General features: G+C 70.9%; 50 protein-coding genes (1 of these 50 cut by a window edge). 25 read left to right on the top strand and 25 right to left on the bottom strand.

What is annotated here, in order from left to right; genetic code table 11:
• On the top strand, positions 1-942 hold the 3' portion of the coding sequence (locus BLQ91_RS11625; RefSeq protein WP_090096825.1) for an NDP-hexose 2,3-dehydratase family protein. 450 nt of this gene lie to the left of the window's left edge; 942 of the gene's 1,392 nt are visible here — the last part of the coding sequence; its start codon lies off the left edge, out of view; the stop codon is at positions 940-942.
• On the opposite strand, the gene BLQ91_RS11620 is transcribed toward BLQ91_RS11625, so the two are convergent.
• The 3 genes from BLQ91_RS11620 to BLQ91_RS11610 are packed head-to-tail and all read right to left on the bottom strand — an operon-like array spanning position 932 to position 4,653.
• Positions 932-3,100 (bottom strand): helix-turn-helix transcriptional regulator, encoded by a 2,169-nt coding sequence (locus BLQ91_RS11620; RefSeq protein WP_143022605.1) that lies wholly within the window; start codon positions 3,098-3,100, stop codon positions 932-934. The genes BLQ91_RS11625 and BLQ91_RS11620 overlap by 11 nt on opposite strands.
• On the bottom strand, positions 3,058-3,459 hold the full coding sequence (locus BLQ91_RS11615; RefSeq protein ID WP_090096823.1) for an SgcJ/EcaC family oxidoreductase: 402 nt from the start codon (positions 3,457-3,459) through the stop codon (positions 3,058-3,060). Before BLQ91_RS11615 ends, BLQ91_RS11620 begins: the two co-directional genes overlap by 43 nt.
• 21 nt (positions 3,460-3,480) lie before the next feature.
• A complete protein-coding gene (locus BLQ91_RS11610) occupies positions 3,481-4,653 on the bottom strand; it encodes an acyl-CoA dehydrogenase family protein (protein ID WP_245733348.1) in 1,173 nt (390 codons plus the stop codon).
• A 181-nt stretch (positions 4,654-4,834) separates the two neighbouring features.
• Between BLQ91_RS11610 and BLQ91_RS11605 the strand changes: the two genes are divergently transcribed.
• From BLQ91_RS11605 to BLQ91_RS11585, 5 genes are all read left to right on the top strand, one after another.
• Positions 4,835-5,389, top strand: a complete 555-nt coding sequence (locus BLQ91_RS11605; RefSeq protein ID WP_090096821.1) for a hypothetical protein — start codon at positions 4,835-4,837, stop codon at positions 5,387-5,389.
• Position 5,390: 1 nt separating this feature from the next.
• On the top strand, positions 5,391-5,912 hold the full coding sequence (locus BLQ91_RS11600; protein WP_090096820.1) for a DUF6239 family natural product biosynthesis protein: 522 nt from the start codon (positions 5,391-5,393) through the stop codon (positions 5,910-5,912).
• A gap of 128 nt (positions 5,913-6,040) precedes the next feature.
• Positions 6,041-7,105: a cobalamin-independent methionine synthase II family protein gene (locus BLQ91_RS11595; RefSeq protein WP_090096819.1), complete on the top strand. Its 1,065-nt coding sequence runs from the start codon at positions 6,041-6,043 to the stop codon at positions 7,103-7,105.
• 153 nt (positions 7,106-7,258) lie between these two features.
• Complete coding sequence (locus BLQ91_RS11590; RefSeq protein ID WP_245733347.1) at positions 7,259-9,085, top strand: FAD/NAD(P)-binding protein; 1,827 nt, start codon at positions 7,259-7,261, stop codon at positions 9,083-9,085.
• Between the two features lie 131 nt (positions 9,086-9,216).
• Positions 9,217-10,431: a putative PEP-binding protein gene (locus BLQ91_RS11585; protein WP_245733346.1), complete on the top strand. Its 1,215-nt coding sequence runs from the start codon at positions 9,217-9,219 to the stop codon at positions 10,429-10,431.
• 54 nt (positions 10,432-10,485) lie between these two features.
• Here the strand turns inward: BLQ91_RS11585 and BLQ91_RS11580 are convergent, their stop codons facing one another.
• Positions 10,486-12,687 (bottom strand): DEAD/DEAH box helicase family protein, encoded by a 2,202-nt coding sequence (locus BLQ91_RS11580; RefSeq protein WP_245733345.1) that lies wholly within the window; start codon positions 12,685-12,687, stop codon positions 10,486-10,488.
• Between the two features lie 280 nt (positions 12,688-12,967).
• Positions 12,968-13,888 carry a LysR family transcriptional regulator gene (locus BLQ91_RS11575; protein ID WP_090096817.1) on the bottom strand — a complete coding sequence of 307 codons (921 nt, stop codon included), beginning with the start codon at positions 13,886-13,888 and terminating at the stop codon, positions 12,968-12,970.
• Positions 13,889-13,967: 79 nt separating this feature from the next.
• Here BLQ91_RS11575 and BLQ91_RS11570 point away from each other — a divergent pair, with 79 nt between their 5' ends.
• On the top strand, positions 13,968-14,885 hold the full coding sequence (locus BLQ91_RS11570; protein ID WP_090096816.1) for an NAD-dependent epimerase/dehydratase family protein: 918 nt from the start codon (positions 13,968-13,970) through the stop codon (positions 14,883-14,885).
• Positions 14,886-14,961: 76 nt separating this feature from the next.
• On the opposite strand, the gene BLQ91_RS11565 is transcribed toward BLQ91_RS11570, so the two are convergent.
• The 9 genes from BLQ91_RS11565 to BLQ91_RS11525 all read right to left on the bottom strand — a co-directional run bounded on the left by BLQ91_RS11565 (position 14,962) and on the right by BLQ91_RS11525 (position 22,113).
• Complete coding sequence (locus BLQ91_RS11565; RefSeq protein WP_143022604.1) at positions 14,962-15,762, bottom strand: PIG-L deacetylase family protein; 801 nt, start codon at positions 15,760-15,762, stop codon at positions 14,962-14,964.
• 20 nt (positions 15,763-15,782) lie between these two features.
• Positions 15,783-16,697, bottom strand: coding sequence for a M56 family metallopeptidase (locus BLQ91_RS11560; protein WP_090096814.1), 915 nt, complete (start codon positions 16,695-16,697; stop codon positions 15,783-15,785).
• Positions 16,694-17,056 carry a BlaI/MecI/CopY family transcriptional regulator gene (locus BLQ91_RS11555; protein WP_090096813.1) on the bottom strand — a complete coding sequence of 121 codons (363 nt, stop codon included), beginning with the start codon at positions 17,054-17,056 and terminating at the stop codon, positions 16,694-16,696. The genes BLQ91_RS11560 and BLQ91_RS11555 overlap by 4 nt, the downstream gene beginning before the upstream one ends.
• The gene (locus tag BLQ91_RS41220) at positions 17,056-17,256 is read right to left on the bottom strand and encodes a hypothetical protein (RefSeq protein WP_176959694.1); all 201 of its coding nucleotides are present in this window, start codon (positions 17,254-17,256) and stop codon (positions 17,056-17,058) included. The genes BLQ91_RS11555 and BLQ91_RS41220 overlap by 1 nt, the downstream gene beginning before the upstream one ends.
• A 249-nt stretch (positions 17,257-17,505) precedes the next feature.
• Positions 17,506-19,764 (bottom strand): heavy metal translocating P-type ATPase, encoded by a 2,259-nt coding sequence (locus tag BLQ91_RS11545; protein ID WP_090096812.1) that lies wholly within the window; start codon positions 19,762-19,764, stop codon positions 17,506-17,508.
• Complete coding sequence (locus BLQ91_RS11540; protein WP_090096811.1) at positions 19,748-20,686, bottom strand: hypothetical protein; 939 nt, start codon at positions 20,684-20,686, stop codon at positions 19,748-19,750. The genes BLQ91_RS11545 and BLQ91_RS11540 overlap by 17 nt, the downstream gene beginning before the upstream one ends.
• Positions 20,687-20,697: 11 nt before the next feature.
• Positions 20,698-20,907 carry a heavy-metal-associated domain-containing protein gene (locus BLQ91_RS11535; protein WP_090096810.1) on the bottom strand — a complete coding sequence of 70 codons (210 nt, stop codon included), beginning with the start codon at positions 20,905-20,907 and terminating at the stop codon, positions 20,698-20,700.
• 33 nt (positions 20,908-20,940) lie between these two features.
• Positions 20,941-21,222 (bottom strand): metal-sensitive transcriptional regulator, encoded by a 282-nt coding sequence (locus BLQ91_RS11530; protein ID WP_090096809.1) that lies wholly within the window; start codon positions 21,220-21,222, stop codon positions 20,941-20,943.
• 270 nt (positions 21,223-21,492) lie between these two features.
• A complete protein-coding gene (locus tag BLQ91_RS11525) occupies positions 21,493-22,113 on the bottom strand; it encodes a DUF305 domain-containing protein (RefSeq protein ID WP_090096808.1) in 621 nt (206 codons plus the stop codon).
• Positions 22,114-22,805: 692 nt separating this feature from the next.
• Here BLQ91_RS11525 and BLQ91_RS11515 point away from each other — a divergent pair.
• Together BLQ91_RS11515 and BLQ91_RS11510 are read left to right on the top strand one after the other, a co-directional pair.
• Complete coding sequence (locus BLQ91_RS11515; RefSeq protein ID WP_090096807.1) at positions 22,806-23,288, top strand: DUF4396 domain-containing protein; 483 nt, start codon at positions 22,806-22,808, stop codon at positions 23,286-23,288.
• 133 nt (positions 23,289-23,421) lie between these two features.
• Entirely contained in the window at positions 23,422-24,855 is a 1,434-nt protein-coding gene (locus BLQ91_RS11510) for an MFS transporter (protein WP_090096806.1), read from the top strand.
• A gap of 99 nt (positions 24,856-24,954) precedes the next feature.
• Here BLQ91_RS11510 and BLQ91_RS11505 read toward each other — a convergent pair whose 3' ends face one another.
• The gene (locus BLQ91_RS11505) at positions 24,955-27,378 is read right to left on the bottom strand and encodes a hypothetical protein (RefSeq protein WP_090096805.1); all 2,424 of its coding nucleotides are present in this window, start codon (positions 27,376-27,378) and stop codon (positions 24,955-24,957) included.
• 278 nt (positions 27,379-27,656) lie between these two features.
• Here BLQ91_RS11505 and BLQ91_RS11500 point away from each other — a divergent pair, with 278 nt between their 5' ends.
• The 4 genes from BLQ91_RS11500 to BLQ91_RS41215 all read left to right on the top strand — a co-directional run bounded on the left by BLQ91_RS11500 (position 27,657) and on the right by BLQ91_RS41215 (position 32,481).
• Complete coding sequence (locus BLQ91_RS11500; protein ID WP_176959693.1) at positions 27,657-30,419, top strand: helix-turn-helix transcriptional regulator; 2,763 nt, start codon at positions 27,657-27,659, stop codon at positions 30,417-30,419.
• Between the two features lie 115 nt (positions 30,420-30,534).
• Complete coding sequence (locus tag BLQ91_RS11495; protein WP_090096803.1) at positions 30,535-30,855, top strand: hypothetical protein; 321 nt, start codon at positions 30,535-30,537, stop codon at positions 30,853-30,855.
• Positions 30,852-32,249 (top strand): aminotransferase-like domain-containing protein, encoded by a 1,398-nt coding sequence (locus tag BLQ91_RS11490; protein ID WP_176959692.1) that lies wholly within the window; start codon positions 30,852-30,854, stop codon positions 32,247-32,249. Before BLQ91_RS11495 ends, BLQ91_RS11490 begins: the two co-directional genes overlap by 4 nt.
• A gap of 67 nt (positions 32,250-32,316) precedes the next feature.
• A complete protein-coding gene (locus tag BLQ91_RS41215; RefSeq protein ID WP_176959691.1) occupies positions 32,317-32,481 on the top strand; it encodes a hypothetical protein in 165 nt (54 codons plus the stop codon).
• Between the two features lie 60 nt (positions 32,482-32,541).
• On the opposite strand, the gene BLQ91_RS11485 is transcribed toward BLQ91_RS41215, so the two are convergent.
• Genes BLQ91_RS11485 through BLQ91_RS11475 form a run of 3 tightly spaced genes read right to left on the bottom strand, consistent with a single transcriptional unit; the run spans position 32,542 to position 39,992 of the window.
• Entirely contained in the window at positions 32,542-32,697 is a 156-nt protein-coding gene (locus tag BLQ91_RS11485; protein ID WP_090096801.1) for a Sec-independent protein translocase subunit TatA/TatB, read from the bottom strand.
• Positions 32,698-32,709: 12 nt separating this feature from the next.
• Positions 32,710-36,768 carry a hypothetical protein gene (locus BLQ91_RS11480; RefSeq protein ID WP_090096800.1) on the bottom strand — a complete coding sequence of 1,353 codons (4,059 nt, stop codon included), beginning with the start codon at positions 36,766-36,768 and terminating at the stop codon, positions 32,710-32,712.
• A 2-nt stretch (positions 36,769-36,770) separates the two neighbouring features.
• On the bottom strand, positions 36,771-39,992 hold the full coding sequence (locus BLQ91_RS11475; protein ID WP_090096799.1) for a hypothetical protein: 3,222 nt from the start codon (positions 39,990-39,992) through the stop codon (positions 36,771-36,773).
• A 231-nt stretch (positions 39,993-40,223) separates the two neighbouring features.
• Here BLQ91_RS11475 and BLQ91_RS11470 point away from each other — a divergent pair, with 231 nt between their 5' ends.
• The 4 genes from BLQ91_RS11470 to BLQ91_RS11455 all read left to right on the top strand — a co-directional run bounded on the left by BLQ91_RS11470 (position 40,224) and on the right by BLQ91_RS11455 (position 45,120).
• Positions 40,224-40,589 carry a hypothetical protein gene (locus BLQ91_RS11470; protein ID WP_090096798.1) on the top strand — a complete coding sequence of 122 codons (366 nt, stop codon included), beginning with the start codon at positions 40,224-40,226 and terminating at the stop codon, positions 40,587-40,589.
• A gap of 394 nt (positions 40,590-40,983) precedes the next feature.
• Positions 40,984-42,225, top strand: a complete 1,242-nt coding sequence (locus BLQ91_RS11465) for an aminotransferase class I/II-fold pyridoxal phosphate-dependent enzyme (RefSeq protein WP_090096797.1) — start codon at positions 40,984-40,986, stop codon at positions 42,223-42,225.
• A gap of 114 nt (positions 42,226-42,339) precedes the next feature.
• Complete coding sequence (locus tag BLQ91_RS11460) at positions 42,340-43,764, top strand: cytochrome P450 (protein WP_090096796.1); 1,425 nt, start codon at positions 42,340-42,342, stop codon at positions 43,762-43,764.
• 78 nt (positions 43,765-43,842) lie between these two features.
• Entirely contained in the window at positions 43,843-45,120 is a 1,278-nt protein-coding gene (locus BLQ91_RS11455; protein WP_090096795.1) for a glycosyltransferase, read from the top strand.
• Between the two features lie 118 nt (positions 45,121-45,238).
• Here BLQ91_RS11455 and pdxY read toward each other — a convergent pair whose 3' ends face one another.
• Positions 45,239-46,090, bottom strand: coding sequence for a pyridoxal kinase PdxY (pdxY, locus tag BLQ91_RS11450; protein WP_090096794.1), 852 nt, complete (start codon positions 46,088-46,090; stop codon positions 45,239-45,241).
• A gap of 187 nt (positions 46,091-46,277) precedes the next feature.
• Between pdxY and BLQ91_RS11445 the strand changes: the two genes are divergently transcribed.
• Positions 46,278-47,534 carry an MFS transporter gene (locus tag BLQ91_RS11445; protein WP_245733344.1) on the top strand — a complete coding sequence of 419 codons (1,257 nt, stop codon included), beginning with the start codon at positions 46,278-46,280 and terminating at the stop codon, positions 47,532-47,534.
• A 28-nt stretch (positions 47,535-47,562) separates the two neighbouring features.
• On the opposite strand, the gene BLQ91_RS41210 is transcribed toward BLQ91_RS11445, so the two are convergent.
• A complete protein-coding gene (locus BLQ91_RS41210; protein WP_176959690.1) occupies positions 47,563-47,739 on the bottom strand; it encodes a hypothetical protein in 177 nt (58 codons plus the stop codon).
• Positions 47,740-47,903: 164 nt separating this feature from the next.
• Here BLQ91_RS41210 and BLQ91_RS11440 point away from each other — a divergent pair, with 164 nt between their 5' ends.
• The 4 genes from BLQ91_RS11440 (at position 47,904) to BLQ91_RS11430 (ending at position 50,256) form a co-directional block, all read left to right on the top strand.
• Complete coding sequence (locus BLQ91_RS11440; RefSeq protein WP_090096792.1) at positions 47,904-48,521, top strand: flavodoxin family protein; 618 nt, start codon at positions 47,904-47,906, stop codon at positions 48,519-48,521.
• Positions 48,518-48,664, top strand: a complete 147-nt coding sequence (locus BLQ91_RS41205) for a hypothetical protein (RefSeq protein WP_176959689.1) — start codon at positions 48,518-48,520, stop codon at positions 48,662-48,664. Before BLQ91_RS11440 ends, BLQ91_RS41205 begins: the two co-directional genes overlap by 4 nt.
• Before the next feature lie 122 nt (positions 48,665-48,786).
• The gene (locus BLQ91_RS11435; protein WP_090097193.1) at positions 48,787-49,017 is read left to right on the top strand and encodes a hypothetical protein; all 231 of its coding nucleotides are present in this window, start codon (positions 48,787-48,789) and stop codon (positions 49,015-49,017) included.
• Between the two features lie 180 nt (positions 49,018-49,197).
• Positions 49,198-50,256, top strand: a complete 1,059-nt coding sequence (locus BLQ91_RS11430; protein ID WP_218130242.1) for an ABC transporter substrate-binding protein — start codon at positions 49,198-49,200, stop codon at positions 50,254-50,256.
• Here the strand turns inward: BLQ91_RS11430 and BLQ91_RS11425 are convergent.
• Complete coding sequence (locus BLQ91_RS11425) at positions 50,240-50,713, bottom strand: allene oxide cyclase barrel-like domain-containing protein (RefSeq protein ID WP_090096790.1); 474 nt, start codon at positions 50,711-50,713, stop codon at positions 50,240-50,242. The two genes, BLQ91_RS11430 and BLQ91_RS11425, sit on opposite strands and share 17 nt — an antisense overlap.
• Positions 50,714-51,036: 323 nt before the next feature.
• On the opposite strand from BLQ91_RS11425, the gene BLQ91_RS11420 reads away from it, so the two are divergent.
• Genes BLQ91_RS11420 through BLQ91_RS11410 form a run of 3 tightly spaced genes read left to right on the top strand, consistent with a single transcriptional unit; the run spans position 51,037 to position 54,213 of the window.
• Positions 51,037-52,383, top strand: coding sequence for an alpha/beta fold hydrolase (locus tag BLQ91_RS11420; protein WP_090096789.1), 1,347 nt, complete (start codon positions 51,037-51,039; stop codon positions 52,381-52,383).
• A 22-nt stretch (positions 52,384-52,405) separates the two neighbouring features.
• Positions 52,406-53,566, top strand: coding sequence for a sensor histidine kinase (locus BLQ91_RS11415; RefSeq protein ID WP_090096788.1), 1,161 nt, complete (start codon positions 52,406-52,408; stop codon positions 53,564-53,566).
• Positions 53,563-54,213, top strand: a complete 651-nt coding sequence (locus tag BLQ91_RS11410) for a response regulator (protein WP_090096787.1) — start codon at positions 53,563-53,565, stop codon at positions 54,211-54,213. The genes BLQ91_RS11415 and BLQ91_RS11410 overlap by 4 nt, the downstream gene beginning before the upstream one ends.
• On the opposite strand, the gene BLQ91_RS11405 is transcribed toward BLQ91_RS11410, so the two are convergent.
• The 4 genes from BLQ91_RS11405 to BLQ91_RS11390 form a co-directional block, all read right to left on the bottom strand.
• Positions 54,183-55,004, bottom strand: a complete 822-nt coding sequence (locus BLQ91_RS11405) for a cytochrome c oxidase assembly protein (protein ID WP_218130241.1) — start codon at positions 55,002-55,004, stop codon at positions 54,183-54,185. The genes BLQ91_RS11410 and BLQ91_RS11405 overlap by 31 nt on opposite strands.
• The gene (locus BLQ91_RS11400) at positions 55,001-55,405 is read right to left on the bottom strand and encodes a DUF2243 domain-containing protein (protein ID WP_218130240.1); all 405 of its coding nucleotides are present in this window, start codon (positions 55,403-55,405) and stop codon (positions 55,001-55,003) included. Before BLQ91_RS11400 ends, BLQ91_RS11405 begins: the two co-directional genes overlap by 4 nt.
• Positions 55,406-56,194: 789 nt before the next feature.
• The gene (locus BLQ91_RS41200) at positions 56,195-56,371 is read right to left on the bottom strand and encodes a hypothetical protein (RefSeq protein WP_176959688.1); all 177 of its coding nucleotides are present in this window, start codon (positions 56,369-56,371) and stop codon (positions 56,195-56,197) included.
• 352 nt (positions 56,372-56,723) lie between these two features.
• On the bottom strand, positions 56,724-57,145 hold a 422-nt coding region (locus BLQ91_RS11390; RefSeq protein ID WP_245733343.1), incomplete at its 5' end, for an HPF/RaiA family ribosome-associated protein.

The raw sequence follows: 57,145 nt of genomic DNA, 5'->3' as shown, positions 1-57,145 counted from the left end.
GACTACTTCCGCGACACCTCCGGGCACACCGTCGTCGCCGACGTGCGGCAGTCGGAGCAGGGCGCGTGGTTCTACCGCAAGCGCAACCGGAACATGATCGTGTCGGTGAGCGAGGACGTCGAGCTGCTGGACGGTTTCTGCTGGCTCACGCTCGGCCAGGTCCACCGGTTGCTGCTCGTCGACGACCTGATCAACATGGACGCGCGGACCGTGCTGTCGTGCCTGCCGTTCGCCGGCGCCGGCGAGCTCTCCGGCACGGGCGACGGGTTCCGCGACGTGGTCGCGCGGTCCTGCGGGCCCGCGGTGCGCGGCGTGCACAGCGAGGACGAGATCCTGCGGTGGATCACGGACGTGCGGGTGCGCACCGAGTTGAGCACCAGGTTGATCCCGCTGCACGAGGTGCGCGACTGGCACCGCACCGAGTACGCGATCACCCACGAGACCGGCAGGTTCTTCGACGTGATGGCGGTCGAGGTGCGGGCGAGCGGACGTGAGGTGCGCACGTGGACCCAGCCGATGATCGAACCGCACGGCACGGGCCTGGCCGCGTTGGTGGTGCGCAGGATCGGCGGCGTGCTCCACGCGTTCGTGCGCGCGAGCGCCGAACCGGGCTTCCTGGACGTGGCCGAGCTTTCGCCGACGGTGCAGTGCACGCCGGCGAACTTCGACGTCCTGCCCGCGGCGGCCCGTCCGCCGTTCCTCGACCTGGCGCTGAACGCCCCGGCGTCGTCCATCCGCTTCGACGCGGTGCTCTCGGAGGAGGGCGGCCGGTTCTTCCACCCGCGCACCCGGTACGTGATCATCGAGGTGGACGAGGACCTGGAGCACCCCGACTTCCGCTGGGTGGTGCCGCACCAGCTCGTGGGCCTGCTGCGGCACAGCCACTACGTCAACGTCCAGGCCCGGACGCTGGTGGCGTGCCTGCACAGCCTCACCTCGTGAGCAGCTCGCGCGGGAGGTCTTCCCGTCCCGCGATCCCGAGCTTGCGGTAGACGCGGGTGAGGTGCTGCTCGACGGTGCTGACGGTCACGTACAACCTGCGGGCGATCTCGCGGTTGCTGTGCCCCGCGGACGCCAGTGCGGCGACCTTGCGCTCCGCGGCGCTGAGGACCGCCGGCGCCGCAACGGGTTCGCCGGGCAGCCCCGACTCCCGCCGGGCCCTCCTGCCGAGCAGGCGGGCTTCGCGCAGCGCACCCCGCTGGTGCCGGTCGTGGCCGAGGTCGGCGAGCGCGCGGGACAGTTCCCGGTGATCACCCGCGTGCTCCAGCCTGCGGATCGCGTCGCGCAACAGCCTCGTGCGGTCCGCGCCGGCCGAGACCCCGGCGAGCAGCCGCAACGCGATCCCGGTCGTGCGGAGGTCCGTTGTGGCCGTGATCTCCTCCTCCAGGAGCTTCCTCGCCCTCCCCGGCTGCCCGAGCGCGATCCTCGCCTCCGCCGCACCCAGCGGGTCCGCGCACGCCGTGAAGTCGTCGAGTGCCGCGTGCGGCCGGCCCAGAGCGAGGTGGTGGTGGCCTCGAGCCCGCAGGTACGGCAGCCAGAAGACGCTGCGGGACACAGCGTCCGGCACGGCGCGTGGACCGGACTCCCTGCCGAGCGCGGCGTCGGCGAGCAGCGCGAACTGCAGCGGGAAGCCGAGGGCGGCGCCCCAGCCGTCCGTGCCCAGACGGCCCAGCGCGGACTCGGCGGCTTCGGCCGCGGCCACGACGTCCCCTCGGTGCCAGCGCTCCTCCGCCCGGACGGCGTCGAGCAACGCGAGCAGGGTGACGGAGGTTTCCTGCGCGGGAGCTGTCCGCCAGTGGCGGGGTCCGGCCATCCGCAGTGCCTGGGCGAGAGCCTCCGGCGCGGTGTCCGGTCCACGTCGCCGCAGCACGGCCTCGGGGTCGACCGGCAGCAGGGGCCGTCCGGTCAGGAACTCGTGGCACAACGACAGCTCCGCGGTCGGGTGGGCGGGCGGCTCGGGGGAGAAGTCGCCCTGCCACCACCGCGCTCGCAGCACCACGGGATCGTCGGTGGTGCAGGGGAGCAGGGTGCGTGCCGCCGCCGCCGGATCGGTGTGCCACTGAGCCCGGCCGAGCTCGACGCGCACGGCTTCGTCGTCGCGGGTCTTCAGCGCGAGCCGCAGGCACTCGGCGGCGAACGCGGGCGTGGCGGTCCGTGCCGCCCGCCGCAGCAGCGGTATCCCGCCCGTGGAGGCGTCAACCGATTGCGCGGCAACGCAGTGTTCGGCGACTTCGGCGTCGGGCGCGCCCACGTCGTGCAACAGGCCCGCGGCGCGGCGGTGCAGCGCGCCGGCCTCCGCGGGGGTGAGCGCGCCGAGCAGGATCTCCTCCGCTCCGGGGAGGCGGAACCGGGTGCCGTCGTGCAGCCCGCTGTCGGTCAGCACCGCGGTGAGCGCGGTGGCGGCCTGCGGATGCCGATCGGTCAACCTGCCGAGGAGGGCGCTGCGACGACCGAGCACCGCGAGTCCGCACGCGACCTCGAACAGCTCGGGGTCGTTGCCGCGCACCAGGTCCAGGAACGTCCTGCGGGTCACGGGACCGACCTGGCCGCCGTCCTCGCGCAACGCTGCCAGCAGCGCCGGGTTGCCGCCGCTGGGCCCGTGCGACTCCGCGGCGAGCGGACGCAGCCAGACCTGGGGCCACGTCGACAGCTCGGCGCGACGAGGGGAGTCCGTCGCCGCGTGCGTCACGACTACGCGCATGTTCGGGAACCTGCGCAGCCACACCAGGAAGTCGACGGACTCGGGGTCCGCGTGCTGCACGTCGTCGACCGCGACCAGGGTGGGCCGCGATCGTGAGAGGTGCGGTGCCAGCTGGTGCGCGACCCCGTGCGCGACGGTGCGCTCCGACCGGACGGCGGTGGCGGCCACCACCTGTGCCGTCGTACGTTCGAGCGCCGCACGCAGCAGGGCGGTGCGTCCGCACCCGAGGCCGCCGCTGACGACGACCTGAGGTGGACCGGACAGCACCGCCCGCAGCGCCGAGTCGCGTTCGAGCAGGGGGTGGGAATCCGTGCCCCACCGGGAACCGCCGTTCGACCGGCGGGGCACGGATCTGGTCAGGCGTTGATCGGGGTGTTCTGGTACGCGGCGATCAGCCATCGGCCGTCCTGCCTGGCCAGCACCCAGGTCGCCCTGATAGCGCGTTCCGGCGCGACCGCCGTGTCGCCGGGCGCGAGCACGCCGCCCTGGGTGACGATCACGCCGGCGTCCTCGCCGAGGTAGCGCGCGTCGAGCGGCTCGCCGAACACGCGGGTGCCCCGGTAGGGACCGCCGAACGCCTGCGTCATGAACCCGCGGATGCCGTCACGGCCGCGCAGGAAGATGTCGTTCGGCAGGATCAGGGTGGCGTCCTCGGTGAACAGCTCGCTGAACGCCGCGCCGTCGTTGGTGGCCCAGGTCTCGATCATCTTGGCGGGCAGCTCGTGCATCTGCTCCGCACCGAGTTCGGTGATCGACATGGTGTGTCCTTTCCGGCTGGGTCAGAGGTAGTCCGTGTTCGGTTCGAGGCCGCAGAGCACTCGCCCGTACAGCTCGTAGTTGGTGTTGGGGTGCATGAGCGCGTGCATGTTGAGGGCCTGGACGTCGCGGAGGATCCGCTGGATGGGCACGGTGTTGTAGAGCGATGAGCCGCCGCTCGCGGTGGCCAGCACCTCCACCGCCTGCTTCGACAGGTCGAACACGCGGCCGAGAGCGACCCGTGCGCGTGCACGCTCGTGCACGGACCACGGCTCGTCTGCCTGCCGTGCATCGATGTGCTCGGCGAGGCGGGTGGCCTGGAACGTCGCCTCGTCGATCTTCATGGCGGCCTCGGCGACCTGCAGGTGGGTGATGGGAGCCTCGCGCTGGCTCTCGTACTTCGTGTAGGTGATCTTGCGGTTGGGCAGGCGGTCGAAGAAGTTCTCCCTGGCCGCGTTGGCGAGGCCGATCGCGGTGCCGGTGAACGTCGCCGAGCCCGTGACCATCAGCGGCGCGCGGAACATCGGCGCCCCGGCGTTGGCCTGCGAGGCGTACTGGCCCTGCAACACCAGGACCAGCGGCAGGACGCGTTCCGCGGGGACGAACACGTCCTCCGCGACGGTGGTGACGCTGCCGGTGCCACGCAGCCCGTAGGGGTGCCAGTCGTCCACGATCCCGAGGTCGGACATGGGCACGACGGCCATCAACGGCCAGAGACTGCTGCCGTCGGGGGTCGGCCCCATGGCGAGGACGACCTGCCACTTGCTGTGCAGCGCGTTGCTGACGAACTGCCAGCCGCCCTTGATCACCACGCCGCCGTCGCGCGGGGTCGCCATCGCCGTCGGGCTCAGCACCGAGCACACCCGCGAGTCGGGGTCGGCGAACACCTCGTCCTGCACGGAGTCCGGGAAGAGGCCGGCGAGCCAGCAGCTGACCGCGTTCACCGCGACGTTCCAGGCCGCCGACCCGTCGCCGAGGGCGAGCTGGCTGATCGTCTCGAACGTCGTGCCGGCGTCGGTCTCGAGGCCGCCGTACCGCGTGGGCACGCGCATCCGGTAGAGACCGGCCTCGGTCATGGCGTCGACGACGTCGTCGTGGAGGCGGCGGTTCTCCTCGTGCCACAACGCGTGCGACTGCAACAGCGGAACGAGTTTCGAGGCGTTCTGCACGAATTCCGTGCGCGACTGGGAGTTCAACCTGTCCTCCGGAGAGTGTGTGTGGATGTCCCGCTCGCCGATCCTGGCAGCGCGCCGTGTCCGAGCGCTTCTCTCGAATTGCAGAATCGCCACCGCGATCTGCGCAATCTGGAAGAAGGAATCTCGCGGACCGCCCAGTAACGTCCGGCTCGCTCGGCGACTTCGAAGATGGAGCTGACCCATGACGACTCACGCCGGGGCGCGGTCAGCGCCCGGCTCACTCAACGACCGATGGCACCGTCTCGCGCTCAACCTCTTCGCATTCGTGGTGATCGCGCACTGGGCCGAGCACATCGTGCAGGCGATCCAGGTGTTCGTGCTGGGCTGGCCACGTCCGCAGGCGGGCGGTGTGCTCGGCCTGTGGATTCCCTGGCTCGTGACGTCCGAATGGATGCACTACGGCTACGCGGTCATCATGCTGATCGGGTTCTTCGCGCTGGCTCCGGGATTCACCGGCCGTGCGAAGAAATGGTGGAAGACCGCTCTGTGGATCCAGTTCTGGCACCACTTCGAGCATTTGCTGCTGCTGGTGCAGGCGCTGACGGGCCGGAACCTGCTCGGCGGCCCGGTGCCGGTCAGCGTCCTGCAGCTGGTGCTGCCGCGGGTGGAGCTGCACCTCTTCTACAACCTGGTCGTGTTCGTGCCGATGGTGGTCGCCCTGTACTTCCACATGCGGCCCTCCCCGCAGGACAGGGCGGAGATGCGCTGCACCTGCGCGGTCGGCGCGGCGGCCTGACGTGCACGACCACGGCTCGACGGTGCCGGTGCTGTTCGGGCCCGTGCTGCTCTACCTGATCGGCTACCTCTCGGTTCCGGCGGTGGCGGGGTTCGCGCTCATGCGGATCGTGACGCCACCTCCGCGCCGGGTCGACGCGCTGCTGGTGACGGGCGCGTCGACCACCACGTTCCTGGTGGCGATGCTGCTCTTCCCCTCGCTCGCGCTGCCACCGCAGGCGATCGTGGTCCTGCTCGCTGCGGGCATCGTCCCGTTCGTCATCTGGTGGCGCGCCCCGCACCTGATCGCACGGGTCGTGGTCGTGGCACCGTGGCTGGTGGCCGCCGCGTTCGTGACGGCGGTCCTCCGCGCTCCGGCCGACCAGCCCGGTGCCTTCATGGCGGCGCTGACCGCGGTGTCGTGGCTGACGTTCTGCGTGCCGAGATCACGCGCCGGCCGTGTCGTGTTGCGAGTGGCCGCGGGGGCTCTCGCGCTGTCGGTGGTGGCGTTCACGGGATCGGTGGCGGCAGGTGGCTCGTTGTAGCGGACAACCGGCAGTTTGATCCACCACACGGGTGGCGAACATTGTGCGCCGATGTTCTTCCGTGATCGCACTGCTAGCTTTCGGGCGAAATTCCCGGTCCGTCCCGCGCCTTGCCCCGAGGGGGAGTCTTGCTCATTCCGACCGAGCCGATCGGCAGCATTCCTCGTTCGCCCGAACTCGTCCAGGGACTGTCCGCGTTCGCCTCCGGCCGGCTGGGTCAGGCCGAACTCGACGCTTTGACGCGGCAGGCGATCGCCGACACCGTCCGCCGTTTCGAGGCCACCGGTTCGCCCGTGGTCACCGACGGCGAACAGGCGAAGTCGAGCTTCGCGACCTACCCGCTCGACGGCGCCACGTCCTTGGCCGGTGACGGGGCGGTCATCCCGTTCGCGGACGGGCACACCCGCCGGCTACCGCGCCTGACCGGAGGTCCTTTCCGCTACGCGTCATTCGCGGAGAAGTACTTCCGCGCGGTCTCGCACCACACCGACCTGCCGGTCAAACAAGCCGTGATCGCGCCTTCCGCACTGAGCCTGCTCTACCCCTCCGACGGCCTCGCCGGCTATCCCCGCGAGGAGTTCCTCGCCGACCTCGTCGACCAGAGCGAGGCCGACATCCGCCGCTGCCTGGACGCCGGTGCCGCCTCGGTCCAGCTGGACTTCACCGAGGGCAGGTTGTCGCTCAAGCTCGATCCGAGCCGCGGCCTGCTGCGCAGCTTCGTGGAACTGAACAACCAGGTGCTCGACCGCTTCTCCGACGAGGAACGCGCACGCATCGGCGTCCACACCTGCCCCGGTGGCGACCAGGACTCGACCCACAGCCTCGACGTCGACTACGCGGAGCTCCTGCCCGACCTCTTCGCCCTGAACGCGGGCCGGTTCTACCTCCAGCTGGCCAGCGAGCCCGACCGCGAACGGGTCCTGCGGATCATCAGCGACCACGCCCCGGCCGGTGCTGTCGTGTTCCTCGGCGTGATCGACCCCATCGACCCGCGCGTCGAGACGCCCGAGGTCGTGCGCGACCGCGTTCTCCAGGCTGCCCGCTTCCTTCCCGCCGACCGCCTGGGGACCTGCGACGACTGCGGCTTCTCGCCGTTCGCCGACGACACCTCGACCTCCCGTGACACCGCTTTCGCCAAGATCGCCGCTCGAGTGGAGGGCACCGCCCTGGCGGCGGAAGCACTCGGCATCTGACGCGACGCCCGCCGGGCACGCGGTGATCGTGCAAGACGTCCAGAACCGGTGAGCTCTCCGGGCCACCACGAGTCGAAGTCATGGCCAGGCGCCGGCCGAGTCGTGCGAACAGGAGTGACGACCAGGGTGCGATTCTCCGACAGATCCCGGCGGGTGGTCATCGTCGGAGCGGGACTCGGTGGCACCGCCACCGCCGTCCGGCTCCTGCGCTTCGCCCGAGAACCACTGCAGGTCGTGCTGGTCGAGCGCAACCCGGAGCACCGCAACGCCGGCGTGGCCTACCACCCGGCGGGCAACCCCTGGCACCACGTCTTCAACATCCAGGCCGGCCGCATGTCGATGTTCCGCGAGGACGTCGACGACTTCGTCACGTGGGCCAACACCAGCGCGGACCGGACCGGCTGGGCGCCGCAGTGGCGTGACGTCACGTTCACCGAGTCCGGGCCCGCGCCGCGCCGGATCTACGCCGACTACCTCGCCGACCGCCTCGCCGAAGCCGCGCACGAGGCGTCGGCGGGTGTGACGCTGACCGAGGTCGACGGCGAGGTCGTCGACGTGACCGTCGACGCCGGTGACGTGCACGTCGTCGTGGAGAACTTCGCCCTGCCACGCGAACCCCCGCCGCTGGACGACACCGGGGCGTCGCGGGTGCGCCTGCGAGCCGACCACCTCGTCCTCGCGACAGGGCTGGAGCAGCGGACGCACCCGTTCGCGGCCGAGGTGCTGGACCACCCGTCGTTCGTCCGGCACCCCTACTCCGCCGCGGGGGTCGAACGCGTGCAGGGCGTGCGGCCGGACGCCGTCGTCGCGATCATCGGCACGCTGCTCACCGGCTACGACTCCGCGGCGCTGCTCCTGCGCCGCGGGCACACCGGGAAGATCCACATGATCTCGCGGTCCGGTCTGACGATCCGCACCTATCCGCCGGACCACCGCCACCAGGTGCTCGACCTGCCCCCGCCGCGGTTGCGCGGCGACTACGAAGGCCCCGGTGACCTGGTCCGGCGCGTGAAGGACGAATGGGAACGGGCCTGCGCCGTCGTGGCCGAGAAGCACCCCGACGTGGCACCGGCGGTGGTGACCGAACGGGTCGCCAAGTCCTGGGAGCCCCACCTTCCCGAACTCCTGCGATGCGTGCCGACAGCCGATCTGCGGGCGCTCCTCGACGGCTACGGCAGCGTGCTCGCCACCCTCCGGGTGAGCGCCGTCGCGTACACGACCGAGGTGGTCGACGCGGCGATGACCCGTGACGGGCAGATCACCGTCACGACCGGGAAGGTGACCCGGGTCGCCGACACCGGCAACGGCACGCTGGCGCTGACGGTGTCCACACAGGACTCCGACCGCATGGTCGAGGCGGACCTCGTCATCTCGAACTTCGGCCGGGAGCCGGACTACGAGCGAGTCGACTCTCCTCTGTGGACGAATCTGCTCGCACGCGGCCTCGCCGTGCGGCACCGGCGCACCGGCCGCGGGGTGGAGGTGGACGAGACCGGTGTCCTGCTCGACTCGGCCGGTGTCCCGTCCGGCCCTGTCTCGGTGGTCGGCGGTCCCCGCGAGGGCGACGAAATCGTGCGGTACGGGCGCATGGGCGCGTTCGCGTTCAACCTCGCCGCGATCAAGAACCACTCGGTCGGTGTCGCCGCGGACGTGCTGCGCCGGCTCGAGTCCTGCTACGACGACCAGGCCGGTGACGGGGCAGCGGATCCGAGCGCACCGGCGTTCGCACGCGCGGTCTCGCTCGAAGCGCGCAGGATGGCCGCACGACGACGGCGTGACCGCGAGGAACTGGCACTGCGCCTCGACGAGAGCCTGACGGCCGCGCGAGAGGCGTTGGCCGGCGATGGCGGGCTCACGACGACCACGCTCCGGTTCGCGGTGAACACGGTGGCCGCGACGAAGCTCAACGACCTGTCGGTGACACCGAGGGACCTCCGCTCCCTGCTGGGACTCGACGAGCCGGCCACGCCCACCGCCTGACGCGCGGGCACCGGGCATTCCGGAAGATGCACGGCCGGTTCGGCGGCTGCGATCCTCGAAACGATCCGGAGTACGCCGCCCACGCCCTGCCGACCGCGGCGCTCCGGCCCGGGAGTGGTGGAAGGACGCCTGTGAACCTTCGCGAAACACGTGCGGACGTACTGGTCGGCGGACCCCTGAAGACCGTCCGCGGCACCTGCAACCGAACGGGGGAACCCGTTGCCGGCGCTGTTCTGCTGATCGGCGAGCTCGGCCCGCACCTCTACGAGGCCATCTTGTCGTCCGCTGCCGTGATCTGCGCACGAGGCGGCAGGACCGGCCACATGCAGTCGCTGTGCCGCTCCCGCGGCATCCCCGTCCTGCGCGTCGACCCGCACGACCTGGACGCGCTCGCCGGCGACATCACCATCCGGCTCGACCGTGGCGTGGTCCTCCACGGCAACGCCGAACACGTGCGGCAACAGGTGAAACCCTCCGTCTCGGGCCTCGGCGACGTCGAGTCGATCTGCGTGGTCATCGCCGACGCCTCGGACATCCGCTCCACCAACGACCTCACCCCGCACGTGGACAGCTACTTCATCCGCGAGGAGTTCCTGTGCCTCAGCGCGGGCCTGAGCCCGGTCGACGCCCTGCGTGCCGGGCCGCGCGAGGCCGAGCGCTACGGCGTCGCCGTCGCGGCGGAACTGCATTCGATGGTGGAGGAGCTCCTTCCAGGCCAACGACTCGTCATGCGGCTGCTCGACCTCCGCTCCGACGACGCCGCACGGATGACCGCCGGGATCGAGGTGGACGCCGAGCCCAACCCCGAGATGGGCCTGCACGGAGCCCGGTGGTTGCTCGCCGAACACCACTACCCGGCCGCGTTCCGCTCGCTGCGCGCCCACGTGGCCGACCACTTCGGCGCGGCCGCGGACCGGTTGAGCTTCGCCGTGCCGTTCATCAACGACAGCACCGAGTTCCTCCGCCTGCGCGAACACCTCGCCCTGACCGCCGACACCCCGCTCGGCGTCTTCGTGGAGACACCGGCCGCGGTGCATTCCGCGGCCGAGTTCTGCGCGGCCGGCGCCAGCGAGCTGTTCGTCGGCACCAAGGACCTGATCCAGTTCTACCTCGCGGCCGACCGCGGCAACCACCGGGTCGCCGCCACCTACCAGACCCGGCACCCGGCCGTGCTGGCCGCGTTGCGCGACACCGTCGAGTCCGGCCGCGCCTCGGGCGTACCGGTGCACGTGTTCGCGCTCGGTGCCGACGTGGACCACTACCTGCGGCACCTTCCGGCGAGGCGGCTCATGATGTGCAACGCCGAGCTGCGGCACCTGGCCGGACCCGTGGAACTGCCGGCCTGACCGGGAGGCCGGTCGACGTTCGTGCCCGTCGACCGGCGGCTCCGGTTTCCCGCCTCAGCGCGGGGGCCGTCCGGCCCGGCGCAGCCGGGTGAGCAGGCCGTCGGAGATCCCGCGAAGACGGCTGATCTGGTGCTGCGGTGGTGTCGTCGGCTGAAAGGCCCGGTAGCGCTGTTTGGTGACGCACACGATGACGGCGTGCATGAAACTTTCGCGGTCAGGCACCCGCACGGCCCAGCGCTCGTCGGTGCGCGTGTTCCACAGCACTCCCGTCTGGTGCCCGCTCATCACGAGGTAGAGCGCCAGCTGGAGGAACATGGCGTGATCGAGCTCGGAGACGAACTTGAGCTCGAAGACCCGGCCGTCGTGCACGGCGTCCGCGACACCCGCGAACGTGATCGGCGTCGCCGCGGACGAGGCGACAGCCAGTCCCGACAGGGTCATCGACACCTGTGTCTCGCAACCGCGGGGAAGCTGTGTCGCCAGCCGCCTCGTCACCGCGTCACGAACCTCACTGCTCACCTTCCTCGTGACCTGTTCCGCGTAGCGCATCTGGTCCGTGTCGACAGCGGTCAGCACCAACGAGTTGTGCCAGGGGTCCTCGTTCAGCAGCACGCGCAGTCGCTTCGCGATCGGTTTGGGGTTCAGCAGCACCTCGGCCGCCGGGTTGTACCTGTCGAAGAACACCGCCTCCTGGTAGTGCCCCACCACGGGGGAGAGGTCGATCAGCCCGTCGACGCGGTCGATGTCGATCTCCTCGCCCGCGCCGTCGTCGAGGCGTCGCCGGTCCAGCAGGTCGACACACGCCTGGAGGTTCTCCGCATAGGTGAAGTCGAAGCAGTCCGAGGCCAGCAACGGTTTCTCGTACTTCGGCAGTTCGTCGTCCAGCAGCCCGGTGAACCGCTGCACGGGGATGAAGCCGATGCTCCTGGCCTGCCGATGCGACTGTTCCGATCGCACGAAGACGACTTCGTTCTTCCCCCGGGAGGCTGCGACCAGGAAGACGTTGCGCAGGACGGTCTTGTCGACGCCGGGGAACCGGCAGCGCATGTCCCAGGTGGTCTCGTCGTAGTCGAACACCACGCTCGCCGATCGTTCGAGACCTTTGCTGGAGTCGAACGTCGTGAACACCGCGGTGTCGTCGTTGTAGGTCACCGAGGTGTCGCCATCCCGGATGGAGGCGTAGACGGTCTTCTTGTTGAAGACGTCACCGTGCTTGCGTTCGAGGTGGTTCAACGCCTCGGCCATCTTCCCGTTGCGCCTGCCCAGGCACAGCAGGTCGCCGGGACTTTTCGCCGCCATGAGCTCGAGCGCTTCGTCGTAGGAGACGTACTGGATCGTCTGCGCCTGGTTGACGCCGACGACAGGCTTGTTCCACGCCTCGCTGAGCAGTGCTCCGAGTTCCGGACCGACCCGGAAGGACTGGGTGAACGGCATCAGCTCGGCCTGCCGGGTGATCTCCCTGGTGAACCGCTGGACGTCCAGCGTCGTGTTCGACTGCACCTTCTGGGCGAGGTCGCCGACCAGCACGGTCTGCATCGACGGGTTCAGCGACTTGATGTTGCGCAAGAGCTGCGCGTACTCCTCGTTGATGTCCTGGTACTCGTCGACCACGAGCAGGTCGAACCTGGGGAAACCCGCCGAGAGTTCGGTGAACGCCGTGTTGAACCGCCGGATCGACTCACCGATACCGCACCTGATGCCCGCCTCGACCAGCGATGGGTACACGATGCCGTGGTAGTTCTGCACTTTCGCGTGTTTCACGCGGCGTTGTGCGTCCGCTTTCAACAGCTTGCTGTAGGTCAGGTACAGCACTCTCCGGCTCCGGCCCACCTCGGTGCACAACGCCTGGATGGCTGTGGTCTTGCCCGATCCCACCGTCGCGTCGACGATGACATCCCGCCCGGCCCGCACCGCGTCGATCATCCGCCGCTGTTCGGTGCTCAGCCGCACAGGCATCGCCGCGTTTCCGCGGCCGTCCTTCCGCTGCCGGCTCGACGTACGGCTCGGACTTCCCGCCGCCACGCCGAAAGCCGGATTGGCCGCGAGGTGTTCGCGCAGCACCGCTGCGGCATCCGCCCGCAGAGCGGGCCGCAGTTGCGGGGGCAACAGCACCTGACAGCGCGCCTGCAGTGCGCCAGGCGTGCGCTGCAACGTTCGCGCCAGCTCGTTCAGCGTCGTACCGCGCCGGATCCCGTCCAACAGAACCTCGGTGTCCTGCGCCGACCAGGCCGCGCCTGCACGGCTGGGTCTGGACACGGCACCGTCGTCATGGCTGTCAGCAGTCACATGGTCACGTTATCGACACCCGGCGGCCACAACGCCGGTTTTCGATCAAGGGACAGGACGGTACGTACGTCGGAGGGGCCGTCCCCACTGCGGTGACGGCCCTCCGGCGTACCGGGACGGTTCAGCACGCCCTGACGACGGCTGTGTGCGCCCTGCTGCCGAGGTCGAGGATCGTCACGGTGCGGTTGCCGACGGGCACAGTCGGTCGAACGACCGGCATCCGGTTCGGGCTCGCGTGTCCACCGAGTTCTCAGCGCTGTTCCGAGGCCACCGGAGCCAGCTGGTCCGCGACGTCGCCGGGGACGTGCAGACCTCCGTCGCGCAGGTCGCTGATCAGCTGCGCGGTGAGCGGGTCCTGGGAGCCGGCGGTCAGGGCGACCAGGCGGCGCTTCCACCGGGGGTCGAAAGGCCGGACCGCGCCGGGGAAGCCCGCAGTGACGGCGCTGACCGGCACCACGGCGATCCCCAGACCCGCCGCGGCCAGCTGAGGTGCGTGCGTCGTCACGGCGGTGCGGGCCACCACCGACCCCCTCAGGTCGGCTTCGAGGTTGCTCTCGATCCACGTGCCGAGGTTGTTCTCCGGTGTGAAGTGCACGAACGACTGGCCGTGCAGGTCCTCCTGCCGGATCGCGCGCCGCGAGGCCAGCGGATGCCGAACCGGCAGTGCCACGACGACTTCCTCCTCGGCGACCGTGGTCTTGGAGAAGTCCGTGTCGCCGAGGTCGGGCAGCAGCAGGAGGTCGGCCTCGCCGGACTCGAGCGCGGCGAAGGCGGACTGCGGGTCCGTGCTTTCGCGGAACGCAATCGTCACGTCGGGACGTTCGGCGTTCCAGCGGGTCAGCACTGGCGCGAGCAACACCACTGTGAGGCTCTGCGCGCACACCACGCGGACGGTGCCTCCGACGGCCTGACCCGCCGCACGGGCGAGGCGGATCGCGTCGTCGGCGGCGGCCACGGCCCGGCGGGCCTCCGGCAGCGCGGCGCGTCCGGCGGCCGTGAGACGGACTCCGCGGCGGTCGCGGATCAGCAGCGCGGTGCGGGCTTCCCGTTCCAGGGCGACCAGTTGGTGCGAGATCGCCGGCTGGGACAGGTGCAGGTGCTGTGCCGCGCGCGTCACCGAGCCCAGGTCAGCGGCGGCGAGCAGGCACTCCAGCGCACGCAGAGTTGGCATAAACAGAACTTATCATCGAGCAAGGTTATATCGATCCTGCGACGGGAAGTGTTCGCGCGACGACACCGTTGGACCGGACATGTCAACAGCATTCGTCACCGGCGGGTCCGGTTTCATCGGAAGCGCCTTGATCCGCCGCCTGGTCGCCGACGGCCACGCGGTGTCCGCCCTCGCACGCAGCGACGCCGCGGCCGTCGCCGTCGAACGCGCCGGCGCCACCGCCGTCCGCGGCGACCTCCTCGACCCCGCCACCTGGGCTCGTCCCGGCGACACCTACGACGTGGTCTTCCACCTCGCCGCGGAGACCGACCTCGCGGCGAGCCCGGAACAGCACCGGCTCGTGACGGTGGACGGGACCGCGGCCGCTCTCGAAGGCGCGCGCCGCGTGCACGCCGGGAGGTTCGTCTACTGCGGCTCGGAAGCCTCGCTGCTGGCCGGCGAACCCCTGGTCGACGCGGACGAGACCGCCCCGCTGCGCCCGGACTCGCCCGCGGCCTACTCCGCCACCAAGGCGCAGGCCGAACAGCTCGTCGCGGAGGCCTCGGACGACCGGCTCACCACGGTGATCATCCGCCCGCGGTTCGTGTGGGGACCGCACAGCAGCCTGATCGGCGCGATCGTCGGGGCGGCGCGGGAAGGCCGGTTCGCCTGGATCGAGGGCAGCAGGGTGCTCACCGACGTGACCTACGTCGACAACGCCGTGGAAGGACTCGTCCTCGGCTGGGTGCACGGGCGGCCCGGCGAGGCGTACTTCATCACCGACCGCGAGCCGGTGGAGCTGAGGTCGTTCCTCGAGACGCAGTTCCGGCTCTACGGGGTGGACCCGTCGGTACCGGACCTCGACCTCCCCACCGCGCTGGAGAACGTGCCGGTGCCGTTGCTCTGGTTCTTCTCACAACAGTGCACTTTGGACACCGCCAAAGCCGTGGCGGAGCTGGGGTACAAGCCCGTGATCACCCGCGCTCAGGCGCTCACCACCACTCAGGAGAGCAGGTGACGCACTGATCAGCGTCGCCGGTACAGCGCCCTGACCCGTGTGTCGCTGTCGAACCACGTCGGCAGACCGGCGGACCTCAGCACGGGCCGAGCCCGCTGAAGAGGTCGGTTTCCGGCACGGGACATCCCGTGGTGTCCCGTGCCCGGATGTAGTCCTCGACACCGAACACCTCGGCGAACTCCGCGGCCGGCAGCCTGCCTGCGATCGACGAGCCGAGCTGGGAGGCGTGGCAGTGCAGCGCGGCGCGCTTGCGGTCGACGACCGCGCGGGGTGTCGACGGTCGTGGTGATGCGCGTGTCGACGCCATCGAGTCCGGGGGCACGTCCCGGTGAATCCCGACCGAGGCGGCCACCCGGACCAAGCGTTCCCAGTGCGCCCGGACGTGTGCCTTGAAGTAGAGCTTGGTCGCCACTCCGGACAGGTCGAACGCCGCCGAAGCGACCTGTGCGGCATGCAGGTGGTCCCGGTGCTGCGCCGTGTTCTCGGCGTCGTAGGTCACCACGACCTGCGGCTCGTAGTGCTCGATCAGTCTGGCCACCTGGTCGGCGGCCTCGGGGACCGGCACGTCCACGAAGGCGCCGTGAGGCTTCTTCCAGGCCGGGATGCCCGAGTCGTGGTACCCGAGCAGTTCGACGTCGGTCACACCGAGGACGCGGCACGCCGCCTGCAACTCGCCGAGCCGGTGCGCCGCGACCCGTGCGGGGTCATGCGCGGGTGTGAACGGCTTGGCACCGTCCGGCGCGTCGCCCAACTCGCCGTTCGTGCACGTCACGAGCACGATCCGGGTGCCGAGCGACGCGTAGTGGGCCAGGATGCCGCCGGTGGACGTCGACTCGTCGTCGGGATGGGCGTGCACCGCGAGAAGCGTTCGAGTCATGGTGTCCAGTGAAGTGGATGTCAGCACGTCAGCAGCATCAGCGTGAACATCGTCGTCGAAGCGGTGGCGAGGGGGAGCGCGACGGCTGTGAGACCGGTGAGCGTGCCGGAGAGGACTCTGCTCACGCGGCTCGGTGTCCGGGGCCGCCGCCGCAGGCGTTCGAGCCGGGCGTCGATCGCGTCCCTGCCCATCGCGAGCGCCGAGTCCGGGGCGCCGTGGCACGAGACGCGCAGCAGGGCGGTGCGGACGGTGTCCGCGCCGTGGGTGCGGGCCGCGGTCATGTCCGCCGACATCTCGACCAGCTCGCGGATCGTGCCGCCCGCCCGCTTGAACAGCGGGAGGACGGGCAACGCGGTGGCGACGGCGTCCGCGGCGGCCACCAGCAGGTGATGGTGGCCGTTGAGGTGGGCTCGCTCGTGGTCCAGGACGGCGTCGACCTCGCTGGGGGTCAGGTGGAGGTGAAGTCCCTCGGTGGCGACCACGACGCCGGGCTTGCTCGCGAGGCTGAACGCCAGAGGTCGTTCGTGGTCGAGCCACACCGTCGGAGGTGCGCCGGCTTCTCGTCGTCCGGCGAGCCGGAGCACCGAGAGTTGCTCCTCGCGGGCTCGGGCGCGTCGGCGGGCGCCGCGTGCGCCGACGACGGCGACGCGGACGAGCAGTCCGGTCAGCAGTGCGCCGCCGGTGATGCCGCCGAGCACCTCGACGGTGGGGGTGGTGCCGTGGACCACCGACTCCCAGCAGTGGTGCAGGGTGGAGAGGCCGTGCTCGGGCAGCAGGAGCAAGACCACCGCGACAGCGGAGGTGGCGACGACCGCGACGATCGACGTGAGCCACCCGACGAGAGCGACCACCGGGTCGCTGAGGCGCCGCAGCAGGGGTGGCGCCAGCCAGCCGGCCGCGGCGCACGCGAGCAGCAGGGCCAGGGCGACGGTCATTTCCCGGCGGCCTTGCGGCGGAACGCCTTGCGCAGCACCGCCGACTCCTCGGCTGTCGCCGACTGTGCGAAGTGCAGCAGGGCGGCTTCCGGATCGCCGGAGGCGACGAGGATGTCGCGCACGGCGTTCGAGGCCGCTTCGACCCGGCTGGTCGTCGGCTCGTACCAGTAGGCCTTGCCCTCGAGCTCGCGGGCGACCCAGTCCTTGCGGTGCAGGTTGTCCAGCACGGTCATCACGGTCGTGTAGGCGAGTTGCTTGCCGGTGTCGAGGCGTTCGAGCACCTGGCGCACCTTCAGCGGTTCTCCGGCGTGCCAGAGCACGTCCATGACGGCGGCTTCCAGCTCACCCAGTCCACGCATCACTTCACCCTTTCCCGCAGGCCGAGAAGTATGCCCGGCGGCCGGATCACGCCACCAACTTGATCACCTGTGTCCGACCTGTGGCCGGACGTGGCTTCCTCCCACGCCACCGGCGGAATGATCAGCACGAGCCGGCGGAAGCGGCTCGGTGCCGCGATGGCGGCGCGCAACGCCACGTCGCAGCCCGATGACGAGCCCATGAAGTCGGCCCGTCGAGTGCCCGCGCCCGCGCTGGTCGTAGGTCAGCAGCCGGTGATCGGCCGCGGGCGTCGAAGTCGAGGAGGCGCAGCCAGGGGACCCTGCCTGGCTCAGGAAGACGTCGTGGGCGGACCGAATCCGGTGAGCTCGTAGGCGATCCTGGCGTCCGCCCTGCTGACGTGCCTGTCCCGCACCACTGCCCCTCAGCGTGGAAGTGGCCCAGCTCGCGCGGCGGCGAGCTGGGCCACGAATCAGACGGTTTGCTTGTTCGCGCTGCGGAAGCCCCGCAGTCTCAGGCTGTTGCTCACCACGAAGACGGACGAGAACGCCATCGCGGCGCCCGCGATCATCGGGTTGAGCAGGCCGAGCGCCGCCAGCGGCAGGGCGGCCACGTTGTAGGCGAAGGCCCAGAACAGGTTGCCCTTGATCGTGCTGAGCGTGCGGCGCGACAACCGGATGGCGTCCACCGCTGCCCGGAGATCGCCCCGGACGAGCGTGAGGTCGCTGGCCTCGATGGCGACGTCGGTGCCGGTGCCCATGGCGAGGCCGAGGTCGGCTTGGGCGAGCGCGGCGGCGTCGTTCACGCCGTCACCGACCATCGCGACCACGCGACCCTCGGACTGCAGACGCTTGACCACGTCGACCTTGTCCTGGGGCAGCACCTCGGCGATGACCTCGTCGATGCCGACCTCGGCGGCCACGGCCCGGGCGACCGCCTCGTTGTCCCCGGTCAGCAGCACCGGCCGCAGTCCGAGGCCGCGCAGTCCGGCGATCGCCTCGGCGGAGGTGGGCTTGACCGTGTCGGCCACGACCAGCACGCCTCGCGCTTCGCCGTCCCACGCCACCAGCACCGCGGTACGACCCTTGTCCTCCGCCTCCTCCTTGGCGGCGATGAGCTCCTCGCTCAGCCTGACGCTCCACTCCTGGAGCAGGCGTTCGCGGCCGACCAGCACGGCGTGCTCGCCGACGACACCCTGGACGCCGAGGCCCTCCAGGTTCCGGAAGTCCTCCACCACCGGCAGGTCGCCCACGCGGTCGGTGGCGCCCGTGGCGATCGCCTTCGCGATCGGGTGCTCGGAGGCGTGCTCCAGCGCGCCGGCCAGGCGCAGCACCTCGTCCTCGGTCACGCCATCGGCGGCGTGGACCTCGACGAGGCTCATCTGCCCGGAGGTGACGGTGCCGGTCTTGTCGAGCACGACGGTGTCGACCCGGCGAGTGGACTCCAGCACCTCCGGTCCCTTGATCAGGATGCCCAGCTGCGCGCCACGCCCGGTGCCGACCAGCAACGCGGTGGGCGTCGCCAGGCCGAGCGCGCACGGGCACGCGATGATCAGCACGGCCACCGCGGCGGTGAAGGCCGCCGAGACCCCCGAGCCCGCACCGAGCCAGAACGCGAGCGTTCCGACGGCCAGCGCGATCACGATCGGCACGAACACCGCGGAGACCCGGTCGGCGAGGCGCTGGATCTCCGCCTTGCCGCCCTGGGCGTCCTCGACGAGCTTCGCCATCTGCGCGAGCTGCGTGTCCGCACCGATGCGGGTGGCGCGCACGACCAGCCGGCCACCGGCGTTCACCGTGGCACCGACGACGGTGTCACCGGCCTCGACCTCGACGGGCACCGACTCGCCGGTGAGCATGCTCGCGTCGATCGCCGAGCTGCCCTCCTCGATCACGCCGTCGGTGGCGATCTTCTCGCCCGGCCGCACCACGAACCGGTCGCCGACCTTCAGGTCGTCGACGCTGATCCGCTGTTCACGTCCGTCCCGCAGCACCGCGACTTCCTTGGCGCCGAGCTCGAGCAACGCCCGGAGCGCGGCCCCGGCACGGCGCTTCGACCGCGCCTCGAAGTAGCGGCCCGCGAGGATGAACGTGGTGACGCCCGCGGCGACCTCCAGGTAGATGTTGCCCGCGCCGGACATCCGCTGGACGGTGAGCTCGAAGGCGTGCGTCATGCCGGGCGTGCCCGCGGTGCCGAGGAACAGCGCGTACAGCGACCACAGGAACGCGGCGGCGACGCCGATGGAGATCAACGTGTCCATCGTCGCGGCGCCGTGGCGCAGGTTGGTCCACGCGGCCTTGTGGAACGGCCAGGCGGCCCACACCACGACGGGAGCAGCGAGCGTGAGCGACAGCCACTGCCAGTGGGTGAACTGCAGCGCCGGGATCATGGCGAGCGCGATGACCGGCACGGTGAGCACGATCGACGTGATCAACCGCTGCCGCAGCGTGCGGGTCGGGTCCTCCTCCGCCTTCTCCGCGCTCCCGGCGGCCTGCGGGGGAGCGGGCAGCTCGGCCGTGTAGCCGGTGTTCTCGACGACCTTCACCAACTCTTCGGCGGTGAAGGTCTCCGGGAAGCTGACCCTGGCCTTCTCGGTGGCGTAGTTGACGCTGGCCTGGACGCCGTCGAGCTTGTTCAGCTTGCGCTCGATCCGAGCGGCGCAGGAGGCGCAGGTCATCCCGCCGATCGAGAGCTCGATCCGACTCGTGCGGACGTCAGCCGCCGTGGCCATGGCCGTCCTCCTTCGATGTGGTCGTGCCGGTGGGCTGGGTCCGGGGCTGCGACGCCGCCGAGTCCGTCGCGGCGAGGGTGAACTCCGCGGTGCGGACCTGACCCCCGTGCTGGAAGTCCAGGAAGAGGCGGTACCTGCCGGACGTCGGGACCTCGACCGCGAACTTCACCCCGGGGCCGGCACCGGGTGCCTCCACCGGATGAACGTGCAGGTAGGCGAGGTCGGCGGACCGGAGTGCGACCAGGTGACCGTTCGCGCCGAGGTAGGGCTGCAGGTCGGTGACCGGCTTGCCGTCCTTGGTCACCGTCGTGGTCACCGCGGACTCCGCGCCGGGCTTCAGATCGCCGTCGAGGCGGACCGTGTAACCGTCCACCGCGAACTCCCGCGAATCCGTCTCGTACTGCTTCGGCTCGTAGGCGCCGGACACCTGGATCTCCGTGCCGAGAGTGGTCTTGGTGCCGTTCTCCGGCTTGAAGTCGGCGAAGACCCGGTAGCTGCCGGCGGCGGGCAGGGTCAGCGGCACCGACCACGTCCCGTCCGCGGCCATCTCGGGGTGCACGTGCTGGAACCCGGAACTGTCCCGGCGCACCAGCACGAGGTGCAGCCGCTTCTCGTGCTCCACTTCGAACTTCGTCACCGTGCCGCCGTCGGCAGTGCCGACGGTGAACTGGAAGGACTGCTGCTCGCCGGCGTTCGCGCTGGTGCGCAACGGCTTCAGCACGTAGCCGTTGTCCGCGGCGGACAGACCGGGCGGCAGCTCGTCGCTGCCGGTGCCGGAGGCGGACTGCGTGGCGCCGTGGTCCATCGCGGCCGGGGCGGTGTCGCCACCGGACGGACCGGCCGCGGCGCCGGCAGCCCAGGCGCCGCCGAAGACGATCGCCAGCACGCCCGCGTAGGCGCTCACCTTCGTGGCGGTGTTCATCTCGGGCCCCTTCAGCTCGCGACGAGCGTGTAGCCGGCCTCGGTGACAGCGGCGCGGACGTCGTCCTCGGCGACCGGCTGGTCGCTGGTGACGGTGACCTTGCCGCTGTCCAGCTCGACGTCGACCTTCCGCACGCCGCCGATCTGGCCGATCTCCTCGGTGACCGAGCTGACGCAGTGTCCGCAGGTCATGCCGGTGACGGTGTAGGTGGTCTCGGTCATGGGGAACTCCTCGTTGCTGATGGGACTGGGAAGTCAGGAGCGGACGAGGCGGGCGATGGCGTTGCTGGCCTCGGCGATCTTCTCCTCCGCCTTGGCGCCGCCCTCGGTGATCGCCTCGCTGACGCAGTGCTTCAGGTGCTCGTCGAGCAGTCCGAGCGAGACGGCTTGGAGTGCGCGCGTCGCGGCGGAGATCTGGGTGAGGACGTCGATGCAGTAGTCGTCGTTCTCGATCATCCGCTGCAGGCCGCGCACCTGGCCCTCGATGCGCTTCAAGCGGCGCAGGTGGGCTTCCTTGTTGTCCGTGTAGCCGTGCATGTGCCGCTCCTGTCGATCGGTCCGTCGCGCGGCCGGTCGCGGCTGACCGGGGGAACGACGGGCGCTTGCGGCAAACATACCCAAGGGGGGTATGGGTGTGCAAGGCTAAGTAGCAATACGGGGTAGGGGTACTTGCGCGATCTGGCTCACGCTGGCGTCGTGGGCTCCGGGTCTGTTGCCGCTCAGAGGAATGCGACATGCGCGGTGAGAAGCAGTCCGGGCCGGGTGAACTGGTGTTCACCCGGCCCGGACGTCGTCAACGGGGCGGTCCTACTTCAGCAGCCCCTGCATTTCGGTGATCTCCGCCTGCTGCGCGGTGATGATGTCCTGCGCGAGCTTCTTGCTCTCGGCGTTGCTGCCCTTGTCGAGGTGGGTTTCGGACATCTCGATCGCACCCTGGTGGTGCCTGATCATCATTTCCGTCCACATGCGGTCGAACCCGGCACCCGAGACCCGGCCGAGCCCGGCCATCTCCACGGCGGTCATCATGCCGGTCCCGGCGCCGTGGTCCATCGAACCGTGGTCCATTTTGGGCATCGACGACGCCGTCGGGGCCGCGCCCCACTTCGAGAGCCATCCGGTCATGGTCTTGATCTCCGGGTCCTGCGCGCCCTCGATGCGCTCGGCGAGGTCGAGGACCTTCGCGTTGGTGCTCTTGCCCGGCACCATCTTGGCCATCTGCACCGCCTGCTGGTGGTGGACGATCATCTCCTGGGCGAACCGCACGTCGTGGTCGTTGTGGTCCGCCGCCTGCCGGCCGGGGGCCGGAGCCGGCGTGCTCGTCGAGTTGTGCCGCATGCCGCTCATGTCGTTGCCGCCGCTGCTGCACCCGGTGACGAGCGCGAGAACAGCGACGCCCGCGACGCCGAATCCGATCGGAGACTTCCTCATCGAGCTTCTTCCTCCTGTGCTGGGAAATGTGCGATCTGTCTCCGGAGACCGGACTGATCACAACCTCAGCACGCAGAGGGAGCCGAGCAGGTCGCGACCGCCTCTCGGTGGTCGGTCCGGGGCGCGAGGCCGGACGCCCGTTGCCTGAACGCGCACAGGGACAAGGCGCCTCGCGGTCAGCAGCAGCAACGATGCGAGCAAGACCAGCGACGCGACTGCGGTGAGCACGGCGACGCACAGGTGAAGCACGTCGTGTGTGGGCTCCGGCGCGGGATCTCCGGGGTGGTGTGCACCGTGTGTGCTCGTGGATACGGTTCCGTGTGGGGACGGCACGTCGTTGCTCACGTTGACGTGATGCATGCCGACCACCCCGAGGAACAGCGCGCACAGCAGGATCCATTGGATCGTTCTGCCGTGCGTCGCCGGAGCCATATAACTACCCTACCTAGTAGGTCGCATCAACGGTGTCTACGGGTCGCTGCGTGATCTGGTTCAAGGGGGAGCAGATCGACCGGCCCCAAATCCTGTTCAGGGTAGTAGGTCCCTGATTCGGGCAACCTCGTCTTCCTGCGCATTTCGTCTGCAGTCCTGCTGCTCCACGAGGAGGACTTGACACCCCCTGGGGGTATAGGCGTAGCTTGGCCGCAACATACCCCAGAGGGGTATCAAGGTCGGAAGACGAGGAGCAGGCGATGAACCACACCGGTGGGCGAACGGGTCTGACAAGGCTGGCCGTCTCGGCGACGCTGCACTGCCTCACGGGCTGCGCCATCGGTGAGGTGCTCGGCATGGTCATCGGCACCGCGCTGGGCTGGTCGAACCTGGCGACGATCGCCCTGGCCGTGGCGCTCGCGTTCGTCTTCGGGTACGCGTTGACGATCCGTCCGGTGCTCGAGTCCGGTCTGCCGCTGCGCGCCGCGATCGGTGTGGCGCTCGCCGCCGACACCGTGTCGATCGCCGTGATGGAGATCGTCGACAACGGCGTGATGCTGATCGTGCCCGGTGCGATGGAGGCCGGCCTGGCCAGTTGGTTGTTCTGGGGGAGCCTCGCGTTCGCGCTCGCGGTGGCGTTCGTGGTCACCGTGCCGGTCAACCGGTGGCTGATCTCGCGCGGCAAGGGGCACGCCGTGGTGCACCAGTACCACGGCGGCGGCCACGAGGGTCACCACCACTGAGTGATCGGTGGCCGCGAGGTGCTCGCGGCCACCTCTCGTCCGAATCTTCGTTCTGCAGGGGTGGGGCCTCGCACGTCCGGTCATGGCCGGCGTGCGGAGGTCGTATACCCCCTACTGGTAAGGAGTACAGGAAATGTCTCGATCAGAGGGGACTGATCGGCGCAGGTGGTGGGCATTGGCCCTCATCGCCGCCGCGCAGTTCATGGTCATCATGGACACCTCGATCATCGGTGTCGCGCTGCCGGGGATCCAGGCGGACCTCGGGTTCTCGCAGGAGGACCTGTCCTGGGTCTTCAACGCCTACGTGGTCGCGTTCGGCGGACTGCTGCTGCTCGGTGGCCGGCTGTCGGACCTCCTCGGAGCCCGCCGCGTGTTCGCCGCCGGCTGGCTGGTGTTGCTGGTGGGCTCCGTGGCCGCGGGTGCGGCGGGCTCCATCTGGCTCGAGCTCGCCGGTCGCGCCGTGCAGGGCGCCGGCGCCGCACTCATCGCGCCGTCCGCGCTGACGTTGCTGATGATGCTCTTCGGTGGCGAGCAGAAGCAGCTCGGCAAGGCGCTGGCGATCTACGGAGCGGCCGCTCCCGCCGGTGGCACCGCAGGTGTCTTCCTCGGCGGTGTGATCACCGAGTACCTCAGCTGGCCGTGGGTGTTCTACATCAACGTGCCGATCGCGATCATCGCCCTGATCGCGATCCCTGCCCTGATGCCCGCCGGCACCGCGCAGCGCGGCTCGACCGACCTGTTCGGCGCTGTCACCGTGACAGCCGGGCTGGCGGTGGCGGTCTACGCGATCGTGCGTGCTCCCGAAGCCGGATGGGCCTCCACGGAGACCGTGGTCGCCCTGATCGCGGCCGTGCTGCTGCTGGGCACCTTCCTGCTCGTCCAGGCCAAGCGGAAGGCTCCGCTGGTGCGACTGGGCATCTTCCGCACGTCCCAGCTCGGTGCGGCGAACATCGCGCAGCTGCTGCTCGGCGGCGCGTGGATCCCGATGTGGTTCTTCCTCAACCTCTACCTGCAGCAGGTGCTCGGCCTGGGAGCGTTCGCCAGCGGTTCGGCGCTGCTGCCGATGACCACCGCGATCATGCTGCTGATGGTCGTCGTCGCACCGCGGCTCACCGCACGGTTCGGCGTCAAGGCGATGGTCGTGTCCGGCCTCGTCCTGCTCGCCGCCGGTCTCGGCTGGCTCGCCCTGGTGCGCCCGGACGGCAACTACTGGGTGGACGTCCTGCCCGCCTCGCTGGTGGCTGCCACGGGCATGGCGCTCGCGTTCATCCCGTCGCTGGGCACGGCGATCTCGAGCGCTCGCCCGGAGGAGGGCGGCCTCGCGTCGGGCATCGTCAACACCAGCTACCAGATCGGGTCCGCCCTCGGCCTCGCCGCCATGACCGCCCTGGCGGCCTCCTACGGCGCCGGTCAGCTCGGTGACCCCGAGGCGTTGACCACCGGCGTTTCCGCCGCCTTCGTCGGTGCCGCGGGAGTCGCCGTCGTCGGCGCGCTCGTCGCGGGCGGTACGTTGCGCGGTCGCCGCACCGTCACGGCGGACGGCGAGCGCGAACCGGCGAACGTCTGACCGCTCGTCTCCGTGACCGCTCGTCTGCGCCGAGGGCAGGACCCGACGGCGCGAGCCGGGTCGCCCCGCGCGGGGCGACCCGGCTCGTCGAGGGATGGGTCAGAGGCGCTGGAGGGTGTAGGTTCCGCTGCCGGCCTTGTTGATCAGGACCACGCCGTGCCAGCCGCTGACGGCCGGGGTGAAGGTGATGGTCTCCACCGCGCCGGGGCCGCCGGCCGTGGCACCGGCCGAGGCGGTCGCGCGGCTCCTGACGTAGGTGGAGGACGAGCCGTCCACCGAACCGACGATGAACAGCTCGGCGTCCTGGGACGCGCTGCCCGGCGTGACCTTGATGGTCACCGGCACGCCCGCGGTGAGCATGGTGTCGCGCACCGCCACCACCTTGGAGCTCGTCATGGCCACGGACTGCGAGCTGGCCACGTGCAGCAGGGTCGAGCCTTGTGCCAACTCCAAGGCGTAGTTGCCCCCTGTACCGGAGGCGACGCTGACCTTCGGGTAGAAGTCGCCGAGAGGCGTTTTCCCCGTGTTGGAGTTCACCGCGACGAAGTCCGTCACGCCGGCGACCACGCTGGAACCCTTCTGGATGGTCTGCGCCTTGTCGTCGTACACGCGCAGGTTGTAGTCGGCACCGGCGGGCGGGCGCAGGGCCACCACGGACCACGAGTTGTTGACGGTGTTGTAGGAGAAGTTGTGCGAGGTCGCGGGTGGGGTCGGCCGCGACACCGGGGTGTTGCCGGCCAGCGGGTCGCGGAAGGTGAAGTCGATGGTGTTCTGGTAGAGCGAGGCCAGGCCGTTGGTGAGCGCGGTGTTGAAGCCGTCGGCGGTGCGGTGGCCCCAGAACTCGGCGAAGGTGTTGGACTTGTGGAGGAGGAAGGTCGTCCAGATGTGACCGGGGGTGCGGCCGCCATCGCTCAGCCGGTCCCAAGGGGCCTCGTTGGTGGCGTCCGACAGGTCGATCAGCGCGCCGGCGACGCGGCCCTCCACGGTTTCGCCGTCCTGCCAGGGGAAGGTTCCCAGCGGGGGGTTGGCCCAGGTGGATCCCCAGGTCGCGCTCTCCAGGTCGATGGTCTTGCCGTCCGCCCAGTTCCAGACCGGGTCGTTGTACACCTGCGTCGGGGTCCACTCGGCGAAGCCCTCGACCCAGGCCAGGCCCGCCGTGGACTGCGTGTGGACCTGGTGCCAGCCGCCGGCGCCGGGCACCGGGCTGAACTCGTAGACGTCGTCCATCACCCAGTGGGTGGCCTCGTGCACGGTGGTGTCGCGGGAGATGGGGGAGCTGGCAGGCAGGAAGACCTGGCGGACGTTCTCGTTCGGGTCGTAGTGGGGCCCGACGGCCGAGTCCCAGCGCCAGTTGACGACCATCTGCCGGCAGGAACCGACGTCGAGGTCGTCCCAGCAGTCGCCCGGCTTCCAGTACCACAGGTCGTTGACCGCGTCGAAGGCCTGCACGCCGAGCCAGTGCAGCGGGTCCGTGGGCTGGAGCTGGCCGTAGTTGTGCGTGGCGCCCGCGGCCAGGTTGGACACGACGGTGCTGTCGTAGGAGTACAGGTTGCCGCTGAGGTCCTGCACCCGCCACATGTTGTTCTCGGCGAGGAACCGGACGTAGACGTCCTGGCCGCCGTCGATGATGCCGCCGTCGGCGTCGGTGTTGTCGAAGCAGACGGTGTAGTTGCCCCCGCTGTCGGTGGCGACCACACCGAGCAGGTCGTGGCCGTCGGCGGTGTCGCGGTCCCACACCTGCACGCCGTAGTTGGGAGAACTGCGGACCGCGAAGGTGCTGTCGGTGTAGGCCCAGCCACCGGTGACGCAGGCCGTTCCGGCGAGGGCGGTGGTCTCCTCGCGCTGGGCGGTGGTCCTGACGGGCGCGGTGGCGGCAGCGGCGGGCCGGTGGGTCAACTGCGGCGCCACGCGGCCGGCGGTGACCTTCACCGGGGCGGCGGCGGAGTGGGCGGAACCCGCCATGCCGGGGGTGGACCTGCCGCCGCGGCCGGCGACGGTGAGGTAGACGTGGTCGGAGGGATCGGCCGAGTGCTCGTCACCGGCGGCCACCGCGCGCACCGCGATGTCGGCGGGACCGGCGGTGGTGGCCCGGACCCGGCCGGTGAAGCGCTTGGTGCCGCCCGCGGCCAGCGCGGTGGCGCCCTCGGCGCGGCGCACCCCGCCGCGGTCGGTGGGAGTGGCCGCGGCCACCTGGCGGGTGCCGAGCCCGGCAGGCACCTGCTCCCATTCGAGCCCGGCGGGCAGGTCCACCTCGACGCGCACGTCGGGCCGGGCGAACTGGGCGGTGACCTCCACGGTCAGCTGCGCGGACTCGCCCACGGCCGGCAGGGCGGCCAGCTCCGCCGAGACGGAGACGCAGCTGCCCCACGGGTTCAGGGTGGTGACGTGCGGGTTGGGTCTCAGCGTGCACGCCTGCGGCCCCTCCGCGGCTCGCGCCCCGGCGGGCAGAGCCGTGATCAGGCTGCTCGCGGTGAGTGCGACCAGTGCGGTCGCCCACCAGGCACGCGCCTTCGATCTGGACATCGCTCACTACCTTCTCGGAAGTTCGGAAAGGCTTGTGGGACCACGATTGCGGCGCGGTGTGAATTCCCCCAGAGCCACTACCGGGGAGGACGGGGTGGACCACTCCGGCACCGGGCCGCCGGGATGACCGGCCACAGTGGACGGAGATGTCCGTGCGGCCCAAGGGATGTCCCGCCGATCGGCGCAGTCCGCACCGCGACCTGACGGTGGATCGTGGCGAAAATCCGCGCGGGAGACCACCGCCGCCCACTACCGTTGCGATCAGCGGAAGGGGGAGTGTGGCCGGTTCGCAGCTGATCGGGCGTGAGCGCGAACTCGCCGCGGCGGCCGATGTCCTCACACGGGCGGAGGAGCGCACCGCCCGGTTGCTGCTGTCCGGCGAGCCGGGCATCGGCAAGAGCGTGCTGTGGGAGCGGGTGCTGGCCGACGCCGCCGGCCGCGGCTACACCGTCCTGTCCTGCCGCCCGGTGGAGTCCGAGGCACGGCTCGCCTTCGGCGGTTTGGTCGACCTCTTCGACCGCGTGCCGGACGACGCTCTCGCCCATCTGCCGGGGCCGCAACGGACCGCGTTGGAGGTGGCGTTGCTCCGCCGCAACGCCGACGACGGCGCGGGTGACCCGCGTGCGGTGTGCCTGGCGACGCTCAACGTCATCCGCTCGCTGGCCGCGGACGCGCCCCTCGTGCTGGCCGTGGACGACGCGCAGTGGCTGGACGAGTCCAGCGGCCGGGTGCTGGAGTACGTGGTGCGCCGCCTCGCCGACGAGCGCGTGGCGGTCGTGATGTCCGTCCGCGACGAGGCCGGCGACCACACGCCGCCAGGGCTGGCGGAGCAGGACCACCTGGTGCACCTGCGCCTGAGCGGACTGAGCATCGGTGCCCTGCACCGGCTGGTGCGCTCGGCGGTCGGCTTGCCGCTGCCGCGTCCCACGCTCATCCGTCTGCAGCGGGCCTGCGGCGGCAACCCGTTCTACGCGCTGGAGCTCGCCGGTGTGCTGGACCGCGACGGCGGCGCGCCGGGACTGCCGTTGCCGGCGCCCCGCGCGCTGAGCGAGCTGCTCACCGGCCGGGTGGTCGCGCTGCCCGTCCGCAGCCGGGACGCCCTGCTCTACGCCTCGGCGCTGGCGCAGCCGACCGTGGACCTCCTCGCCGCGGCCATGGGTGACACCGAGGCAGCCCACGAAGCGCTGGCCGACGCCGAGGACCACGGCGTGGTCGAGGTCTCGGCTGGAGCTGTTCGCTTCACCCACCCGCTGCTGCGCTCGGCGGTCTACTCGGCCGCACCGAGCGGTCGTCGACGACAGGTGCACCGGCGTCTGGCCGCTGTGCTGGCCGACCCCGAGACCCGCGCGCTCCACCTGGCCATCGGTGCCGGCGGCCCGGCGCCCGAGGTGGCCGACGCGCTGGACGAGGCCGCGCACATCGCCCGGCAGCGCGGTGCGCCCGAGAACGCCGCCAGGCTGTGGGAACTGGCGGCCGGCCACGTCGCCGACCCGGTGCGCAGGGCCGGGCTGCTCGTTCCCGCCGGGCAGTGCCTGTTCTCCGCCGGTGACGCGCCACGGGCCCGCGAGCTGTTCGAGGCCGCCGTCGCCGAGCTGCCCGCCGGACCGGAACGCGCGGCGGCGCTGCTGGAGCTGGCGGTCGTGGTGTTCTTCGGGGACGGGCCGGTCGAGGCGACCGCGCTGAGCGACGAGGCGCTGGCCTGCGCGGGTGACGACCCGGTGCTGCGCGCGACGACCTACCTGCGCCGGTCGCTGTTCTGCCAGAACGACACCGCCGAGCGCAACCGCAACACGCGCCAGGCGCTGGAGGCGATCACCGGTCACGAGGGTGCGGCGCCCGACGACCTCGTGGCGTGCGTCCTGGCCGGAAGCGCCTACTACCAGCTGCTGGCCGGTGAGGGGCTGCACGACGAGTACCTGCGGCGTGCCGCGGCGCTGGTCTCGCCGACCGGGCAGTCCCGTGACGCACGGTCGGCGCGCAGCCTGCTGCGCGTCATCACCAAGTACACCGACCCGGTGCGAGGGCGTCAGGAGTTCGCGCGATCGCGCGAGGCCTTGCTCGAACGCGGCGAGGAGGCGGTCGCCGTGCACGAGCTGGTCCACCTGGCCGAGCTGGACGTGTGGCTCGGTGACTGGTCCCTGGCAGCCGCGGAGGCCGCGGAGGCCGTCGACGCCGCCGAACAGACCGGGCAGCGGCCGTGGATCGGCTACTCCCTCTACACCCGTGCCCTGGTGGACGCCCACCGCGGGGACCACGACGCGGCCAGGGAGGCGGCGGCGGAAGGACTGCGCATCGCCACCGAGCTGGACGACTCCTGGGTCACCGTGCACCTGCGCGCGGTGCTCGGCTTCACCGAGCTGTCCCGCAACGAGCCGGAGACGGCCAGAGCGCACCTGACGGCCGCGCTGGAGGTCTGCGCGGCCGTCGGGCTGGGGGACTTCCCGCTCAGCTCGCTGTACGGCGACCTGATCGAGGTGACCGCGGAACTGGGCCTGGTCGCCGAGGCCGGGGCGCTGCTCGCGGACCTGGAGCTCCGCCGTGACCGCGCGCCGCGGCCCTGGATCACCGCCGTGGCGGCCCGGTCGGCCGCGCTGGTGCGGATGGCACGCGGCGATCTGGCGGGAGCGCAGGCGGCGCTGGACTCCGCGCCGGACCTGCCGATGCCCTTCGAGCAGGCCCGCACCGACCTGGTGCGCGGCCGGGTGCTCAGGCGGCGCAAGGAGAAGCTGACCGCGCGCGAGGCGCTGCTGGCCGCCAGGCACGAGTTCGACCGGCTGGGTGCGCCCCGCTGGGTGGGCGAGGCCGACACCGAGCTGGGCAGGCTGGGACTGCGCCGCGACGACGAGCACGGCCTCACCGCGACGGAGCTGCACGTCGCCCGGCTCGTGGCGGGCGGGCTGAGCAACCGCGAGGTGGCCGCGGCGGCGTACGTGACGACGAAGACCATCGAGGCCCACCTGAGCCGGATCTACCGCAAGACCGGCGTGCGCTCGCGCCGCGAGCTGAGCCGGCTCGAGTTCCTGAGGGAGTCGCGGCACTAGGGCCTGTGCCGGAGTCCCGTTCGACGGGAGTCGCGCACGTGGACCTCGGCACAGGCACCAACTGTGGGGTCGTTCCCTGATTCGTCGGGGGTGTCTTCGCCGCAGGCTTGGACGCATGACGACGGAGGCGGCCGGGCAGCTGTTCCTGGTGGAGTGCTACCTGCCCGGCGCGGCCGCGGACGAGGTCGCCGCCGCGATGGGAGCGGTGGTGGCCGCGAGCAGGGGGACCGCGGCGTTCGTCTGTTGCCTGGCCATACCGGGTGACGACACCTATTTCTGCCTCTTCAGCGACGGCACGCCGGACCACCTGGGCCGCACCTTCCGCAGGGCAGGGGTGCCCTTCGAACGGATCGTCGAGGCCACGAGGGTCGGTCCGGACGTCGTTGAGGCGGCGTTCGCACGACAGGGGGAACAATGCGCGACCCGGAGAGCTTGACGATTCCGATCAGCCTGGACCGACGAGCCCGCCGTCCGCTGCAGGAACAACTGGCGGAGCAGCTGGCCACGGCTGTCGACCGGGGGCAGCTGGCCCACGGCCGCCGGCTGCCGTCCACGCGGACGCTCGCCGAGCGGCTGGACGTTTCGCGCGGTGTCGCACTCGCCGCCTACGAGGTCCTGTACTCCCGCGGCTACCTGGAGAGCCGCCGGGGTTCCGGCACCTACGTCGCCGGTCGCCCGGCGGACCGGCCGGCGGCCGTCCGCGCGCTACCGGCGACGGCATCTCGCTGCGAGCTGATCGACTGCACCCCCGGTCAGGCGACCCGCGACGGTTTCCCGCTGGCCGCGTGGCGTGCGGCGTGGCGGCACGCGAGCTTCCAGCCCCCGCTGACCTGCGACCTGCCCCGCGGCGGTCTGCCGGAGCTGCGCCAGGCGGTCACCGAGCACCTGCGCCGCACCCGCGGCCTCGTCTCGGAGGACCACGAGGTGCTGATCACCACCGGTGCGCCCCAAGGGGTGATGCACGTGCTGACCGCCCTGGGAGCCCGTGGCCGGCGCGTCGCCGTGCAGGACCCGGCCCCGCAGGTGCTGGGGCAGGCGGTCGAGAACGCCGGGGCCACGGCCGTGGCGCTGCCCGCGAACCGGGACGGTCTGTGGAGCGGTGTGGTGCCACCGTCCTGCACGGCCGTGGTGGTCTCACCCGACGGGCAGGCGCCGTCCGGCACCGTCATGCCCGCACTTCGCCGCCGTCAGCTGGCCGACTGGGCCCGGCGTGAGAACGGCTACCTGGTGGCGGTGGCGCAGGACCACATCGTGCCCTCCGCCGCGCCGTTGCCCCGGCTGCTGCAGCTGGCCGGCACCCGTGTCGTGGCGGTCGGCGACTTCCGCACCGTGTTCGCCCCGTCGCTGCGCGTCGGTTACGTGCTGATGCACCGCAGCCTGCTCAGCGACGTGACGTGGAGCGTGTGCCGGGGCAACGACCAGCCGTCCGCCGTGGCCCAGTCCGCCATGGCCCACCTGCTGGCCGGAGGGCACGTCACGCGTCGCCTGCGCCAGCTGGGGCGCCTGTTCGAGCGGAAGGACGCCCTGGTGCGGGCCGCGCTCGCTCCTCTGCGGCCCGCCGTCCGCCTCGCGGCGCCGGGCACGCCGGGCGTGACCGTGGTGCACCTGCCCGACCACGTCCGCGCCGAGCAGGTGCACGCCGAGCTGACCCTGCGCGGCGTGGCGGTGCCCACGCTGGCGTCGTTCCACCTGCCCGGACGCCCGGCGGGCAACGCGCTGGTCCTCGGGCACGGGCACCTGCCCGACCGGGCGCTGCGCACCGCACTGGAGGAGCTGACCGCCGTGCTGCGCGCCGGCCGCGCGGTGATCGACCGGGCGAGCGGCCTGTAGGCCCGCCCCAGAACTCCGCGCGATCCACGCGCGGTGAAGGAAAGAAGAACCGAGGGGAAGAGTTCTCGTGAACATCCGCAAATCAGCGGCCGCCGCCGCAGTGGTCCTGGCCGCTCTCGCCATCACCGCGGGTCAGGCGGTGGCAGCGGCCACCGGTGACTCGCACGACGCGGGCGTCTCGTCGTCCATGTACGCCGACAACGACGGCGCCGGTGGGAGCAGCAGGCCCTGAGCCGTCCGGGAAGCCGGAGCCGTCCCCTTCCCGGAGGGGGACGGCTCCGGCCGTTTCGCGCTATTTCCCGTCGTCGCGGTCGTGTTCGTCGCCGCCGCGGCGCAGCTCCCGGCGCGCGTCCGAGAGGGACCGGGCCAGCTTCGGCAGTCTGCTCGCGCCGAACAACAGCACCACCACCAGCAGGATCAGCAAGATTTCCGTCGTACCCAGCGGCACGGCACTCTCCTCTCAGGCCAGCGGGACGGTGTCGGTGTGGACCAGGCGGGTGGCGGCGGTGCCGCCGTTGCCGTCGCGGTGCACCTCGAACTCCTCGACGACCAGTCGCAGCGCACCGGCCCCTGTGGGCAGCAGGACCGTGCCGGTCCAGGTCTGGATGCCGTTGGTGCTGGTCGGGTTGGAGATCGTGCTGGCGACGCTTCCCGCGGTGGGCTGCCAGCGCAGCACCGGGTCGGTCACGCCGTCGAGCTGCCGCTCCACGGTCACCCGGACCTCGTTGTGCCGGCCGGAGCCGGTGAGCAGGGGACCGGGGCCGGTCACCTGGACGGTCCGGGTGTCACCGGTGCCGGTCACGACGACCGCGCGGTCCGGCGCGAGCTGCGTGAAGTCCGCGGTCGCCACCGAGGACAGGGCGCAGCCGGGCACCGAGCTGGGCTGGTAGCGGGCCAGCGCCAGGCGCACGAACGGGAAGTAGTTCTGCAGCCGGTCGTCACCCGCCTTCGTGATGCGGATGTCGCAGAACCACAGACCGCGAGCCGAGTCGTAGGCCACGTCGTACGCGGCGAACTTCAGCTCGGTGGCCGGGAACTCCGGCACCGTCATGTGCGAGCCCGAGCCGTAGACGGCGGCCTGCGGGAAGGAGCTCGTGGTCACGTCGTCGGGCATCGCGGTCGAATGCATCGCCCCGTCGGCGCCCCACGCGGTCACCACGCCGCGCATGTGTTCGGGCGCGTCGTTGACCACGTCCGGCCACATCAGGACGGCGAGCTTCTCCCCGGCACCGCTGGAGAACCACGGTCGCTCCAGGTACACCCGCAGCCCGCCGCCGCGCCGCACGCTCTGGCCGGGTGCGGGGCTTTCCCACTGGAAGATCGGCACGACCTGGCGGATCTTGGGCGCGGCGGGACGGGCCGTGCTGGGGATGTTCTGCTCGATGACCGCGGCCGCGCTGCGCGTCTCCGGGCGGACGAACGACACCTCCAGCGTGCGGGGCGAGGTGAGCGTGCCGCCGTCGGTGCGCCGGAACGTGCCGTTGGCCGCGTTGGTGATCACGTAGTCGCCGGACGCCTTGTCCGCGGTGCTCCCCAGTGGGCCGGGGTGGAACCGCTGCTGGGTGTGCTTGTCGACCACGACCAGGTGAGCGGGGTCGATCGGCACGCCGAGGGTGTGCTCCGCCCCGCTGAACGCGACCTCCCGGTGCTCCTGGAAGAACTCGCTGAAGCGGGTGACCGCCCGCACCTCGTACCGCACTCGACGGTGCTTCGTGTCACCGAACTCGTGCCGTGCCTGGAACTCCACCGCCTCCGTGTCCGGCGCCGGCCCGAGCGTCCGGTCCACCGTCACGGTGACCGGGGCGCCGCGGAACTCGCGTTCGAGCTCCACCGCGCTCACGCCGTCGTCCACCGGCATCTTCCAGCGGCCGGCGAACTCCACGCTGCCGGTGCTCTTGCGGCTGACCGTCATGGACGACCCGAGCACCGCACAGGTCGAGCCGAGCTGGCCCTCGGCCGGCCGCCTGACGGTGACCGAGCCGATTCCCGGCACGGCGAGCGGTGTGCGCACGGCGTGCGTCAGGGTCAGCGTCCTGGCGGGCGTGAACATCCAGTGCCGGCCGCCGACGATCGACTCCCGGAGCGCGGTGAGGTTCACCTGGTCCGACGGGTGGGCGGTGTTCCAGTCGGCCGCGCCCTTCTCGACCAGCGGCCACAGCGCCATCAGGTCCAGGTCGGCCGAGTTGAACTGGGCGGAGAGCTGGAGCTGGTAGCTGTCGCCCGGCATCAGCCGCACGGTCAGCACGCGCTCCGTGCCGTTCCACGACCAGCCCGGCGCGCCCTGCTGGAGGCGGATGCGGAACCCCTTGGCACTGGGCCAGGTGGCCGGGTCGGCCGCGACGATCGTGGTCGACGTGGTGCTGCCGGGCAGCCCGCGCACCAGGACGCGCCTGGCCAGCGGCTCCGGCAGGTAGGGGACGGGCAGCGTGTCGGTGTCGTAGTACCAGTGGTCGTCCCTGGGCGCGGGCAGGGTGCGCGCCGAGGCGTGCTGCTCGAGCACGGCGGCGTCGCGGGCGGCCAGATCGGCGTACGCGACGGCGTCCATCGGCCTGCCGTCGACGGTCCGGTCGAGCATCCCGTGCTGTTCGGCGACCCGGACCGTGGTGCGGGGCGGCAGCACGTGGCGGTCGACGGTGCCCACGGCGGTGTCGCCGCCGGTGTTGCCGCGCAGCACCATCACCTCCAGCGACTCGGCCTCGCCCGGCACCGACCGCAGCAGCACCTCGGGGGCCGGCACCGGTTCGAACCGGCGGAAGGTCTCCACCGCGGTGCTCAACGCCGAGTCGGTCATCGCGTCGGCCTGCTCGGCGGTCACCGAGTTGCCCGCGATGTCCACCACCCGCGCCCGCAGCCGGTACCGCCTGCCGAACCGCAGCCGCGGCAGCGCACGGGCCTTGAACCTGGTGCGGAGCTGGAAGTCCTGGTCCTCGGGCCCCTCGTTGTCGGCGAGGCCATTGTCCGCGGCCAGTCCCTTGCCGGGACGGCCCACGGCCAGGCTCCAGCCCGCCCAGTGCACCAGCGACTCCTGGACGTACAGGTCCTCGTCGCCGGCGGCACCGGAGGTCGTCAGCGCGGTCTGCGCCGCCGTCTCCTCCAGCACACCGACCTCTTCGCCGGCGGTGCGCACGAACACGTAGGAGCCGTCGCGCCACATCAGGGAGAACCACCTCCCGGTGGTCTCGTCGCGCACGTCCCACCGGTAGCCCCGGACCACGTCGTCGGCGTTGAGCGTGATGTTGTCGGTGATCTTCCCGCCGTCCGGCTTGAACGCGGCGTCGTTGTTCTTCTGGTTCCGGTCGGCCTTCTGCGCCAGCTGGGACGCCCGCGACAGCCTGCCGACCGAGAACCCGGCCGTGTGCAGCGCCGGAAGGGCCTGCGTGTCGGGTGTGACCCCACTGCGCTTGACCACCTGCCCGCCCTGTTCGTGACGCGCACGGGTCACGGTGTCGGCGAACTGGCGCACGGCCAGCGCCGCGTTGTCCGGGTCCACCTGCACCACGGCGAACCGATCGGTGTCGCCCACCCGCAGCATCCGGTCGCGCTGGTCGCTGTCGGTGTCCGGGATCGCGGTGAACACGTGGCCTTTCACGCCCTTGCCCACCCGGCACCGCATCATGGGCCGCACGTGCACCTCGGCCTCGCCGCCCAGCACCGGCTTCAGGTCGGTGACCAGGCGGACCTCGGTGTCCCGCTCGTTGCCCTGCACGACGGCCAGCAGGGCGGGGTCGGTCGACTCGAAGTCGAGCACCAGGCCCAGCAGCCGCTGGAGGTGGTTGTGCTCGCGGGTCATCGAGACCACCTGGTGGAAGTCGAGCTTCGGCGGATCCAGCTTCGGCGGGTCCCCGGCCACGGGCTCGCGCCTGCGGTGGAACCGCTCGGCCTGCAGGAACGACGTGCCGATGCCGTCGGCGGTCGTGGCGTCGCCCGGCCGGAACGGCACCGCCCACCTGGCCGGGTCCTGCGAGTCGAGGTTGAACAGCTTCTCCAGCGCGGTGCGCAGCCGCTCCTTGCGTTGCAGGCCGGGACCGGTCCGGTCGCTGTCGAACTCGAAGCCGACGGGTCCGAACGCGTCCGCCGCCGCGAGGTCGTTCAGCGGCGGGAACTGTTCGGGGTACCGAGCGCCGAACAGGCCGTAGCGCTGGTTGACGAAATCACGCACGTGACGGGTGGGGTAGGAGCGGAGGCGCCGTTTGACGATCTTGGGCAGCTTGTGGCCCGTGACTCTCGACGAGAGCGGGAAAAGCGCCTTCCAGTGCTTGGACACCGGCGTGGACACGCGTCTGGCCGTGACGCGCAGAGGTGCGCCGTTCCGGTCGAGGATGCCGGGGAACTCCAGTCCGAACGTCGCCGCGGACACCTTGCCCGGCCAGTCGTGCCAGTCCGCGAAGTCGTTCAGCGAGCCGGACGGGTTGGGCGTGGTCGACAGTCGCGGCGCGACGTGCACGGAGAAGAAGACCCTGTCCAAGGTGGGGGAGAGCCCGTTGGGCAGCACGGTCCAGGTGATGGTCTGACTGCTCATGATCATGCTCCCAGGGGTGCGAACGCGGCGCAGTAGCCGGCCCAGTCCTGCTGGGTGAAGGCGGCGCCGAAGGGGTGGGCGGGCATCGTCGGCGCTGCCAGGGCCAGGCGGTCCCCGCCGGCGGAACGGCTCGCCGAAGGCGGTGGGGACACGGAGAACTCGCGCTGGGTGCGGAGGGTGTACGTCTCGCTGACGAAGAAGCACTCGACGGAGACGGTCACGTACGCCTCACCGAAGAGCACCGAGCTGCCGTCGGCCTTCCGCAGGTAGGTCAGGCCCATGTAGAACTCGACCGACACGGTGAGGAAGCCCCAGAGCTTCAGGGCCCCGCGGATCCGCAGGAACGCGACCAGGCCGACCTGCTGGCGCACCACCTCGGTGCCGTTCTCGACGACCTCGACCTTCTCCAGCAGGTAGCTGATGCCGCCGACGATCTCGACGATGCCGGAGGCGATGCCCACGTTCAGCGTGAGCCCCGCACCGAAGACGAAGCCGATCTCCAGCCGTTCCATCCCGTCGGTGCCCAGCGACAGGCTCACGTAGCCGCCACCGTTGAACCCGAAGACGCGCAGCTGGAACGGCCGCTCGCGACTGTTCAGCGCGAAGTTCAGCCGCACCGGGGTGCCGTCGAACGGGACCTCCACGGCGACGTGGAGCGCGGTCTCGGCGATCGCGAACGGGCCCATCGGGAGTTCCGGCAGCTGGAACCGCAACCCGGCCCTGAGTCCCGCCGAGGTCACGGTGATCTCCAGCTTGCCACCCAGGATCGAGAACTTCTCGGCGATCGGCTGCAAGAGCTTGAGAGCCTGCTCGAGGTTCACCTGCCGCAGGTTGCAGTCCAGCTGCGTCTTCATGCCGCTGGCCGACGCGTACCGGAGGTGGTTGAACTCCAGACTGATCCAGTGGTACGCGCTGTTCTCGCCGAGCAGGTGCAGGGTGAAGTCACGCATCTCGGCGTTGGCCCGCCAGCTGGACTCCACACCGCTCTTGTAGGGGACGCCGTACACGGAGCTCAGGACGAGCGGGTAGGGCGTGTCCTTCCCCGGCTCGAAGCCCATCGCGGCCTTGACCTTCGGCATCCAGTACATCGAGAACTCGTCGATGCCGAGTTCGGGCACGCGGCGGTGGCCCATCTTCGGCGCGGCTTCCGGGTTGCGCACGGGCGGATCCTCCGGCGAGGCCAGCAGGTCCTTGAGCGGGACACCGCCGAGGAACTTGGCCTTGGTGCCGTCGCCGAACATCTGCGCCGGGTCGTAGAACTCCTTGGCCACGTCGATCGGCCTGACGGCGACCGCGCCCTGCTTGGCCGAGATCGCCTGGATGCTGCCGCCGGGCGTGGCCAGGCCACCGGTGTTGGCCGGCGAGACCCCGAACGGCGTCGGCGGCGCGGACGAGTGCAGTGCCAGGTAGACCGCGCCGACGTTCTCCTCGGGGTCGCCGGGGTCCTCGGGTTCGGGGGTGATGCCGTGGCTCAGGTAGGGCTCGGCGAACTCGAACGCCGCCGCGGGTACCGCGGTGCCGGTCACCACGGCGACCTCGGGCAGCCGCACCACGGCCCGTTCCATGCGCGGGTGGAACGGCACCCGGCCGGCCGTCGTGAGGGTGTCGGCGTTGAACACGATCCGGTCCACGTTGGACGTGGTGCTGCCTTGCGGGTACGGGCCGCGGTCCGCCAGGGCGATCTTGCGGCCTCCCATGTCGGCGGTGCGCACGGCGATCGGATCGGCGGTGGTGCCGGTGTTGTACGTCCTGCGGATGTCGTTGAGCAAAGTGGTGCTGGTGGCCGTCGCTGACGGCACGAACACCACCGGCACGGTGAAGTCGACCTCGCCGCCTTCATGGTCGATCCCGCGCAGGTGGAACGGAAACGGTGTGGTCGGCGCGCTGGAAGCCTTCGGCACGAACGAACTGACCGCTTTGGCCGGGTCGGCGAAGTCCTGGCGGTTGGTGGCCAGCTCCGGTGTCCTGCGGGTGAGCACGCGGATCGAGGTGAACGGCAGCTCGCGCCCGTCCCGTGCCAGCGCTTCGTCCTGCCAGTAGGTGACCGTGCGCTGCTGCACCACGATGTACTGGGTGTGTCGCAGATAGGCGTACCACGGTCCCGGGGTGCCGTCGGGGTTGGGACGGCGGGCGATCCGGCGTTCGGCGACGTCGACCAGCGAGGCGCGGTGGCCGTAGGGGTACAGGTAACCCGCGTTCTCGGTGCGCACGTGGTGGTCGCGACCCAGGGTGGCGCGGTGCTGCCAGCCCCTGAGCTGCAGGGTGGGGTGGTCCGGGTAGCTCCACCTGCCCTCGGCCTCGAAGCTCGCGCCGAGGCTGCTCAGGGTCAGCCCGGAGACCTCGACGGGAGCCGGCAGCGACGGGTGGACCCCGGTGCGCAGCGTCGGGTCGGCCGACAGCCGGACGATGGAGAACCGCTGCCTCGGCGTCAGCACGTGGTCGATGTCATCTTCGGCGGGCACGGTTCCCGGACTCCGCACCCACGACGCCATCTGCGGGTCGGCGAGCCAGATCGCCCGCATCGCGCGGGCCTGCGGCCCGTCCTCGACCTCGGAGCCGTTCCTGGCGCCCAGCCGGGTGTGCCACAGCTCGGTCCACCCGTTGCGCGTCACCGGGGCGGTGGAGTGCTTCCAACCCTCGTTCTCGTTGGGCGACAACAGGATCCGCCACGGCAGCTCCAGAGCGGTCTCCGTGTCGATCGGCGCCACGAGCGCGGACGCGGTCTGGGTGGTGGTGGCGGTCGGGGCCAGCCGGGGCGTGAACGCGGTCCACGCCAGCAAGGCGTCGACCGTCGTGGCCATGGGCAGGGCCGCGGTGATGTCGAAGGCCAGCCGGCTCGGCCCGGAAACCCTCGTGGCAAGCGGCAGGTTGCCCGTCGTCAGCGCGGTGCTGAGCATCTGCTCCAGCACCGCCTGCGGTGGGAAGTGCACCACCATGAACGCGCTGCCCGCGCCGACCTTGCGCAGTTCCGAGCCGGTGGAGGTCCGCACCAGGTCCGCGTTGAACAGGTCGATCCGCAGGTTGAGCGAGTCCTCCCGGCGGCGCAGGTGCAGCGACCGGGTCGCGGTGGCGGTCAGGGCGATGTCGGCGATCACGTCGTCGGGCGGTCCTCCCGACGACCCGACCGCCAGCACCAGGCCGCCCGCTCCGGCCAGGAACAGGAACCGGCGGCGGCTGACCGCCTTGCCCGGCTCGCCGCCGGCCGGCAGATCGTTCTCGCTCATCGCACGTCCTCACCACATCCGGGAATGAACCACGCCCCAGCGTCGTGTGCGGTCCCCTCCGGCCGTCAGGTCCACTACCCGGTGGACTGCACAGGACCACTACCCCTCTGTCCTCAGTGGACTGGTCCGCTGGAGGTCCGGCTTTTGTGGTCCTGTCGCGGGCTTGGCGCACGGCCGCAGGATGACGTTGCGCGGCAAGGGACCGCGCCACGAGGGGAACGAACGAGGGACATGATGAAGGAATTGCTGCGCAAGGCGGGACAGGCGGCGGTGGCGGGGGCACTCGCCGTCGGCGTCATCGCGAGCACCACCGCGGTGGCGACCGCGGCGCCACCGGGATCGGTGATCACGTCCACGCCGAAGAGGGGCATGTACTGCACCCTGACCACGAGCGTGACGGCGGGCTTCACCCACGGTGACGCGTCCTGCTACAACGGCCAGTGGCCGGGCGAGGCGGGCTGGTACATCGTCGTCACGTGCGTGGGTGGGTCCACCGCCACCAGCGGCGTCGTCTCCTCCTCGCCCTACCGGTGGGGCTCGGCGAGCGCGGGATGGTGCTGGAACGGCGTTCGGGACATCGCGATCCGCGAGCTGTGATCGTCGGTGACGGCGCCCTCGCTCGCCACGAGGGCGCCGTCACCGCCCAGTGCCGTCACCGCCCAGTGCCGTCACCGCCCAGTGCCGTCACCGCCCAGTGCCGTCACCGCCCAGTGCCGTCACCGCCCAGTGCCGTCACCACTCAGCGCCGTACGTGCCGCGGTCCGGTCTCGCCCAGCGGAGCCTCCGAAAGGCTCAGCAAATGCACGTTCTCGGCTTTTGCGTTCGAATGCGGCGGATGTCTCGAGCATCCGCGATTCCTGCCGACGAGGAAACGCCCTTTCAGCTATGCGGTTACTGGGCAATGGGCGGAATGTGGTGCTCCGTGCAATAACGTCTGTTTCATCAGTCGTGCGGGACTTTTCGCGGAGCAACGAACCAGGAGTGTTCGGCCATGGGCGAGACTGGCATCATCGGAGGCACCTCGAGCCTCGTTCGTGAACCCGTTGTGGACGCTTTCGCCGATCTGCGGGCCCCGCGTCGGGCGGACCAGGCACGCGCAATGGGCATGTACCCGTTCTTCAAGGCCATGACCCGGCACAACGGCGGCACCGTGGTGGTGGACGGCGAGCAGTACGTCCTCACCGGGTCCAACGACTACCTGGGCCTGACCCAGGACGAACGGGTGCGCAAGGCCGCGCGGGACGCCGTGGACGACTTCGGCATGTCCTGTTCGGGATCGCGGTTCCTGACCGGCACCCTCGAGCTCCACGAGACCCTCGAGGCCGAACTGGCGGATTTCCTCGGAAAGGAATCCGCTCTGGTCTTCAGCGCCGGTTTCCTCTCGACCGCCTCGTCCGTCGCGACGCTGGGCGGACGCCGCAACATCCTGTACTTCGACAGTGAGAACCACGCGAGCATGATCGACGGCTCGCGGCTGATGGCGAACCGGCCGCGACGCTTCGAGCACAACGACGCCGCCGATCTCGAGCGGCTTCTCAAAGAGGACGAAGGCCTGCCGGGCGGGCGCGTCATCTACACCGAAGGCGTCTTCTCGATGTCCGGCCACATCGGCGCGATCCCCGAAGTCGTGGACGTCGCCAAGAGGTACGGCGCACGGGTGGTGTGCGACGACGCGCACGCGACCGGCGTGCTCGGGCCGCACGGCGAAGGGTCGCACGTGCACTTCGGCCTGGCTGACGACGTCGACGTCGTGGCGGGCACGTTCTCGAAGGCGCTCGCGTCCGTCGGCGGGTTCCTGGCGGGCACGGCCGACGTCATCGACCACGTCAAGCACACCGCACGGCTGCTCATCTTCAGCACCGCTCTGCCCGCTCCGAACATCGCCGCCAGTCTCGCGGCGTTGCGCATCATCCGCTCCGAGCCCGAGCACCGCGAGCAGATGTGGTCGAAGGTCGACTTCATGCGCCGGAACCTCCTGGGCCTCGGCTTCGACCTGCTCGGCTCCAACAGCCCGATCATCCCCGTGCTGGTCGGCGACGAGAGCACCGCTTTCCAGTTCTGGCGCGGGTTGTGGGACGAGAAGGTCTTCGCCACCCCGGCCATCCCCCCGGCCGTCTCCCAGGGACGGAGCCTCATCCGCACCAGTTTCAACAACGCGCACACCCCCGAGCACCTGGAGCGCACGCTGGAGGCGTTCGAGAAGGTGGGCCGTGCGTTGCGGGTGATCTCTTGACGCAGGTCCGGCGGAGCTGAGCCGTCCGCGGCGGTCGACGGCCAGGAGCCGCGTCGCCGCTCGTCCCCGCCCTCACGCACCGATTCCCGACTCGTGACAGGAAAGAGAACCGGCATGACGGTTCACGAACAGCAGACGCGCCGTTTGGCGATCAGCACGGTGCCGGTGCCGAGCTGGCTGGAGTCGCGGGTGCTGCGCGGCGGCGCCGCGCGGACCAAGCACCTGGCCGCGCCGCCGCCGGGCTCGGGCCTGCGGGCCGTGCCCGGCGACCCCGGCCTTCCCGTGGTCGGTCATGGGCTCGCGTGGATGCGGTACGGCCCACGGTTCGAACGCGCCAGGGTGACGCGGTACGGACCGGTGTCGTGGATGAAGGCGTTCGGCGTCAAGATGGCGGTGGTGGGGGGCGCCGACGCCACCCAGGCCGTGCTCACCAACAAGGACAAGGCCTTCTCGCAGTCCGGGTGGAACCTGTTCTTCGACCCGTTCTTCCGGCGTGGCCTGCTGATGCTCGACGACGAACACCTGCAGCACCGGCGGATCATGCAGCAGGCCTTCACCCGGCCCCGGCTCGCCGCCTACGCGGAGGTCGCCGGCCAGGTCGTCCGCGAGGTGCTCGCCGACCTGCCGGACCGGCTCGCCGTCCACCCGTTGATGGCCCGGCTCACCATGGACATCGGCTCCCAGGTGTTCATGGCGCGCGCCCTCGGCACGAACGAGCCGGTGATGCGGGCGTTCAAGGCCGCGGTCGACGGCACCACCGCCCTGGCGCGGTTTCCCGTGCCGGGCGGCAAGTGGCAGGCAGGGCTGCGGGGCAGGACGATGCTCGAGGAGTACTTCAAAGCCGGCCTGCCCGGCAAACGGAACAGTGCCGGCAGCGACCTGTTCTCGGTGCTGGCCTCCGCACGGGACGAGGACGGCCAGCGGTTCACCGACACCGAGATCGTCGATCACATGATCTTCCTGATGGTGGCCGCGCTCGACACCTCGGCCACCACGGCGACGGCGGCGATGTACCACCTGGCTCGCCAGCCGGAGTGGCAGGAACGGGCCCGAGCCGAGTCCGTCGCCCTCGGTCCGGCCCCCGACCTCGACGGCCTCGACCGGCTGACCACGCTCGACCTGGTGGTGAAGGAGTCGCTGCGCCTGGTCGCGCCCGTGCCCACGTTCGTGCGCAGGACGGTCCGCGACGTCGACCTCACGGGCTACCACCTGCCGGCCGGCACCACCACGGTCGTCATGCCCGCCGCCAACCACTACGACCCGGCGTACTGGCGCGAACCCGACGTGTTCGACCCGGACCGGTTCGCCGAACCGCGCCGGGAGGACCAGGCGCACCGGTTCGCGTGGGTGCCCTTCGGCGGCGGCGCGCACAAGTGCATCGGGATGGTGCTGGGCTTCCTGGAGGTCAAGACGATCCTGCACGAGTTGTTGCTGCGTCACCGGTGGCGGCTGCCGGAGGGCTACCGGGCGCGGTGGGACTGGTCGAACACCCCGTCTCCGACCGGCGGTCTCCCCGTCCACCTCGACCGCATCACCTGACACGTCCGGTGTGGACGGAAGGCCGACGATCCGGAACTTCCGCCCGGGAGTTCACAGACCACTGCGAAGGAAGTTCCCATGAGAGTGGCGATGCTCGCGCACGGTTCGCGGGGAGACATCCAGCCGATGGTGGCGCTCGGCGACGAACTGCGGCGCCGGGGGCACTCGGTGGTGATGACGGTGAACGAGAACCTCGCGGCCTGGGTCGCGCGTGCCGGCATCGACGTCGTCCCGATGAAGCCGGACATGAACGCGCTGCTGACCTCCGACGCGGCGCGGAACCACATGGCACGAGGCAAGGTCCTCGCGTTTCTGAAGGCGATGACCCTGGAGGAGCGCAAGGCGAACCGGTCGATCATCGACGCGTGCGTCACCGCGGCCCAAGGCGCGGACATGGTGATCTCGACGATCACGACCGTGTACCGCGGCGAGTGCCTCGCGAAGGCGCTCGGTGTGCCGCACCGCACGTCCAGCCCGTACCCGGTCCTCGACGCGGGGAACCACGCGAGCTTCCTCTCGCCTGTCCACGACCTGCGCCTGCGCTGGTTGAACCTGGCCAGCTGGCGCTTGCTGGACATGGCGTTCTGGCAGGAGAGCAAGCCGAACATCGACGAGATGTGCGACGTGCTCGGCATCGCGAGGTTCAAGCGTGCCCCGCGCGTGGAGCTGATCCCGTCGGTGGCGATGTACAGCGGGGAACTCGCGCCGAGGCCGGCGGAATGGGACGAGCGGCACGAGATCGTCGGGTGGCAGGCACTGTCCGCCGACCTCAGGACCCGCCTCGGCGAACAGGTGCCGGCCGACCTGGACGCCTGGCTGGACGACGGCAGCGCACCCGTCTTCTTCGGCTTCGGCTCGACGCCGGTGGCCGACCCTCCGGCCATGTTGCGCGACATCGCCCGGTTGACGCGGGAGCGGGGCTTGCGGGGGCTGATCTGCGCCGGCTGGAGCGATTTCGGTGCCGACGGCGCCGAGCTGCCGGACCACCTGTACGTCACGAACAACGTCGACTTCGACGCGGTGCTGCCGCGGTGCCGGGCCGCCGTGCACCACGGCGGGTCGGGCACGACCGCGTCCGTCCTGCGCGCGGGTCTGCCTTCCGTCATCGCCGGAGTGCTCGCCGACCAGGCCTACTGGGCGTGGCGCATCGAGAAGCTCGGTGCCGGCGTGCGCCTGCCGTTCCACAAGCTCACCTTGGACCGGCTCGGCGCCGCCGTGGACGCGGCGCTGGCATGTACCGATCGGGCGAAGGAACTCGGCGCACGGGTCTCGGCGACCACCGTGCAGACAGCCGCCGCGGACGTTGTCGAGCGCTGGGCCGCAGAGCTGGGAATCCAGCCGGCCGTGCACAACTGACGGCGTGCTGGCCGCCAACGCGTTCATCGTCGAACCGCCACCCCGGTGCTGCCGGTCTCGTGACTGGGCACGGGGTGGCGGTTCGAACGGTCCTGCGCGGCGACCGAGCGGTGCGGGCTCAGCGCACCTGCTCGGCCTTGAACTGCATCCGCGGCGTCGCGTAGAACTCCTGGGCCTGCACCAGCCGCAGCTCGCGCTCGCCGGAGCGGTAGGTCAGGTCGATCAGGTCGAAAACGCTCGACGCGGTGCGCTCCAGCGCCAGCGCCGCGTCCTTCGTTTGCACGTAGTGGGCGGTGAACAGCGCGGCGGTGACGTCGCCGGACCCGTTCGCCTTGAACGGCAGGTGCGGGGTGCTCACGAGCCACGACCCGGCGGTGTCCACGACCAGCATCTCGATCGTGCCCTCCTCCCGGTCGGGCCGCTCGACGCTCGTGACCAGCACGGTCGACGGACCCATCGCGCGGGCGAGGTCGGCCGACGCCAGCGTCTCCTCGACGCTCGCCGGCTCGGTGCCGGTGAGGAAGCCCAGTTCGAACTGGTTCGGGGTGATGATGTCGGCCACCGGCACGACCCGGTCGCGCAGCAGCACGGGGATCTCGGGCGCGACGAAGCACCCGGACTTGGCGTTGCCCATCACCGGGTCGCACGCGTAGAGCGCCGCCGGGTTCGCGGCTTTCACCCTGCGCACCGCGTCGATGATCACATCGGCGATGCCCGTGCCGCCCTGGTAGCCGGACAGCACGGCGTCGACCTGCGGGAACACCCCGCGTTCCTCGACCCCGAGCAGGATCTCGGCCACGTCCGACGGCGGCAGGAGCGGACCGCGCCACGCGCCGTACCCGGTGTGGTTGGAGAAGTTCACCGTGGGGATCGGGACGACCTCGACCCCGAGGCGCTGCAGCGGGAACACGGCGGCGGAGTTGCCGACGTGGCCGTGGGCGACGACCGACTGGATGGACAGAACCTTCATCCGCCCAGCCTAGAACGGACACGTTGACGTCGTGGCACCGCTGGACCACGTTGGTGTTCGTGTCACATCCGCCCCCGGCCGTCACGGCCGCCGCTGAACGTGTCGGCCCCGGTACCGGCGGAGATGTCCCGTTGGCCGGTGAAGGTCATGACCTGTTGCCGGCGCGCTGACGGGAGGATCTCCCGGCGTGCCGGCGAAGAGATCGGACGACGTCAGGGTGAGGCTGGGCAGTCGCTTCCACAGGCTTTTCGGCGCCACTCTCGTGTCGGCCGTGGGTACCGGCATGCACGCCGCCGCGCTGCCCCTGCTGGTCCTGCAGAGCACCAGCAGCCCGATGGCCTTGAGCTTCGTCGTGATGGCCGCCGAGATCCCCTGGGTGCTGCTGTCGCTGCACGCCGGTGTCGCGGTGGACCGGCTGGACCGCCGGCGGGTGATGGTGTGGGCCGACCTGGGCCGGTTCGTGGTCCTGGTCGCTCTCGCGGTGCTGGTCCTGACCGCGCGGGTGAACCTGTTGTGGCTGGTGCTCGCGGCGTTCCTGCTGGGCGTCGGCCAAGTCTTCTTCGACATCGCCGCCCAGTCGGCAGTTCCCGAGTTCGTCTCCCGCGATCCGCGGAGCCTGGCGACGGCGAACGGGCGGATCGTCGCGGCGGACAGCGGCGGTGAGGACTTCGCAGGGCCTCCGCTCGGCTCCGCGCTGTTCGCGGTGTGGAACGTCCTGCCGTTTGCCGCCAACGCTGTCTCGTTCGCCGCCAGCGGCCTGTTGATCTTCTCGATCCGGGCGGACGCCAAGCCGGAGAACACCTCCGGAGCTCCGCGCAAGAGCATGCGGAGCGACATCGTCGAGGGCATTCGCTGGTTGTCCGGGAACCGGACCCTGCGGGCGCTGGCCGTGGTTTCCTGCCTCGGCAACGTCGCCGTCACCGCTCAGTTCGCGATGCTCGCGCTGCTGGCCAAGGACGTCCTCGGACTTCCCGATCTCGGTTTCGGCCTGTTGCTGACGGCCACCGCGGTCGGCGCGACGGTCGGGGGACTGGCCGCCGCGGCCGCCGGCAAGCGGTTCGGCCCCGGCACGGTGATGATCGTGGGCAAAGCCGGCGTGGGCGCGGCCATCCTGGTTCTGGGACTTGTCGCCGATGCGTGGGTCGCGGCCACGATGATGATCGTGACCGGCGCGCTGATGACCGCGGAGAAAGTCGTGGTGAGCACACTGCGCCAACAGATCGTGCCTGATGAGCTCCTGGGGAGGGTGCTGTCGTCGAGCAGGTTCGTGGTCATGATCGGGGGACCGGTGGGGGCGGCACTCGGCGGTGTTCTCGCCAGTGCGTTCGGTGCCCAGGTCTCGTATGTCGTCGCGGGCGTCTTCCTCATCCTGGTGGCGCTGGTCTTCTACCCCGCGCTGAACAACCGTGCCCTGGCGGCATCGCGTGCCCGGGCAGGTCGGTGATCCCGACGGGCGGACAGCCCGTGTCGCGTCAGGGTTCGTCGCCGGCGGTGTCGTCTTGGACGTGCTGCTGGGCCTGACGGGGGTCGGCGCCGTGTTCGCGTGCCTCGATGGCCTTGCGCAGATCGTCCGGTGACAAGTCGTCGTGGTTGATCACCCCCAGGAGTTCGGCCCTCTTGTGCAGAGCCTGGACGTCCGTTTCCTCCATGTCGTCCTCCCTCGGGTCCGCAGTCGGTCCGAAGTGCTGGCTACCCGGCCTGCCGGGTTCGACGCGGGCTTCCCCCGAAGCGGGCCGTCGCGTTCGTCGGCGTCCCCCATCGGGTGCTCGCCGAGGACGTGGTTGGGGCCGGGGGGAGCGGGTAGGCCCTGTGCATGGCTCCCACGACGTTGACCGCGCTCGCGCTGACCTGCTCCCTCAAGCCCTCACCCGAGCCGTCGAGCGCCGACAAGCTCGCTCGCCAGGTGCTGGACGAGCTCGCCGCACACGGTGTGACGGGTGACCTGATCCGGGTCGTGGACCACGACGTGCGCCCCGGCGTGCAGAAGGACATGGGCGAGGGCGACGAGTGGCCGATGATCCGGGAACGGGTGCTGGCCGCCGACATCCTGGTGCTGGCCACGCCCACCTGGGTGGGGCACCCGTCCAGCGTGGCGCAACGGGTGATGGAGCGCTTGGACGCCGAGCTGTCCGAGACCGACGACGAGGGCCGCCTGCTGACCTACGGCAAGGTCGCGGTGGTCGCGGTCGTCGGCAACGAGGACGGCGCGCACAAGATCATCGCCGACTGCTTCCAGGCCCTCAACGACGTCGGGTTCACCATCCCGGCCAGCGGTGGCACGTACTGGAACAACGAGGCGATGAACCCGAAGGACTACATCGAGCTGGAGCAGACGCCCGACCCGGTGGCCTCGACCAACAAGAAGCTGGCGAGCAACGCCGCGCACCTGGCGCGGCTGCTCAAGCAGGACCGGTATCCGCCGGTCCAGTGAGGACCATCCACACGAGCGAGTGGGAAGTGGTGCACGAGGTGCTGCACGTCGACTCGGCACCCAGCGATTCCGCGGTTCCGGTGCTCGTGGTACTTCCACGCGAGGAGTCGCAGCTCTGCCGCGACACCCTTGCCGCGCTGTGACCGACCGGCGCGGCGAACCCGTCCGGCCGCCTCCGCCCGGGTACACCCGGCGACAGCGGACGTGTCGGCTGGCCAGGTGCGGGTACTACGCCGAGAGGGAACCCGACCAGGAGGAGGAGCGGATGTCCAGCAACGAGACCGGTCAGGTCACGGGCACGCCGGACAAGGACTACAACATCATCTGGTTCGTCGAGGCGTGCCTGAGCAACGTGCTGCGGCTGGAGACCTACATCGCCGATGCGGACCGTGCGGGTGACAGCGAGCTGGCGGACTTCTTCCGCCGCGCCCAGGAGGCGAGCCGCAAGGGCGCCGACGAGGGCAAGGAACTGCTGACCCGGCGCCTGAACGGCTGACGCCGTCCCAGCGAAGCCGCCGGCGATCCGGTCCGCCGGATCGCCGGCGACACGCCAGGCCTCGCCAGGCCCGGTACGGCGCGGTGATCACCTGAACGTCCTTTGTGGGCTGTGCTGCGCCGTGTCCGAACGGGGTGATCACTCATTCGTGGCGACCTGCCCGTCGCTACGGTGCCGGACGTGCCGAAGCCGCTGATCGGGATCGTTCTCGCGCGAACCGGGAGGCTCGCGCCGCTGGGCGCGGCCTTGGACTTCGTCGCCGGCGCTCTGCCGTGGCCGGTGGACGTGCTGGTCCACGACAGCTGCTCCACGCCGCAGGGCGCTCGCGCCGCGGTGTCGGCGCTGGCCGACGCGGGCGTGCGGGCGGTCGTGACGTTGGGTGGCACGGAGACGCTGCCCGCGGTCGCGCGTGCCTGCACCGAGCGGGAGGTGCCGTGCGTGTCGACGACCTTGCCGTGGCAGGTGTTCGACGCCGAGGTGTTCGGCGACGACCACCGGCCGGGGTGGGCGTTCCACTTCAGCTGGGGCGTCGACGACATCGCCGAGGTGTTCACCGACCTGTGGGAGCACCTCGGCGCCGCACGCCGGGTGGGCTGCCTGTGGAACGACGGCACGCAGGGACGTGCGCTGCGGCGGTGGTTCCGGCCGGTGGCCGAAGCGCGTGGGCACGTGCTGGTCGACCTGCCCTACCGCGAGCACGGCGACGACCTGCCCGACCTGGCGGAGGTGGAGGTGCTGACCTCGGCCGCGACCGCCGCCGACCTCGCGGCGGCCATCGGGCGCGCCCGTCCCCGGCTGGTCACCTGCTCGCGCTGGCTGACCTACCCTTTCAGCGTCGCCGCGCACGCCCGTCTGGACCGGATCGCCACGATCGTCTACTGGACTCCCGCGCACGGGAACGGCGCGGGGCGCGAACTGGCAGCCGCCTACGAGAACGCGACCGGCATGCCGTGGACGCAACCGCTCGGCGTGGCGCATGCCGCGCTCGAGGTCGTCTGCCACGCCGTCACCGCCTCGCGCTCCCGCACGGAGACGGCCGGGGCGCTGGCAGGCCTGAGGTTGGACACCCTCGCCGGAACCCTGGACTGGACGGACGGCCCCGCGCCCGGCGTCGCGAAGATCGCGCTGGCGGGTGGGCAGTGGCGCGGCGGACAGCGCCCGGAACTGGTCGTCGTGGACAACCGCCGCGTCCCGGGCGTGCCGATCGGCGGTGAACTGCTCCTCAGTCCACCAGCGTGATGGTGAACCGGTAGCCCACGTCAGCCCTGTCCACCACACGGGTGGCCTTGGCCTCGCCGCGCGCGTTGGAGTACTTGCCGGTGCCGCCGATGACGGCCATGGTCGTGTCCTCGAAGCCTTCGGTGATCGACCTGTAGTGACGCAGGCCGGACAGGTGCAGCTCCCCGTCCTGGATCCGGAAGGTGGAGGTGCAGTGCGCCGTCACCGCGGGCGGCACCGCCACGGACACCGACAGCACTCCGCAGTGGGAGAACCCGTTGCCCACCTTGGCCCGGCCCTGCCCGTCCGCGAGCTCACCACCGCTGACGAACCCGCCCCCCACCGCGATGTTCACCGGCGCCGACATGAGCGTCCGCTTGGAAGTCAGCTCGATCGTCGTCTGCCGCTGGTCCACCTGATCAGCGCCCACGAGCGTCCCGGCGACAGCGAGCACCACGAGCCACGGTTGAACCTTCATCTACGCACCTCCGCGTCCGAACCGGATTCCCCCTCGCCGACGCTAGGCCCGTCGTCCCACAGGGCACATCGATCGATGGGGTACCGACCGGACCTCGAACGGCTGTCCACTCGGCACGGTCCGCGCACCCAGCGGTACCGCTTCGCCGACAAGCCACACGTCCAGGTGAAATGAGCCTGTCCGGCAGGCGTTCGCCGAGCTCGCGTCGGCGAAGTCGCGGCCGCGTGACTTCGTGGAGCAGGCCGGCGCCGGTCGTCGTGATGAGCGGAATGTCTGTCGAAAGGCAGACGTGCTCGCGTGGTCTGGATGATCGAATCGCAGGCATGAAAGCGTTGATGACGCTCCTGGCCGTAGTCGGTTTGCTCGCAGGAGGCGCAGGGTCCGCCACTGCTGGCGAGGGTCTGCACTGGCGGGAGTGCTACGACGGGCTGCGGTGCAGCGAAGTCCTCGTTCCCGCCGACTGGACCCGTCCTTCCGGTGACACCCGGATCGCCGTGCCGTTGCTGAAGATCCCGGCACGGGAGCAGAAGACCGGTGTCCTCCTGCTCAACCCCGGTGGCCCCGGGGCGTCCATCCCCAATTTCGCGTTCCCGGGCTACCGCGACCAGTTCGCGGACCTCGCGGCGCGGTTCGACGTCGTGGTGTTCGACCCGCGCGGCATGGGCGTCGCCTGTCCGGCTCCGAATCCTGCGCCGCTGCCCTCGCCGGTGAGTGAGTCCGCCCATCGCGAGTACGCCGCCGCCAACGGCCGGTTCGCGGCGGACTGCGCGGCGGCGATGGGCGAGTACCGGGGGCGCCTCAACGCCCGCCAGGTCGCGCACGACATGGACGCCGTCCGGCGCGCGCTGGGGGAGCGCCGGCTCAACTACTTCGGCAACTCCTACGGCACGGTGTACGGGCAGTTGTACGCGGACCTGTTCGGCCACCGGGTCGGGCGGATGTACCTGGACAGCGTGCTGGACCACACCCGGAGCGACCCGGCTGAGTGGGCTCGGGCCGGTGCCGTCGTGGCGGAGGGCAACCTCCACCGGATGGCGCGGTGGTGCGCGGCTGACACCGGTTGCGCGCTGCACGGCGAGGACCTGATCGCCGTGTGGGACCGCGTGCTGTCCACGCCCGGCGTGGAGGTGTCCGCGGTTCTCCGGTGGGCTGTGGCGAGGATCGGCAACGACAAGGGCTGGCCCGCGCTGGCCACCGGACTCGCGCAGCTGGCGGCCGGCGACACGACGGCGATCACACCGAGGCCCGGTCCGTCCGATGTCGGTCTCGCGCGGACGGCGTTCTGCGCGGACTTCCCCTTGCCGGACGACTTCCCGGCCGTGAAGCGGGTGGAGGACCGGTTGCGGACGGCCGCGCCCCGGCTGGGGTGGGCAGCGGTCCCGTGGCGGGTCTCCGGGCACTGCTCGGGTGTGCCCGGAGAAGGACTCAACCCGCCGACGACGTTGCCCCCGATGCCGAACGTGCTGGTGGCCAACGGCGAACACGACCCGCTGACCCCCGCCGAGCACGGCCGCCGGGTCGCCGCTCAGCTGCGAGGCGCGTACCTGCCCGTGGAGGGCAACCACGGGCTCTACCTCAACGGCAACGCCTGCGTCCGCGACCACGTGCACCGCTACCTCCTGGCCGGGGAGCTACCCGCGCCGGACGCGCGGTGCGGCTCACCGGTCTGACCCGGCCGTGTACAACTGCAGCATGGACGACCTGCGGATGCGCGGTCCCGCCAGCCACCCGGCGGTACCGCGCTCGTGGTGGTCGTTCCCACCGGGCACGCGGACGTTCCCGAAGCGGCTTCGCGACACCATCGGAGGCGATGCGGTGTTCGCCGGCGCGGCCGTGGCAGTCGTGTCGGTGCTCGGGCTGGTCGAACACCGCCCCACGAGCCCGGTCGTCCTGGTCGCCGCGTCGGTCGCGGTGGCGGTGCCTCTGCTGCTACGCCGTCGTTTTCCCCTGACCACGGCGTTCGCCTCCGCGGCGATCGTGGTCGTCGTCGCCGTGCCGGACTGGTCCGGGCGCCTGGCCGCCATGGCCGCGTTCGGTTCCGCCGCGTACCACCGTCCCCGGCGGACGGTGTTCGTTCTGGCCGCGGCGGGGTTCCTCGTCCTGGCTGCGGCGGGAGCCCACTCACCGACGGCCGCGACGTTCACGGACCTGCTCCTGCTCGGCATCGCGCCGGCTGCCGCGGGCTCCGCGTTGCGCATGCACCGCGACCGCGCCGACCAGGCCGAGCTCCTCTACCGGGAAGAGACCCGCGCGGTGATCGCCGAGGAGCACGCCCGGATCGCCCGCGAGGTGCACGACGCCGTCGGGCACCACCTCACCGTGATCCGGATGCAGGCCAACGCCGTCCGGCACGTCGCCCGCTCCCTGCCCGCGGTTGCCGACCGGGCGCTGGTGACGATCGCCGAGGTGTCGGCCACCGCGCTCAGCGAGGTCCGCGACGTTCTGGCCGCACTGCCCACGCACGGCACCACGCTGGCCGACCTGGACGCCCTCGTGGACCACGTGACCGGGCCCAACCGCACCGTGACCCTCACCAGGGACGGCCCTGCGCCGGGCACCCTGCCGCCCTTGGTCGACCACGCCGGTTACCGGCTGGCGCAGGAGGCGCTCACCAACGCGCTGCGCCACTCCGACGCGTCCAGGGTGGACCTGCGCCTCCACCACACGCCGGACGCCGTCGTGATCACCGTGGCGGACAACGGTTCCACCACGCCCGGCCCGACGACCGACGGCACCGGGCTGCGCGGCATCCGGGAACGGACCCGGCTGCTCGGCGGAACCCTGCGGATCGAACCGAACCGCCCCAGCGGCTGGCTCGTCGAAGCCCGGCTCCCGCTGGGGGAGCAGCGGTGATCCGCACCCTGGTCGCGGACGACCAAGAGCCCGCGCGGTGGGCACTGCGCCTGGTCCTCGACGCCGAACCCGACATCGAGGTGGTCGACGAGGCCGTGGACGGCGCCGAAGCCGTGGACAAGGCCCGCCGACTGGACGTGGACGTGGTGGTGCTCGATCTGAGGATGCCGCGGATGGACGGGGTGGCGGCCATCCGCCGGATCACCGAATCGGTCACCCCCGCGCCCGCGGTGGTCGCGCTGACGACGTTCGACGTCGACGAGTACCTGTTCGGCGCGCTGCGGGCGGGCGCGGCGGGCTTCGTGCTCAAGGACAGCGAACCGGCGCTGCTCGTCGAGGCCGTCCGCGCGGCGTCGAGGGGGCAGGGGCTGCTCGACCCGCAGGTCACCCGCCGCGCCATCCGCCGGTTCGCGCAGTTCGCGCCCCGCCCCGCACCGACCGGACTGGACCTGCTCACCCCACGCGAGCAGGAGGTGCTGAGACACGTGGCACGAGGCCTCAGCAACGCCGAGATCGCCCGTGCCTTGACCGTCGGCGAAGGCACGGTCAAAACCCACGTGGCGCGCGTACTCGCCAAACTCGGCCTCCGCACTCGCGTGCACCTGGTGATCTACGCCTACGAGCACGCCATCCTGGGCACTCCCTGACGTTGCCGGTGGGTTCGGGTGCGACCGCTGGCGGCGTACCACTGGATGGCGATGATCGCGGCGAGGGCGATCTCGGCCAGGTCGCCGCCGTAGTACATCAGCTGGGCGCCGGTGTGCAGGTCAGCAGTGGCGAAGGCGGTGCCCGGCGGAGGTGCCGCGTAGAGAGTCTTGGCGAGGACGGCGTGAGCGGCGCCGGCACCGAGCAGGGCAGTGGCGCGGCAGGCCAGGCTCCAGCGGCGTCGAACCGGGTCCAGTTGGCACACGGCGAAGGTGAACAGCAGCCCGGAGACCACGACGTGCACGTGGACCGCGGCGTGCAGCAGCGGCTGGTGGTGGAGGCTGGCGAACAAGGACGTCCGGTAGAGCAGCCACAGACCGCCGACGTCCAGCACTGCCGCGAGCGGCGGGAAGACCAGCACGCTCGCGGGAGCCGAGTGCGCCACGGCCAGCAGCGTGCGCCGGAGTCGCGTCGGAAGCACCCGCAGCAGCAAAGTCAGCGGGCGGGCCAGCACCACCAGCACGGGGGCGATCATGGCCAGCACGAGGTGCTGGCCCATGTGGGCGGTGAACGGGCCACCTGGCAGCGGTCCGAGGAGCGCGTAAACCAGGACGGCGCACCCCGCGGTGAAGCAGGTGTCTCGCCATCCCGGCCAGGCATCACCGCGCAGGCGCAGACGGATACTGCCTGCCAGATAGGCAGACGCGGCCAGCACGGCCGCCACCGCGATGACCATCCCGACCAGCCCGGTGGGCGCCACGGCGGGCGCGTGGTGCAGGTGATGGTCGCTCACGAGCCGGCCTTTCGACGCGCCCGCACGGCGAGGACGGCGCCCACGGCCAACAGCGCCAGCGCCGCGCCGTTCCACACCAGGTCGTAGACCACCAGGTCCACGCCATAGCGGACCTGGTGCAGGCGCAGCACCTTGTGGTCGACAATCCCGTCGAACAGTTGAAAGCCGCCCGAACCGAGGAACAGCCCGGCCGAGGCGTGAGCCGGGGCGAGAGCGTGACGACGGCGCAGATCGGCGTACAGGACGAAGCCGGCCACCAGGCCCAGCAGCTCGGCGGTGTGCAGCAGACCGTCCGACACCAGCCCCACCGCCGGGGTGGAACGGTCGAAGAAGTGGTGCCATGCCAGGATTTGGTGAAACACGATCTCGTCGACCGCGGCCATCAGCGCCGCGCCGATCATCGCGCACACAGCCAGCGATCTCCCGGGCAGGAGCACGGGTTCCGGTGCGGAGGGCGGTAGGGCATGCCCTGCGGGTTCGCTCATCAGACGCGCAGTCCTCCGATCGGTGATGTGGTGGGTCGTGCCGAGACGTTCGCGCTATCGGGTGTGGGCACGCAGGCGGGTGGTGGGCCGGCACGGGCGTGACGGCCGGGTCGCACCGCGGCCTGCGGGGCCAGGTGGGTGGCGGCGCGGACGCCGGTCGCGTCCTCCGGGATCTGGTCGTCGGTCAGTCGAACGACGGCGAACTCGACCGAGGACCACGGCCCGCGTCCCGGTGAGTCGCTGCGGGACCCTCGCCGGCACGGATGAGTCCGGGCGACCGGTCAGACGTTGTTCCGCCTTCTCCACCAGCGTCATCACCACCCCGGCCGTGCCGGCGAGCAACCCTTGCCGCGGTGCGCGTCTCATCACGTCGGCTGGAGTACCCGGCGACGGCCGGCCTATCCGGGTCTCGCCCCGGTGTGACGGTCTCGCTGTTGATCGCACAAGGCTCAACCGCTTCTCACACGTGCTGTGAATCGACGCGCTGTGGTTGCGATGACACCGCGAAGTGGACACGTCCTTCACCTGCGATACCCATGAGCTGACACCGGATCCAGACTCGTCGCCGGGGTCTGTCGAACGAGGTCGACCGCGTTGAGCGCGGTTTTCTCGATCGCACCGGTCGAGCAGATCACCGCCGGATCTCCGGATCGAATGCCAAGAACGGCACGAACTCGGCGCCGGCGTTGTCCCACAACCGCACGATCACCGGATGGCGGCCGCCCGGACCCCGATGAACGCGGCGAACCGCTCGCGGGCCGCGACCTCGGTCGGTGCCGTGCACACCGGCTTGAGCGCCTTGGTGGTCAAGACCCGGCGCTGATGGCCGGCGTGGCGGAAACTGTTGCGCAGCAGGTGCACCACGCCAGTCCGGATGATCATCCGCGGCCACCGGTCGTGATCGCGTCGGGCATGGCGCTCAACCCGTCGCAGACACCATCAGCAGGTCGGCACGCCGCGGTTCTTGAGCTCGGTGGCAGTTGCAGCCAGTGTTCGACGCCTTCGCCGCCGACCCACAACCCGAGAACGTCCCGGCGCCATCGGGGTGACGGCGAGCGTGACGTGGATCGGCCGGTTGATCACCTGCCGTCCCGGATCTCGACGTGGACAGCGTCGATGAAGATCACCGGATACACCGCGCCGGTCGGACGGACCTCGGTTCGCGCGTCGGCTCTGACCGGGCACGCCCGAACGGAGGTTCAGCCATGATGCCTGCGGCGCCAGGTCGGCTTGGTCAGCCCTGAGGCTCGTTCTCGGTCGCGCCGACCGGCTCCGGGTCTTCGGGAGCGGGCATGTGGCGGATGCTGTCACTGCCTTTGTGGTCGTGGGCGCGGCTGTGTCGGGAGTCCAGCACCCTTCCCAGCTTGTGTGCCGCTCCGGCGTAGGCGTCGTCCACGGTGGTCGCGTGGTGAGTGACCGCGACCGGCTGTTTGCCTCCCGGCCGTGCCTCGATGACGCACTTCTTGTCGTCCGGCTTGCTGCCCCCGTCCTCGCTGAGGTGCACTTCCACGCGGGTCAACCATCCGCTGAACCGGGACAGGCTGCTCTCCAGGTCGGTGGTCACATAGGTGGCCAGTCGTTCGCCACCGTGGATGTTGTGGTCGGTGTTGACCTGGATCTGCATGAGCACCCTCCGGAACGAGTAACAAAATGGTC

Source organism: Lentzea jiangxiensis, from assembly GCF_900104175.1.
GTDB classification, from domain to species: Bacteria; Actinomycetota; Actinomycetes; order Mycobacteriales; family Pseudonocardiaceae; genus Lentzea; species Lentzea jiangxiensis.
The sequence above is the reverse complement of the archived record's forward strand: the minus strand, read 5'-3'. Positions and strand labels throughout refer to the sequence as shown.

Excerpts from the sequence above, each read along its gene's own strand:
- BLQ91_RS11525 (WP_090096808.1), bottom strand. The coding sequence starts at position 22,113 with ATGAGGAAGTCTCCGATCGGATTCGGCGTCGCGGGCGTCGCTGTTCTC.
- BLQ91_RS11535 (WP_090096810.1), bottom strand. The coding sequence starts at position 20,907 with ATGACCGAGACCACCTACACCGTCACCGGCATGACCTGCGGACACTGC.
- BLQ91_RS11605 (WP_090096821.1), top strand. The coding sequence starts at position 4,835 with ATGACGACTCACGCCGGGGCGCGGTCAGCGCCCGGCTCACTCAACGAC.
- BLQ91_RS11615 (WP_090096823.1), bottom strand. The coding sequence starts at position 3,459 with ATGTCGATCACCGAACTCGGTGCGGAGCAGATGCACGAGCTGCCCGCC.
- BLQ91_RS11515 (WP_090096807.1), top strand. The coding sequence starts at position 22,806 with ATGAACCACACCGGTGGGCGAACGGGTCTGACAAGGCTGGCCGTCTCG.
- BLQ91_RS11545 (WP_090096812.1), bottom strand. The coding sequence starts at position 19,764 with ATGGCCACGGCGGCTGACGTCCGCACGAGTCGGATCGAGCTCTCGATC.
- BLQ91_RS11440 (WP_090096792.1), top strand. The coding sequence starts at position 47,904 with ATGGCTCCCACGACGTTGACCGCGCTCGCGCTGACCTGCTCCCTCAAG.
- BLQ91_RS41210 (WP_176959690.1), bottom strand. The coding sequence starts at position 47,739 with ATGGAGGAAACGGACGTCCAGGCTCTGCACAAGAGGGCCGAACTCCTG.
- BLQ91_RS11415 (WP_090096788.1), top strand. The coding sequence starts at position 52,406 with ATGGACGACCTGCGGATGCGCGGTCCCGCCAGCCACCCGGCGGTACCG.
- BLQ91_RS11565 (WP_143022604.1), bottom strand. The coding sequence starts at position 15,762 with ATGACTCGAACGCTTCTCGCGGTGCACGCCCATCCCGACGACGAGTCG.
- BLQ91_RS11420 (WP_090096789.1), top strand. The coding sequence starts at position 51,037 with ATGAAAGCGTTGATGACGCTCCTGGCCGTAGTCGGTTTGCTCGCAGGA.
- BLQ91_RS11460 (WP_090096796.1), top strand. The coding sequence starts at position 42,340 with ATGACGGTTCACGAACAGCAGACGCGCCGTTTGGCGATCAGCACGGTG.
- BLQ91_RS11530 (WP_090096809.1), bottom strand. The coding sequence starts at position 21,222 with ATGCACGGCTACACGGACAACAAGGAAGCCCACCTGCGCCGCTTGAAG.
- BLQ91_RS11435 (WP_090097193.1), top strand. The coding sequence starts at position 48,787 with ATGTCCAGCAACGAGACCGGTCAGGTCACGGGCACGCCGGACAAGGAC.
- BLQ91_RS11570 (WP_090096816.1), top strand. The coding sequence starts at position 13,968 with ATGTCAACAGCATTCGTCACCGGCGGGTCCGGTTTCATCGGAAGCGCC.
- BLQ91_RS41200 (WP_176959688.1), bottom strand. The coding sequence starts at position 56,371 with ATGATCATCCGGACTGGCGTGGTGCACCTGCTGCGCAACAGTTTCCGC.
- BLQ91_RS11470 (WP_090096798.1), top strand. The coding sequence starts at position 40,224 with ATGATGAAGGAATTGCTGCGCAAGGCGGGACAGGCGGCGGTGGCGGGG.
- BLQ91_RS41220 (WP_176959694.1), bottom strand. The coding sequence starts at position 17,256 with ATGGGCTCGTCATCGGGCTGCGACGTGGCGTTGCGCGCCGCCATCGCG.
- BLQ91_RS11620 (WP_143022605.1), bottom strand. The coding sequence starts at position 3,100 with ATGGCTGATCGCCGCGTACCAGAACACCCCGATCAACGCCTGACCAGA.
- BLQ91_RS11575 (WP_090096817.1), bottom strand. The coding sequence starts at position 13,888 with ATGCCAACTCTGCGTGCGCTGGAGTGCCTGCTCGCCGCCGCTGACCTG.
- BLQ91_RS11505 (WP_090096805.1), bottom strand. The coding sequence starts at position 27,378 with ATGTCCAGATCGAAGGCGCGTGCCTGGTGGGCGACCGCACTGGTCGCA.
- BLQ91_RS11495 (WP_090096803.1), top strand. The coding sequence starts at position 30,535 with ATGACGACGGAGGCGGCCGGGCAGCTGTTCCTGGTGGAGTGCTACCTG.
- BLQ91_RS11560 (WP_090096814.1), bottom strand. The coding sequence starts at position 16,697 with ATGACCGTCGCCCTGGCCCTGCTGCTCGCGTGCGCCGCGGCCGGCTGG.
- BLQ91_RS11425 (WP_090096790.1), bottom strand. The coding sequence starts at position 50,713 with ATGAAGGTTCAACCGTGGCTCGTGGTGCTCGCTGTCGCCGGGACGCTC.
- BLQ91_RS11480 (WP_090096800.1), bottom strand. The coding sequence starts at position 36,768 with ATGAGCAGTCAGACCATCACCTGGACCGTGCTGCCCAACGGGCTCTCC.
- pdxY (WP_090096794.1), bottom strand. The coding sequence starts at position 46,090 with ATGAAGGTTCTGTCCATCCAGTCGGTCGTCGCCCACGGCCACGTCGGC.
- BLQ91_RS11510 (WP_090096806.1), top strand. The coding sequence starts at position 23,422 with ATGTCTCGATCAGAGGGGACTGATCGGCGCAGGTGGTGGGCATTGGCC.
- BLQ91_RS11465 (WP_090096797.1), top strand. The coding sequence starts at position 40,984 with ATGGGCGAGACTGGCATCATCGGAGGCACCTCGAGCCTCGTTCGTGAA.
- BLQ91_RS11455 (WP_090096795.1), top strand. The coding sequence starts at position 43,843 with ATGAGAGTGGCGATGCTCGCGCACGGTTCGCGGGGAGACATCCAGCCG.
- BLQ91_RS11555 (WP_090096813.1), bottom strand. The coding sequence starts at position 17,056 with ATGCGTGGACTGGGTGAGCTGGAAGCCGCCGTCATGGACGTGCTCTGG.
- BLQ91_RS11475 (WP_090096799.1), bottom strand. The coding sequence starts at position 39,992 with ATGAGCGAGAACGATCTGCCGGCCGGCGGCGAGCCGGGCAAGGCGGTC.
- BLQ91_RS11540 (WP_090096811.1), bottom strand. The coding sequence starts at position 20,686 with ATGAACACCGCCACGAAGGTGAGCGCCTACGCGGGCGTGCTGGCGATC.
- BLQ91_RS11400 (WP_218130240.1), bottom strand. The coding sequence starts at position 55,405 with ATGATCGGCGCGGCGCTGATGGCCGCGGTCGACGAGATCGTGTTTCAC.